The sequence below is a fragment of the Streptomyces sp. NPDC059696 genome, assembly GCF_042733745.1.
Lineage (GTDB): Bacteria > Actinomycetota > Actinomycetes > Streptomycetales > Streptomycetaceae > Streptomyces.
The window spans coordinates 1-57,671 of the sequence record NZ_JBHWFG010000005.1 but is presented as its reverse complement, the minus strand read 5'-3'; the positions used below and the strand labels follow the sequence as shown (position 1 = coordinate 57,671).

The 57,671-nt window shown below is 72.0% G+C and carries 48 protein-coding genes and 2 pseudogenes (1 of these 50 running past the window's edge); 29 read left to right on the top strand and 21 right to left on the bottom strand.

Annotated elements, in window-relative coordinates:
- On the bottom strand, positions 1–114 hold the beginning of the coding sequence (locus ACFV20_RS07010; protein ID WP_385653298.1) for a DUF2933 domain-containing protein. 141 nt of this gene lie to the left of the window's left edge; only the first 114 of its 255 coding nucleotides appear in the window; the start codon lies at positions 112–114; the stop codon falls past the left edge of the window.
- Positions 115–166: 52 nt separating this feature from the next.
- The gene (locus ACFV20_RS07005) at positions 167–430 is read right to left on the bottom strand and encodes an SHOCT domain-containing protein (RefSeq protein WP_385653297.1); all 264 of its coding nucleotides are present in this window, start codon (positions 428–430) and stop codon (positions 167–169) included.
- Between the two features lie 203 nt (positions 431–633).
- Between ACFV20_RS07005 and ACFV20_RS07000 the strand changes: the two genes are divergently transcribed.
- From ACFV20_RS07000 to ACFV20_RS06990, 3 genes are all read left to right on the top strand, one after another.
- The gene (locus tag ACFV20_RS07000) at positions 634–3,450 is read left to right on the top strand and encodes a heavy metal translocating P-type ATPase (RefSeq protein ID WP_385653296.1); all 2,817 of its coding nucleotides are present in this window, start codon (positions 634–636) and stop codon (positions 3,448–3,450) included.
- Positions 3,447–3,779, top strand: coding sequence for a metal-sensitive transcriptional regulator (locus ACFV20_RS06995; RefSeq protein WP_385653295.1), 333 nt, complete (start codon positions 3,447–3,449; stop codon positions 3,777–3,779). Before ACFV20_RS07000 ends, ACFV20_RS06995 begins: the two co-directional genes overlap by 4 nt.
- A 168-nt stretch (positions 3,780–3,947) precedes the next feature.
- Positions 3,948–4,592 carry a class I SAM-dependent methyltransferase gene (locus ACFV20_RS06990; RefSeq protein WP_385653293.1) on the top strand — a complete coding sequence of 215 codons (645 nt, stop codon included), beginning with the start codon at positions 3,948–3,950 and terminating at the stop codon, positions 4,590–4,592.
- 48 nt (positions 4,593–4,640) lie between these two features.
- On the opposite strand, the gene ACFV20_RS06985 is transcribed toward ACFV20_RS06990, so the two are convergent.
- The 6 genes and pseudogenes from ACFV20_RS06985 to ACFV20_RS06960 form a co-directional block, all read right to left on the bottom strand.
- Positions 4,641–4,844, bottom strand: a complete 204-nt coding sequence (locus ACFV20_RS06985) for a hypothetical protein (protein ID WP_385653291.1) — start codon at positions 4,842–4,844, stop codon at positions 4,641–4,643.
- Between the two features lie 114 nt (positions 4,845–4,958).
- On the bottom strand, positions 4,959–5,642 hold the full coding sequence (locus tag ACFV20_RS06980) for a hypothetical protein (protein ID WP_385653290.1): 684 nt from the start codon (positions 5,640–5,642) through the stop codon (positions 4,959–4,961).
- Positions 5,643–5,729: 87 nt separating this feature from the next.
- Complete coding sequence (locus tag ACFV20_RS06975) at positions 5,730–6,167, bottom strand: hypothetical protein (protein WP_385653289.1); 438 nt, start codon at positions 6,165–6,167, stop codon at positions 5,730–5,732.
- 74 nt (positions 6,168–6,241) lie between these two features.
- Complete coding sequence (locus tag ACFV20_RS06970; RefSeq protein ID WP_385653750.1) at positions 6,242–6,370, bottom strand: hypothetical protein; 129 nt, start codon at positions 6,368–6,370, stop codon at positions 6,242–6,244.
- A 43-nt stretch (positions 6,371–6,413) separates the two neighbouring features.
- Positions 6,414–6,581: pseudogene (locus ACFV20_RS06965) on the bottom strand (DUF3105 domain-containing protein); the annotation flags it as partial.
- Positions 6,582–6,598: 17 nt separating this feature from the next.
- A pseudogene (locus ACFV20_RS06960) lies at positions 6,599–7,111 on the bottom strand (transposase); the annotation flags it as partial.
- 880 nt (positions 7,112–7,991) lie between these two features.
- Between ACFV20_RS06960 and ACFV20_RS06955 the strand changes: the two are divergent.
- From ACFV20_RS06955 to ACFV20_RS06935, 5 genes are all read left to right on the top strand, one after another.
- The gene (locus tag ACFV20_RS06955) at positions 7,992–8,180 is read left to right on the top strand and encodes a hypothetical protein (protein ID WP_385653287.1); all 189 of its coding nucleotides are present in this window, start codon (positions 7,992–7,994) and stop codon (positions 8,178–8,180) included.
- 423 nt (positions 8,181–8,603) lie between these two features.
- Positions 8,604–9,719 carry an IS110 family transposase gene (locus tag ACFV20_RS06950; protein WP_385653284.1) on the top strand — a complete coding sequence of 372 codons (1,116 nt, stop codon included), beginning with the start codon at positions 8,604–8,606 and terminating at the stop codon, positions 9,717–9,719.
- A gap of 32 nt (positions 9,720–9,751) precedes the next feature.
- Positions 9,752–11,059 carry a 4-carboxymuconolactone decarboxylase gene (pcaC, locus tag ACFV20_RS06945; RefSeq protein WP_385653283.1) on the top strand — a complete coding sequence of 436 codons (1,308 nt, stop codon included), beginning with the start codon at positions 9,752–9,754 and terminating at the stop codon, positions 11,057–11,059.
- Positions 11,060–11,091: 32 nt separating this feature from the next.
- Positions 11,092–11,727: an MBL fold metallo-hydrolase gene (locus tag ACFV20_RS06940; RefSeq protein ID WP_385653281.1), complete on the top strand. Its 636-nt coding sequence runs from the start codon at positions 11,092–11,094 to the stop codon at positions 11,725–11,727.
- Between the two features lie 45 nt (positions 11,728–11,772).
- Positions 11,773–12,552, top strand: coding sequence for an exodeoxyribonuclease III (locus tag ACFV20_RS06935; RefSeq protein WP_385653280.1), 780 nt, complete (start codon positions 11,773–11,775; stop codon positions 12,550–12,552).
- On the opposite strand, the gene ACFV20_RS06930 is transcribed toward ACFV20_RS06935, so the two are convergent.
- Positions 12,549–14,318 (bottom strand): SGNH/GDSL hydrolase family protein, encoded by a 1,770-nt coding sequence (locus tag ACFV20_RS06930; protein WP_385653278.1) that lies wholly within the window; start codon positions 14,316–14,318, stop codon positions 12,549–12,551. The genes ACFV20_RS06935 and ACFV20_RS06930 overlap by 4 nt on opposite strands.
- A gap of 221 nt (positions 14,319–14,539) precedes the next feature.
- On the opposite strand from ACFV20_RS06930, the gene ACFV20_RS06925 reads away from it, so the two are divergent.
- A complete protein-coding gene (locus ACFV20_RS06925; protein WP_385653276.1) occupies positions 14,540–14,947 on the top strand; it encodes a DUF6278 family protein in 408 nt (135 codons plus the stop codon).
- 140 nt (positions 14,948–15,087) lie between these two features.
- Entirely contained in the window at positions 15,088–15,831 is a 744-nt protein-coding gene (locus ACFV20_RS06920) for an amino acid ABC transporter ATP-binding protein (protein WP_385653274.1), read from the top strand.
- Positions 15,832–16,052: 221 nt separating this feature from the next.
- On the opposite strand, the gene ACFV20_RS06915 is transcribed toward ACFV20_RS06920, so the two are convergent.
- On the bottom strand, positions 16,053–17,621 hold the full coding sequence (locus ACFV20_RS06915; protein WP_385653272.1) for an alpha/beta fold hydrolase: 1,569 nt from the start codon (positions 17,619–17,621) through the stop codon (positions 16,053–16,055).
- Between the two features lie 116 nt (positions 17,622–17,737).
- The gene (locus ACFV20_RS06910) at positions 17,738–18,502 is read right to left on the bottom strand and encodes a hypothetical protein (RefSeq protein WP_385653269.1); all 765 of its coding nucleotides are present in this window, start codon (positions 18,500–18,502) and stop codon (positions 17,738–17,740) included.
- Between the two features lie 104 nt (positions 18,503–18,606).
- Between ACFV20_RS06910 and ggt the strand changes: the two genes are divergently transcribed.
- Positions 18,607–20,409, top strand: a complete 1,803-nt coding sequence (gene ggt / locus ACFV20_RS06905; protein ID WP_385653268.1) for a gamma-glutamyltransferase — start codon at positions 18,607–18,609, stop codon at positions 20,407–20,409.
- 99 nt (positions 20,410–20,508) lie between these two features.
- Here ggt and ACFV20_RS06900 read toward each other — a convergent pair whose 3' ends face one another.
- The gene (locus ACFV20_RS06900) at positions 20,509–23,043 is read right to left on the bottom strand and encodes an ATP-dependent Clp protease ATP-binding subunit (protein ID WP_385653266.1); all 2,535 of its coding nucleotides are present in this window, start codon (positions 23,041–23,043) and stop codon (positions 20,509–20,511) included.
- A 186-nt stretch (positions 23,044–23,229) separates the two neighbouring features.
- The gene (gene map, locus ACFV20_RS06895; RefSeq protein ID WP_385653265.1) at positions 23,230–23,997 is read right to left on the bottom strand and encodes a type I methionyl aminopeptidase; all 768 of its coding nucleotides are present in this window, start codon (positions 23,995–23,997) and stop codon (positions 23,230–23,232) included.
- 32 nt (positions 23,998–24,029) lie between these two features.
- Between map and ACFV20_RS06890 the strand changes: the two genes are divergently transcribed.
- The 9 genes from ACFV20_RS06890 to ACFV20_RS06850 all read left to right on the top strand — a co-directional run bounded on the left by ACFV20_RS06890 (position 24,030) and on the right by ACFV20_RS06850 (position 35,121).
- Entirely contained in the window at positions 24,030–24,281 is a 252-nt protein-coding gene (locus ACFV20_RS06890; protein WP_385653262.1) for a helix-turn-helix domain-containing protein, read from the top strand.
- 97 nt (positions 24,282–24,378) lie between these two features.
- Positions 24,379–26,061: a hypothetical protein gene (locus ACFV20_RS06885; protein WP_385653260.1), complete on the top strand. Its 1,683-nt coding sequence runs from the start codon at positions 24,379–24,381 to the stop codon at positions 26,059–26,061.
- A gap of 170 nt (positions 26,062–26,231) precedes the next feature.
- Positions 26,232–27,074 (top strand): nitrilase-related carbon-nitrogen hydrolase, encoded by an 843-nt coding sequence (locus tag ACFV20_RS06880; protein ID WP_385653258.1) that lies wholly within the window; start codon positions 26,232–26,234, stop codon positions 27,072–27,074.
- Positions 27,071–28,357 (top strand): aspartate aminotransferase family protein, encoded by a 1,287-nt coding sequence (locus tag ACFV20_RS06875; RefSeq protein ID WP_385653255.1) that lies wholly within the window; start codon positions 27,071–27,073, stop codon positions 28,355–28,357. The genes ACFV20_RS06880 and ACFV20_RS06875 overlap by 4 nt, the downstream gene beginning before the upstream one ends.
- Before the next feature lie 25 nt (positions 28,358–28,382).
- The gene (locus ACFV20_RS06870) at positions 28,383–29,948 is read left to right on the top strand and encodes a PucR family transcriptional regulator (protein WP_385653252.1); all 1,566 of its coding nucleotides are present in this window, start codon (positions 28,383–28,385) and stop codon (positions 29,946–29,948) included.
- 155 nt (positions 29,949–30,103) lie between these two features.
- Positions 30,104–30,946 carry a nitrilase-related carbon-nitrogen hydrolase gene (locus ACFV20_RS06865; protein WP_366716451.1) on the top strand — a complete coding sequence of 281 codons (843 nt, stop codon included), beginning with the start codon at positions 30,104–30,106 and terminating at the stop codon, positions 30,944–30,946.
- A gap of 76 nt (positions 30,947–31,022) precedes the next feature.
- The gene (hydA, locus tag ACFV20_RS06860) at positions 31,023–32,423 is read left to right on the top strand and encodes a dihydropyrimidinase (protein WP_385653248.1); all 1,401 of its coding nucleotides are present in this window, start codon (positions 31,023–31,025) and stop codon (positions 32,421–32,423) included.
- A gap of 11 nt (positions 32,424–32,434) precedes the next feature.
- On the top strand, positions 32,435–33,457 hold the full coding sequence (locus tag ACFV20_RS06855; protein ID WP_385653245.1) for a TIGR03842 family LLM class F420-dependent oxidoreductase: 1,023 nt from the start codon (positions 32,435–32,437) through the stop codon (positions 33,455–33,457).
- A gap of 137 nt (positions 33,458–33,594) precedes the next feature.
- Complete coding sequence (locus ACFV20_RS06850; protein ID WP_385653242.1) at positions 33,595–35,121, top strand: NCS1 family nucleobase:cation symporter-1; 1,527 nt, start codon at positions 33,595–33,597, stop codon at positions 35,119–35,121.
- Positions 35,122–35,148: 27 nt separating this feature from the next.
- Here the strand turns inward: ACFV20_RS06850 and ACFV20_RS06845 are convergent, their stop codons facing one another.
- From ACFV20_RS06845 to ACFV20_RS06835, 3 genes are all read right to left on the bottom strand, one after another.
- On the bottom strand, positions 35,149–35,817 hold the full coding sequence (locus ACFV20_RS06845) for a hypothetical protein (RefSeq protein WP_385653240.1): 669 nt from the start codon (positions 35,815–35,817) through the stop codon (positions 35,149–35,151).
- Between the two features lie 220 nt (positions 35,818–36,037).
- Complete coding sequence (locus ACFV20_RS06840; RefSeq protein WP_385653238.1) at positions 36,038–36,928, bottom strand: LysR substrate-binding domain-containing protein; 891 nt, start codon at positions 36,926–36,928, stop codon at positions 36,038–36,040.
- A gap of 78 nt (positions 36,929–37,006) precedes the next feature.
- Complete coding sequence (locus ACFV20_RS06835) at positions 37,007–38,743, bottom strand: FUSC family protein (RefSeq protein WP_385653236.1); 1,737 nt, start codon at positions 38,741–38,743, stop codon at positions 37,007–37,009.
- Positions 38,744–39,138: 395 nt separating this feature from the next.
- Here ACFV20_RS06835 and ACFV20_RS06830 point away from each other — a divergent pair, with 395 nt between their 5' ends.
- From ACFV20_RS06830 to ACFV20_RS06815, 4 genes are all read left to right on the top strand, one after another.
- Positions 39,139–40,965, top strand: coding sequence for a gamma-glutamyltransferase family protein (locus ACFV20_RS06830; protein WP_385653234.1), 1,827 nt, complete (start codon positions 39,139–39,141; stop codon positions 40,963–40,965).
- A gap of 306 nt (positions 40,966–41,271) precedes the next feature.
- Positions 41,272–42,117, top strand: a complete 846-nt coding sequence (locus tag ACFV20_RS06825) for an inositol monophosphatase family protein (RefSeq protein WP_385653231.1) — start codon at positions 41,272–41,274, stop codon at positions 42,115–42,117.
- Positions 42,118–42,288: 171 nt separating this feature from the next.
- Entirely contained in the window at positions 42,289–43,707 is a 1,419-nt protein-coding gene (locus tag ACFV20_RS06820; RefSeq protein ID WP_385653229.1) for a phytoene desaturase family protein, read from the top strand.
- A complete protein-coding gene (locus ACFV20_RS06815) occupies positions 43,704–44,213 on the top strand; it encodes an O-acetyl-ADP-ribose deacetylase (protein WP_385653227.1) in 510 nt (169 codons plus the stop codon). The genes ACFV20_RS06820 and ACFV20_RS06815 overlap by 4 nt, the downstream gene beginning before the upstream one ends.
- 14 nt (positions 44,214–44,227) lie before the next feature.
- Here ACFV20_RS06815 and ACFV20_RS06810 read toward each other — a convergent pair whose 3' ends face one another.
- From ACFV20_RS06810 to ACFV20_RS06800, 3 genes are all read right to left on the bottom strand, one after another.
- The gene (locus ACFV20_RS06810; RefSeq protein ID WP_385653224.1) at positions 44,228–45,061 is read right to left on the bottom strand and encodes a class II glutamine amidotransferase; all 834 of its coding nucleotides are present in this window, start codon (positions 45,059–45,061) and stop codon (positions 44,228–44,230) included.
- 175 nt (positions 45,062–45,236) lie between these two features.
- Positions 45,237–46,646 carry a DUF2252 domain-containing protein gene (locus ACFV20_RS06805; protein WP_385653222.1) on the bottom strand — a complete coding sequence of 470 codons (1,410 nt, stop codon included), beginning with the start codon at positions 46,644–46,646 and terminating at the stop codon, positions 45,237–45,239.
- A gap of 3 nt (positions 46,647–46,649) precedes the next feature.
- Positions 46,650–47,213 carry a potassium channel family protein gene (locus ACFV20_RS06800; RefSeq protein WP_385653220.1) on the bottom strand — a complete coding sequence of 188 codons (564 nt, stop codon included), beginning with the start codon at positions 47,211–47,213 and terminating at the stop codon, positions 46,650–46,652.
- A 236-nt stretch (positions 47,214–47,449) separates the two neighbouring features.
- On the opposite strand from ACFV20_RS06800, the gene ACFV20_RS06795 reads away from it, so the two are divergent.
- Positions 47,450–47,869, top strand: a complete 420-nt coding sequence (locus ACFV20_RS06795; protein ID WP_385653217.1) for a hypothetical protein — start codon at positions 47,450–47,452, stop codon at positions 47,867–47,869.
- A gap of 59 nt (positions 47,870–47,928) precedes the next feature.
- Here the strand turns inward: ACFV20_RS06795 and ACFV20_RS06790 are convergent, their stop codons facing one another.
- Complete coding sequence (locus tag ACFV20_RS06790) at positions 47,929–49,974, bottom strand: SpoIIE family protein phosphatase (protein WP_385653214.1); 2,046 nt, start codon at positions 49,972–49,974, stop codon at positions 47,929–47,931.
- Between the two features lie 149 nt (positions 49,975–50,123).
- Between ACFV20_RS06790 and ACFV20_RS06785 the strand changes: the two genes are divergently transcribed.
- Both ACFV20_RS06785 and ACFV20_RS06780 read left to right on the top strand, forming a co-directional pair.
- Positions 50,124–50,954, top strand: coding sequence for an alpha/beta fold hydrolase (locus ACFV20_RS06785; protein WP_385653211.1), 831 nt, complete (start codon positions 50,124–50,126; stop codon positions 50,952–50,954).
- Positions 50,955–51,162: 208 nt separating this feature from the next.
- Complete coding sequence (locus tag ACFV20_RS06780; RefSeq protein ID WP_385653210.1) at positions 51,163–55,056, top strand: glycoside hydrolase family 2 TIM barrel-domain containing protein; 3,894 nt, start codon at positions 51,163–51,165, stop codon at positions 55,054–55,056.
- Positions 55,057–55,083: 27 nt separating this feature from the next.
- On the opposite strand, the gene ACFV20_RS06775 is transcribed toward ACFV20_RS06780, so the two are convergent.
- On the bottom strand, positions 55,084–55,446 hold the full coding sequence (locus ACFV20_RS06775) for an ArsR/SmtB family transcription factor (protein ID WP_385653208.1): 363 nt from the start codon (positions 55,444–55,446) through the stop codon (positions 55,084–55,086).
- A 166-nt stretch (positions 55,447–55,612) separates the two neighbouring features.
- On the opposite strand from ACFV20_RS06775, the gene ACFV20_RS06770 reads away from it, so the two are divergent.
- Both ACFV20_RS06770 and ACFV20_RS06765 read left to right on the top strand, forming a co-directional pair.
- Positions 55,613–57,082, top strand: a complete 1,470-nt coding sequence (locus ACFV20_RS06770; RefSeq protein WP_385653738.1) for an AlkA N-terminal domain-containing protein — start codon at positions 55,613–55,615, stop codon at positions 57,080–57,082.
- A gap of 10 nt (positions 57,083–57,092) precedes the next feature.
- Positions 57,093–57,575, top strand: coding sequence for a methylated-DNA--[protein]-cysteine S-methyltransferase (locus ACFV20_RS06765; RefSeq protein ID WP_385653206.1), 483 nt, complete (start codon positions 57,093–57,095; stop codon positions 57,573–57,575).
- Positions 57,576–57,671 lie beyond the last annotated feature (96 nt).

Sequence of the window (57,671 nt, the reverse complement as noted above, 5' to 3'; positions counted from 1 at the left end):
CGCCACGAGGGCGAGCCAGACGAGGCTTTCCAGCGACGCACCGACGATCAGGGCTCCGACCACGACGATCGCAGCGGCAAGGGCATACATGCCGTAGTTGCGCTTGTCGTTCATCACGGGCCTCCTTCAGCGGAGGGCAGAGGCCGCAACAGGGTGCGGGCGGTGGTCAGGATTTGGTGAGAGGGCCGGCGTGCAGGGCGTTCAGGCGACGCTGGTACTCCTCTTCGTCTATCTCCCCGCGGGCGAACCGCTCACTGAGGATCTGCTGTGGTGTGGGTGCGGCGGGGGTGTGGGTGTGTTCGTGGGGCCGGTTGACGGCACGGAAGACCAGCACGAGGGCCGTGATGATCAGCGCCCAGAACGCGACCATGCCGACCGACATCCCGAACCAGCCCCAGCCGCTGACATCGTGGTCGTACCAGAACATCATCGTCCCTCACCTGCTTCGGCTTATCGGCGATCGGGCGCTGGACGGGCTCCCGGGACTTCTTGCCTTCACCTTCATCGTCCCGCTGTCTGGTGAGGCGGTCTGGGGCCGGACGGTCCCGGATTGGTGGGCCGCTCAGCCCCTACCCGGCAGGGGTACTCCGGCGCAGGGTGGAGTGAGGAATCGACGAGGGAGGCGAGCAGCTCATGGATGCCCTCGACGTCGTGGTGGTCGTGGCCGCTGTGCTCTCGGTCGGGGGGCTGGGCTGGTTCTTCTTCGGGCCACGTCGGGCAGGCGCCGCCCGGATCGAGGACGGGGTGCAGCGGGTGGAGGTCACGGTGCGGGGCGGCTACAGCCCCGACCTGATCAAAGTCCGTGAGGGCACGCCGGTGGAGTTGGTCTTCGACCGGCAGGAGGCGGGTGAGTGCACCTCCCGCGTGGTTTTCCCCGACCTCAAGGTCGGTGCCGGGCTGCCGGCCCACGCACGTACCACCGTGCGGCTGAACCCGGACCGGCCGGGCTCGTTCGGCTTCGCGTGCGGCATGAACATGATCCATGGCACGCTCGTCGTCGAACCCGCCGACGTCTCCGCAGGCCCGCCGCCTTCCGCCGACGGCCACGACACCGGCACCACGCCTGAGGCTCCGACGGTCGAAGGGCCGCCTGGGGGAGAGGAGCGGACGGCGGCCGAGGCGGAGGCGGCGGACGCCGCCGAGCGGCAGGCGGAGATCAAGGACCTGACCCGCAGAGTGCTGGTAGGAGCGGTGCTGACCGCCCCGGTGCTGTTCGCCGTGATGGCGCACGAACTCTTCGGCGCCGACTGGGTTCCCGGCTCGATGCTCAACCACTGGTTGCAGCTGGCGCTCATCACCCCCGTGATGTTCTACACCGGCCGACCGATCCACGTGACGGGCTGGCTGACCCTGCGCCACCGCGCCGCGGACATGAACTCCCTGATCACGTTGGGCACTTCATCGGCGTACGGCTATAGCCTGCTGGTCACCCTCGCCCCCGGCCTGCTGCCAGAAGACGTACGCGAGGTCTACTTCGAAGCCGTCGGCGTCATCCTCACCCTGATCCTGCTCGGCCGCCTGCTGGAAGCCCGCGCCAAGGCGGGCACCGGCGAGGCGATCCGGGCCCTGCTCGGTCTTCAGGCCCGCACCGCCCGTGTCGTACGGGGTGGCACCGAGACGGAGATTCCGGTGGAGGACGTGGCGGTTGGGGACGAGATCGTCATCCGGCCCGGGGAGAAGATCCCTGTCGATGCCGAGGTGCTGTCCGGCTCGTCCGCGGTGGACGAGTCGATGGTCACCGGTGAGCCGATGCCGGTCACCAAGCACGCGGGGGACATGGTCGTCGGCGCGACCGTCAACGGCACCGGCTCCCTGCGGGTCCGGGCGGCGAAGGTCGGCGCGGACACGATGCTCGCCCAGATTGTCCGTCTCGTTCAGCAGGCGCAGGCGTCCAAGGCCCCCATCCAGCGGCTCGCCGATGCGGTGTCGGCCTACTTCGTGCCCGCGGTGATCGCCGTCGCGATCGGCACCTTCGCCATTTGGTTCATCCTCGGCCCGTCGCCAGCACTGACCCTGGCCCTGGTCTCGGCGGTCGCCGTGCTGATCATCGCCTGCCCGTGCGCCCTCGGACTGGCGACGCCTCTGTCCGTCATGGTCGGAACCGGCAAGGGCGCCCAGGCGGGCATCCTCATCCGCTCCGCCGAAGCCCTGGAGACGGCGCACAAGCTGGACACCGTGGTGCTGGACAAGACCGGCACCGTCACCGAGGGCAAACCGGTCCTGACCGACGTCCGCCCGGCAGACGGCATGGACGAGACCGGGCTGCTGCGGCTGCTGGCGGCGGCCGAGGCCGACAGCGAGCACCCGCTCGCGCAGGCCATCGTCGCCGGCGTCCGCGAGCGTGGGCTGGCGTGGTCGGCCGCGACCGGCTTCGACTCGGTCACCGGCAAGGGTGTCCAGGCCACCGTCGACGGACGCGCCGTCCTGGTCGGCACTGCCCGGCTGCTGGGCGATGTCGGTATCGACACCAGCGCACTGGATCCCGTCGCGGCCGACCTCGCGGCTGCGGGCAAGACCCCCGTCCTCGCCGCGGTCGAAGGCAGGCCTGCCGGCGTGCTCGCCGTGGCGGACACGGTCAAGCGCGATTCCGCTGCCGCCATCGCCGCCTTGCAGCGCCTGGGTGTCGAGGTCGTCATGCTCACCGGTGACAACGCGCGCACCGCCGCCGCGATCGCCGCCCAGGTCGGCATCGGCCGGGTGCTGGCCGAGGTGCTGCCCGAGCACAAGGCCGACGAGATCAGCCGGCTGCAGGGGGAGGGCCGCACGGTCGGCATGGTCGGAGACGGCATCAACGACGCGCCCGCCCTGGCCGCCGCCGACGTCGGCCTCGCGATCGGCACCGGCACCGACGTGGCCATCGAGGCCGCCGACATCACCTTGATCTCCGGCTCGCTGAGCGGCGTGGTCACCGCCATCCGGCTGTCGCGGGCAACGATGCGCAACATCCGGCAGAACCTGTTCTTCGCCCTGGTCTACAACGCGGTCGGCCTCCCCCTTGCCGCAGGCGCGCTGTACCCCCTGTGGGGCCTGCGCCTCAGCCCGATCATCGCCGCCGCCGCCATGGCGCTCAGCTCCCTGTCGGTGGTCACCAACGCTTCTCGGCTGCGCCGCTGGCACGCCCAGCCGCTGCCGGACGCCCGGTACGCGAGCGTCCGGCCCCGCGTCGAATCCGCCACCGACCGTCCTCCGACCGACGGCACCGCGGCCATTGCACCCCGCCACGCTGCCCCGCACGACCATGCCCACGAGCATCGCGCCGACGGCAGCGCGATTACGGATCCCGTCTGCGGCATGAGCATCGAGGAGGGGGCCGCGGCGCACTCGCGGAACACCGGTACGGGCACTTACTACTTCTGCTCCGCCCACTGCGCCGCCGCATTCGACGCCGACCCGGGGCGCTCTACCGGCCCCGTGTCCGGCGCGACGCAGGAAGGAGGCGAACCCCGGTGACCACCACACCCACCACCCACCGCCACGCCCAGGAACCGCACATCCCGACACCGGGATACGCCGACGACAAGGCCGACCACCTCGCCCGGCTGCACAAGATCGAAGGCCAGATTCGCGGCATCTCCCGCATGGTCGCCGACGACCGCTACTGCATCGACGTCCTCACCCAGATCAGCGCCGCCAGCCGCGCCCTGCAGGAGGTCGCCCTCGGCCTGCTCGATGACCATGTACGCGGCTGCGTCACCGACGCCGCCCGCACCGACCCCGCCCACGCCGAGGAAAAGTTCGAGGAACTCACCGGCGCCCTGCGCCGCACACTGCGCCTGTGAGCGCACCTGCCGACGCGGTCGCACGGGACACCTGGCCCGCCGAGCCCTCTCGTGAGACCGCCTCGTGCTGAGGCCGACGGCGCCTTCGAGCGAGATCATGGCCCTGTGGGGAATTCATCCCGGCCATCCACTGCATTGCAGCAGACAAGCAGCCGCGAAGGAGGGTGCATGACCACCACCGGGCGCAAGGAACTGCAACACCCGCGCTTCGCCCGCCAGTATCTGAAAGTCGCCGCCGAGTCCGACCGGCGCGGCGGCGCCACACACCGCGACCGGCTGCTCGCCGGACTGACCGGACGGGTGCTGGAGGTGGGCGCAGGGCAGGGCCGGAACTTCGGCCACTATCCGGACACCGTGACCGAGGTGGTCGCCCTCGAACCCGAAGACACCCTGCGCACCATGGCCGAGCAGGCCGCGGCCTCGGCACCGGTACGGGTCACGGTCGTTGCCGGTGAGGCCGCCGAACTGCCCGGCAAGACGGGCGAGTTCGACGCCGCTGTCGCCTCCCTCGTGCTCTGCTCGGTCGCCGACGTGCGCCGTGCGCTGACGGAGATCGCCCGCGTCCTGCGGCGGGGCGGAGAGCTGCGTTTCTACGAGCACGTGCGCTCGCCCAACCGCTGGGCGGGCCGGTTGGAAGACGCGATCACCCCGCTGTGGAGCCGGGCCGCCGGCGGCTGCCACCCCAACCGGGACACCGAAGCCGCCATCCGTGCTGCCGGCTTCACGATCACCGACATCGACCGGTTCGGATTCTCCCCCTCTGCGTTCCTTCCGAAGACGCTGCACATCGTGGGGACCGCCGTACGGCCGTGACGACCGCGTTGCGCGCTGCGGCACCCGGCCCTCACGGCCGTCTCCCGGTCATGCCTTCGCGCCAGGTGCCTCGAGCATGTCGGTCGTCAGCTGCATCTCGGCTTTCTGGCCCTCCACCATGCCCTGGGCCAGCCGCCGCACGTCCACGTACTTGGTCAAAGGCTGGCCCCGCCGCAGTGAGCCGGGGAAGACCACCAGCGAGGAGAACCGGGTGGAGGAACGCCTCGCCGAGCTGCGCGCCCGCAAGAGCACGCAGCATCCCTGGCCCGACAGCAAGCGCAAGCGCCATGAGCGAGACTACGAGCCCAGCGTGGTCGACGCGTGGGCCCAGGAGAGAACGGTTACGAGGTGCCAGCCGCGCCCGGGTCAGTGGCTATGGGACGTATGGCCATCCTCTGCCGACTCGGCGGGTGCCTCAGTCGGCCGGTCCTGCTGTGCGGGAGCCCGGTCCTGCTGTGCGGGAGCGTTGTCTCGCTCTGCGGGGGTGTCGGTCGTGGAGCCGTGGTCGTGGCTGTGGCCGTCGGAGCTGATGGTGCCGGCTAGGGAGGTCATGCCCAGCCAGGCGAGGGCCGAGATGACGACGACGCCGGCCGCGAACGGGCTGACGAGGTGCCGCCAGCGGCCCTTCGAGTCCTTGGCGACGAACGCGACGTACGACATGAGCAGGCCGATGGGGGTCATCCAGGCGCTGCGCTCGGGGAACTGCTCGAAGTGCTGGATGCCGCCGCCGACCAGGCCGACGCCGAAGGACAGCAGCAGGGAGAACGCGACCAGCGAGACTGCCTTGCTCAGCGCCGGACGCTCGTCGGCCAGTACGAACTCGTTGACGATGGTGCCGAGGAGGAACACGAAGGCGCCGACGACGCAGATGATCGTGTACAGCGGCGGATCGATCGGGTAGTGGACGACGGCGCCGGCGATGAGGGCGGCGCCCATGAAGTAGAGCATCTGGCCGCTGTAGCGAGCCGGGAGTGACTTCTTGTCGAAGGTGGGGCGGCGGTGTTTCGAGGCGGGAGTCTGGTGGCGCTCTGGCTTGAGAACGGTGGTCACGCGGGTAGGGCCTTTCAGATCTTGGTATGTGAGAGCAGGCAGCAGCCGCGCCGACACCAGTGGTGCGGCGTCATGCTGGTGCAGCTCTCAGCAGCGCAGGATCGAAAGTCGATGTAGGCACGGTGGGTCGCCGATGCGGCTGATCCAGCGGTGCGTGGGTGCTGCCCATCGGCCGAGTACGTAGAGGACGCGGTCGGAGCCCCCGCGCCTGAGTGCGAACGCGAGCCGGGCGGCGACGATGCACAGCAGCGCCAGACAGATCTCCCCGGCTCCACCGTGGTCGCAGGGGGGTTCGCCGTCCGGGCTGTCCGGTGTCTTGGTGGCGTCCCTGGGGGCGACGTCGGAGTGAGCGTGCTGAGTTCTGTCCCCTGCGTCGATGAGCGGCACCGCGGCGGCGTGCCTGCTATGGGCGTGCTGATGTGAGGTCAGGGCGTGCATCGCGAACATGGCAAGTACCACCGCGATGATCGTTGCCAGCAGCAACGCTCCTGTGCGGTGGCCGCGACGGATCTGGCCTGAAATCACGCTGCACGACCATAGGCGGCCCTGGTAGCGAAATCGCCACTAGGAGGCGTCCCCACCCCGTGATGGGAGGAACATCACATCAGGTGTGGATGCGTATGCGCGGCGTCACGGCGCATGCCGTACGGCATCGTCCCCTCGGGCGGCGGGAGCAGGAGCTCCTCGGCCTGCGCCAGGAAGTTGAGACCCTGCGCGGCGAACCTCATCGAGGAACTCGGCCACTCGGGGATCGGACTGCTTTGTCATGTTCAGCTGGTGACCCCCAGGCGGACAGCGTGATCGGCGAGGACTGGCCTGGAGCGGGCTCATCAGCGTGTACGGGGTCTTGGCGACCTTGGCGGCGAGCGCTTTGAAGTCTGCGTCGGCAGCCTTGTCGTGGTTGGTGACCCAGACCGCGCCGTGCTCCAGGGAGTGCACCGCGTTCTCGTTCTGTGTTGGGTGGTCGTGATGTGATCGGCGGCGGTGTTGCCGCTGGCGTTTCCGGGCCTGAGCAGAGCGGCCACCGGCTCGACGGACCCGCCCGTCCCGTGGTCGATGAAGCCCACCAGCCGGTGCTGGCCGAAAGTCTTCTTCCAGGTCGCAGCCGTGTCCCCCTTGTCGGAGTGTGCGATCACCAGGACGCCATCCAGGTCCACGGTCACAAGAGCCGGCCGCTTCAGGCGCCGCCTCCCCGGCCAACTTCCATACGGTCGGCTCGGCTCGCAGCATGCCGACGTCGGCCAGGCTGTCGCCACTGAGGGCGACCGCGAGCGCCACACCCAGAAGGATCTTGCCCGGATCGTGCACCGCCTGCAGCTTGCGCCAGGGTGCCATAGCCGCAGAGATCCCAGCATCCAGTCCCGTCTTGCGGACCGACTCCACCAGCCGGACGGTCCCGGCCTGCGAGACCACTCCACGACCGCTGACCTCACGCAAACGCGCGGGTATGACCCGTTACGCTTCTTCACCTGAGAAGTGCTTCTTCCCACGGCACGATCTGGACCCTCGAGAAGTCCTATCGTTCCAGGTCAGGAGTACGTCTCGCGTTTGTGATCAAACCTCAAAGGGTTAGGGCTGCTGCGAGGCGGTGGTGAGTTCCATGGCCTGAGCCTGGCGCGCGGCGGCGAAGGCAGCCCTGCGGGCACTGAACGGGTCGTGGCCTGAGTGCAGCCAGGGGTGGGTACCGAGAGCGGCGGCCAGCCGCCTGCACTCTTCCTGGGCTGCGAGCCACTGCTCGCGTTCAGCGTGGGCGACGTCGGCTCGTCCCGCCGCGATGTCCACTCCCGCTGGGAGGGCGTCGGCGAGTGCTCCAAGGCACTGAAGGGCGGAGTCCAGCGTCAGCCTTGCCGCCACTGCATCGTCGGGAATCTCCCAGCCGTCCACGGTCCACGTGGACCTGTACTCCGGCGGCGGCTCCTTCGACAGCCAGTGGGAGGCATCGATGGGATCGCCACTGTCACGGGGCCGAGCGAGTTCCGCACGAATCCCGGTGCCCTCGCCATAGTGGCAGTGTGGGTCGGGCGGAAGCGGCTCGGCGGGGAGGGGCGTGGCGGTCGAGCCGGCAGCCGACGCCGGCAGATAGGGACCGGTTCCGGACGGCCCTGGAGGAACTCGGCCTTGTCCGACGGCTTCACCCACATGTGCCAGACGCGCCGCGGCCCGGTGCGCGCTTGCATGAACAGCGTCACGAGCTCGCCCGTGGCCGTCATGCGCACCATGTTGTCGTAGTGCGCCTGTGTTGATTCCCACGTGGCGTGCCAACCACCACAGCGCGTACCAGTCCTCGGGCATTGACGCTGAGTGGTCCAGTCGCAGCGGACCATGCGCAACGCCTTCACGCCTCCTCGAATGCGCAAGGCATCCCGACTGCCCACGTCCTGCCATCGCTGGACGTTCAGCCTGGCCCAGGGCGCCCGGTCGATGGCGAGGAAGATCTCGTTCGTCACGAGCCACAGTGGTGTCAGGCCGTCGTTCACCGCGGTGAGCGTCCTGTTGTCCACAGAACCGCTCGCGATCGGTGAGATCTGGATCTCGTAGCCGATCTTCTTTCCGCTGGCCCCGGCGACCGCCACATCCGTACGACGGCGACCATGTACAACCCCGCCCTCTGAACGCGTTGCTTGACTTCGTGCGCTGTTGTGGTCGATCGGGATCACGTTCTGGGCGTTGCGTGAGGGGAATTGAGCATGTTCTGCGTCCCTTGAGCGGGGGTGGGATGGAGGCGGGAGGATGGGCGAGTGCTATCCCGGGTCTGGAGTCTGACTCATGACATGCCTGACCAGGGCGTCTAAATCACACGGCGTCGGCTGTCGGCCGGGGATGGTGCGTTGCTGGTACCGGGCTGGCGGGTGTGTCCCGATAGGGGCCTGCCGATTGTTGTGGCGTCCTCACGATTCCGACCGCCTGCTGCTGCCCGGTACCGGCAGCGCGACCCGGCATCGGACCGGAAGGGGAGCGGGCATGTCCAGTTCGACCATGCCCAGTACGCCGCCTGCTCCGCAGGCTCGCCGCCGTCGCCCTGCGGGGGAGGTGGTGCTGGGAGTGGACACGCATCGGGATGCCCACGTGGCTGCGGTGCTGTCCGTGATGGGGACCGTGCTGGCCACCGACGAGTTCCCGGCTACCGCGACCGGATACCGCGACTTGCTGAAGTGGGCCAGGAAGTCGGGAGCCGTGAGGCGGGCCGGAGTGGAGGGGACCGGCTCCTACGGGGCCTCCTTGTCCCGCTACCTGCTGACCCAGGGCGTGGACGTGTTTGACGTGAATTGGATGGACCGGGCGGATCGCCGTCGGCGTGGCAAATCGGATCCGCTCGATGCGCAGAATGCGGCGCGAGCTGTGCTGAGCGGTCGGGCCCGTGCCCGGGCCAAGACAGGGGACGGGCCGGTGCAGATCGCGAGAATGTACAAACTCACGAAGGCGTCGGCAGTCAAGGCCCGCACTCAGGCCATCAACCAGCTCAAGTCCGTCCTCATCACCGCTGACCCCGCCTTGCGGGAAGAACTGGCCGGACTGGGCAATGCCGAACTCTTCCGTACCTGTGCGCGGTTCGTCGACGTGAGCGGCCGCGAAGAGGTCGGCGAGGAGTCTGTGCTGCAGGCCACTCGGATCACCCTGGGTCTGCTGGCTCTCCGCATCGGCCAGCTCTCCGAGCAGATCCGCAATGTGGACGCTCGTCTGGCCCGGATCGTGGAATGCCACGCGCCCCAGCTGCTCGACGTGGTGGGGATCGGTCCGGACACGGCGGTCGCCTTGCTGATCACGGTGGGGGACAACCCGGAACGCCTGGACAGCGAGGCGTCCTTCGCAGCGCTGTGCGGGGTCAGTCCAGTCGAGCGTTCCTCGGGACGCCGACACTACCGTCGACTCAACCGCGGCGGCGACCGTCAGGCCAACGCCGCGCTCCACCGCATTGTGTTCACCCGCCTGCGGGTCGACCCGCGCACCCAGGACTACTACGAGCGGCGGATCAAGGAGGGCAAGACCCGTCGTGAAATCGTCCGTTGCCTCAAACGCTATGCTGCCCGCGAGGTCTTCCACCTGGTCAAACAGCTACAGCCAGACCCCCGCTCATAGGGGCTGTCGTGACAGATGAGAGGCTCAGACGGGTGAGCGAGACACCACCGAACACCCTGCAATACCGCTTTGACGGGCCAGAAGACGCTCCCGTCCTGATCCTGGGTCCCTCACTGGGTACCACATGGCACATGTGGGACCGCCAGATCCCCGAACTGACCAAGCAGTGGCGGGTCTTCCGGTTCGACCTGCCCGGACACGGCGGGGCCCCCGCGTATCCGGCGGGCTCGGTGGGGGAGCTCACCGCGCGGCTGCTGGCCACCCTCGACGAGCTCGGCGTGCACCGCTTCGGTTACGCGGGCTGCGCGCTCGGCGGCGCCGTCGGCATCGAGCTGGCCCTGCGCCACCCCGAGCGGCTCGCCTCGCTCGCGCTGATCGCCGCCTCGCCCCGCTTCGGCACGGCCGACGAGTTCCGGCAGAGAGGCGTGATCGTCCGCACCAACGGCCTCGACCCGATCGCCCGGACCGCGCCCGAGCGCTGGTTCACCGGCGGATTCGCCGCCGCGCAGCCCGCGATCACGGAGTGGGCCGTGCAGATGGTGCGCACCACCGACCCCGGCTGTTACATCGCCTCCTGCGAGGCGCTCGCCTCCTTCGACGTCCGCCCCGAACTCGGGCGGGTCGGCGTACCGACCCTGGTCCTGGTCGGATCGGACGACCAGGTCACCGGTCCCGCCGAGGCCCGCACCCTGGTCGCCGGCATCCCGGACGCCCGCCTCGCCGTCGTGCCCGGCGCCTCCCACCTGGTGCCGGTGGAGCAGCCCGCGGCGGTCACCGACCTGCTGGTGCGGCACTTCTCCACCGCCTGGCAGCCCGCCTACGAGACCTCCACCGGCCAGAACGTCCTGCCCCAGGCCGCCCTCAAGCCGGTCCTGTCGTCCGCCCCGCCGCAGCCCCCGCAGGCCGGGCCGGTCGCCGAGATCGCCCCCGTCGCCGTACCGCTGCAGCCGCAGGGGCGGCCCGACCCGTACGACGCCGGGATCAAGGTCCGCCGCGAGGTCCTGGGCGACGCGCACGTCGACCGGGCGCTCGCCCGGGCCGACGAGTTCTCCGGGGACTTCCAGGAGCTCCTCACCCGGTACGCCTGGGGCGAGATCTGGGATCGCCCCGGCCTGGACCGGCGCACCCGCAGCTGCGTGACCCTCACCGCCCTGGTGGCCGGCGGTCACCTCGATGAGCTGGCCTTCCACACCCGGGCCGCCCTGCGCAACGGCCTCACCCCGGACGAGATCAAGGAAGTGCTGCTCCAGGCGGCCGTCTACTGCGGTGTCCCGGCCGCGAACAGCGCGTTCAAGGTGGCCCAGCAGGTCATTCGTGAGGAGACCACGCCCCAGGAGTGAGCCCCCGGCAGCCGCGGAGGCAGGATGGACCCATGAAGCTCACGAAGATGTCGCACGCCTGCGTCCGCCTGGAGAAGGACGGCCGGACCCTCGTCCTGGACCCCGGAGGCTTCAGCGAGGGGGACGCCGCGCTCGGCGCGGACGCGATCCTCGTCACCCACGAGCACCCCGACCACTTCGACGAGTCGCGGCTGCGCGCCGCGATGGAGCACAACCCGGCCGCCCGGATCTGGACCCTGAAGGCGGTAGCGGAGAAGATCTCGGCGGCCTTCCCGGGCCGCGTGCACACCGTCGGCCACGGGGACACCTTCACCGCCGCCGGCTTCGACGTCCAGGTCCACGGCGAGCTCCACGCGGTGATCCACCCGGACATCCCGCGCATCACCAACGTCGGCTACCTCGTCGACGGCGGCACGGTCTTCCACCCCGGCGACGCGCTCACCGTCCCGGACCACCCGGTGGAGACGCTGATGCTCCCGGTCATGGCCCCCTGGAGCAAGATCTCCGAGGTCATCGACTACGTGCGCGAGCTGAGGCCGCAGCGCGCCTACGACATCCACGACGCCCTCCTCACCGACCTGGCCCGCCCGATCTACGACCGGCAGATCGGGCAGCTCGGCGGCTCGGAGCACCTGCGGCTGACACCGGGGGAGTCCGCCGAGGTCTGACGGGGCCGGGCGGCGTTGTCGGACCCGCCGGGTAGGTTGTGGGGCATGCGCATCGCGACCTGGAACGTGAACTCGATCACCGCCCGCCTGCCGAGGCTCCTGGCCTGGCTGGAGAGCAGCGGCACGGACGTGCTGTGCCTCCAGGAGGCCAAGGTCGCCGAGGAGCAGTTCCCGGCGGAGCAGCTGCGCGAGCTGGGCTACGAGTCGGCGGTGCACGCGACCGGCCGCTGGAACGGCGTGGCGGTGCTCTCCCGCGTCGGCATCGAGGACGTCGTCAAGGGCCTGCCCGGCGACCCCGGCTTCGACGGCTCGGTGGAGCCCCGCGCCATCTCCGCGACCTGCGGCCCGCTCCGCGTGTGGTCGGTCTACGTGCCGAACGGCCGTGAGGTGGACCACCCCCACTACGCCTACAAGCTCCAGTGGTTCGAGGCGCTCAAGGCCGCTGTCGCCGGTGACGCGGCGGGCAGCCGCCCGTTCGCGGTGATGGGCGACTACAACGTGGCGCCGACGGACGACGACGTCTTCGACCCGGCCTTCTTCGAGGGCTCCACCCACGTCACCGCCGCCGAGCGTGCCGCCCTGGCCTCGCTGCGCGAGGCGGGCCTGTCCGACGTGGTCCCGCGGCCCCTCAAGTACGACCACCCGTTCACGTACTGGGACTACCGCCAGCTCTGCTTCCCGAAGAACCGCGGCATGCGCATCGACCTGGTGTACGGCAACGCGCCCTTCGCCAAGGCCGTCAGCGACGCGTACGTGGACCGCGAGGAGCGCAAGGGCAAGGGCGCCTCGGACCACGCACCCGTCGTCGTGGACCTGGACGTCTAGGGCCGCAGCAGCCTGAGGTCGACCGAGTCCGCCAGGGCCGCGAGCCCCGTGTCGCCCGGGTGCAGGTGGTCCCCGCTGTCGTAGGCGGGCAGCATCCGGGCGGGCCGTTGCGGGTCGCGGACCACGGCGTCGAAGTCGAGCACCCCGTCGAAGACCCGGCTCTCGCGGAGCCACTCGTTCACCGCGACCCGCTCGGTGTCGACGGCGGCGGTGCACCGCGCCTCGCCTTCGCAGGGCGCGATCGTCGCCGCGAGCATCCGCAGACCCCGGGCGTGCCCGCGCTCCGCCAGGGCACGCAGTCCCTCGATCAGCTGCTCTGCGGACGTCCCCCACCGCAGGTCGTTCACGCCCTCGAAGACGACGGCCGTGCGCGCCGACGGCTGGGCGAGGACGTCCCGGTCGAAGCGGTGCAGGGCGCTCACCCCGGCCGTGTCCGTGGACACCCCGTCGCCCGGGTACCGGTCGGTGACGACGCGGTTGCCCGAGACGCCCAGGTTCAGCACGCCGTAGCGCGGGACGGTGTCCTGCCTCAGCAGCCGGCCGGCCAGTACGTTCGGCCAGCGCCGGTTGGCGTCCACGGTCGACTTGTCGCCGTCGGTGATCGAGTCCCCGAGCAGCACCACCGACCCGGGCCCGCCGCTCACGTCGACCCCGGAGAGCAGCGGCCAGCGGGTGATCACCGAGGTGTACGCCCCGGCGGCGCCGTCCGCCGCGTGATCACCGGGCTCGCTGACGTAGGAGCGCTGCTGGGCGAGGCCGTGCACGGGCGCCGCGGTCACCGTGCCGGGCAGATGGAAGCTCACCAGCAGGTTGGCGTCCGCGGGGACGGAGAAGCCGAGCGGATCGCTGTACGCCTGGGCCCCGGCCGGGATCGTCACGCCCGCCGCACCGCCGAACGACAGTGTCACCGGTGTGCCCCGCGGGGCGGCGCCCGTCGCCTGCACCGCGACCGTGGCGCTGCCGATCCGCACCGGAGCCGCCGCGAAGGTGTTGTCGAACCGCACCCGCACCCGCGGCCCCCCGGCCGAGGTGTGCACGACCAGCCGCAGCGTCCGGTCCGTCCAGGGCCCCACGGCGGCGTAGCCGCCCGTGGCCGTCGTCCAGCTGCCCGTCCAGCCCCGGGTGGCGGTCCGGACCGACACCGCGAAGACGTGCAGCCCGGCCGCGTCCGGCAACCGGACGGAGGTGACCGTGCGGCCCGGCGCCAGCGGCACCGTCACGACGTACAGGCGGGCCTGCTGGGCGAGTTGGCCAGCCGGCGTGTTGATGTGCGGCAGGGCCACCGCCTTGGTGGCGAGCGGCCCGGTGCGCCAGTCGGAGGCGGTCAGCCGGTACCCGGAGCGGGAGCCGTCCGCGTACGTGATCGTGCCCGGGCCGCCGACCTCGGTGCCGGCGGTACCCGCGACCAGGAAGGCCAGGGCGTCCCCGCGCCCCGTGACCCGGACGTGCTGCCCGGCGGCGCGTACGTTGTCCGGCTCGCCCGGCCGCCGCTTCGGCCACGTCAGCCGGGCGCCCTGCACGGTGAGGGCGCGGCCCGGCGTCCAGCCCGCCGCTGCGAGGTCCTGCGCGGACAGGGAGGCGCCCGAACCGCCGAAGTCGGCCCGGCCGGGGGAGCCGTCGTCGCTGACGGCCACGTCGTCGAACAGCCGCTCCAGCGGCACCGCGGCGGCGGCCGGTCTCTCCTCGACGGCCCCCGCCGGCAGCGCCGGGACCAGCGACCCGCACAAGGCCAAGGCGATCAGGACCCCCCGGACACATCGGCGCACAGCCGACTCCTCCCGCTCAGCGACACACGACGCGACAACATCAAACGCAGGGACGGAACTGACGTGGTAACGACGGCCGGTACACAAGACGCACGGTGAAGTTAGAGAGACGGGAGTGACGCGTCAACGCGCGAAACGTGAACTCGGCCTGAACATGACCGGGATCGACGGGTCCGCGCGCCCTGTGGTGCGTACGGCGGTACGAATGACACGCTGGACGTATGAACATCCCTTTCCTGGGCCACCGGCGCCAGAAGGTCGGGATTCCCGACCCGGCGGGCATCGCGGAACTCCTCGCCGAGTGCGAACTGCTGCGCTCCCAGGCGTCCCGGGCGGGTGTCCGGCTGGACGACACGGCGGACTCGCTGGAGGCGCTGGACCAGTTGCTGCCGCGCTGGCGGGACGACGAGGAGACCCTGACCTGGCTCGGCAACGACGCCGGTCTCTACCTGGGCAGCGTGATCGTGCGCACCGTGCCCGGGGCCGCCTGGGAGATCCGCTCCGACGGTCAGCCGGTCGTACGACTGGACTCCGGCCGCGAGTTCGACGTCGTCGACTCGGGCCACGAATGGGCGGCGTTCGGGGTGCCCGAGCTGTCGCAGCTGTACGCGGAAGTCGCCGAATCATGAACGCCCTGGCCAGAACCTTTGGCCCAAAGGCCGACGTAAATACGGCTAATGATCGAAAAGTGCGTGTCGCCCGCCACGTTCGATCTTGCCTGGATACGTTGCGGCCACCACCACACAGCTGAGAGTGAGTAGGGCTGAGCATGGCCGTCGAGCCGCTGATCGAGCTGCGTGACGTCAACAAGCACTTCGGGGAGCTGCATGTCCTCCAGGGCATCGACCTCACCGTCGGCCGGGGGGAGGTGGTCGTGGTCATCGGCCCGTCGGGGTCGGGCAAGTCGACCCTCTGCCGGGCGATCAACCGGCTGGAGACCATCGAGTCCGGGGAGATCGTCCTCGACGGGCAGCCGCTGCCGGCGGAGGGCAAGCCCCTGGCCCGGCTGCGCGCGGACGTCGGCATGGTCTTCCAGTCGTTCAACCTCTTCGCCCACAAGACCGTGCTGCAGAACGTCTCCCTGGGGCAGGTCAAGGTCCGCGGGCGCGGCAAGGAGGACGCCGACAGGCGCTCGCGGGAACTCCTCGACCGGGTCGGCGTCGCCGACCAGGCGGACAAGTACCCGGCGCAGCTCTCCGGCGGCCAGCAGCAGCGCGTGGCCATCGCCCGTGCCCTGGCCATGGAGCCCAAGGTGATGCTCTTCGACGAGCCGACCTCGGCCCTCGACCCGGAGATGATCAACGAGGTGCTGGAGGTCATGAAGCAACTCGCCCGCGAGGGCATGACCATGATCGTCGTGACGCACGAGATGGGCTTCGCCCGCTCGGCCGCCAACCGCGTGGTCTTCATGGCCGACGGCAGGATCGTGGAGGACCGCACGCCCGACGAGTTCTTCACCCGTCCGAGCAGCGACCGCGCCAAGGACTTCCTCTCCAAGATCCTCAAGCACTGAACGGACCGGCACCGGACGGATCGTCGCACCGGACCTCGACTACGATGTGCCCTTCATCCCTGTCGGAGAGGGGGACTTCGCCGAAGGCCGCCGATCCCGCCGGGGAGAGCAGACCGCATGCCCGGTCCGCGGGGCGTCCCCACCGGGTGCGGCCCCCATGACCCGAAGGCCACGGGGGCGGCGGTTCACATCGGCCAGGCCCGTCCGGCGGCAGCCGGAGATCACTGCTCGCGCAGCGGAACCGACACGTACGACGGGTCGTTCGCCGGCGAGGAGAAGGTCAGCTGCGCGCCGGACGGGTTGTGCTCGATGTAGAGCGGGTCGACCGTGTCGACGACCAGGGCGAGGCGATGCCCGGCCGGGACGTCGTAGGCCGTGGAGAACAGCTCCAGGTCGACGCCGAACGGCTTTCCGGGGGTGCGCCCGTGGAAGGTGTACGGCGCGTGGGTGACCAGCTTGCCGAGGCCGAGCGGCCCCACGTCGTACAGGTGGGCGATGAGGGTGCCGCTCTCCTTGGTCGGGGTCAGGGTCGTGTGCAACCTCGTCGTGCCGCGCACCTGTTGGGCCGCGGCGGACTTCTCCGACTGCCAGACGGCGGCCCAGCGGCGGGGGAGCAGCGGGATCGAGGCCATCGGCGGGATGCGGGCCACCTGGTCGAGGATGCTGGACAGGAAGACGACACCGCCGTCCGCCCCGGAGTTCACGTTCGCGCGGATCGTCCTCGTGTCCCCGAGGGTGATCTTCCGGTCGTTCGCGCCGACCGACTTCCAGTCCGGATAGCCCTCGTAGCCGCCCCCGGAACGGGACTTCAGCTGGACGGGCTGCTCGCGGTCGATGCCGTTGTCCTCGCCGCGGAGGTAGTGGTCGAACCAGCGCGCGGTGTCCGTCCAGACGTCGTTGGGCAGCCCGAAGAGTCCGGTCAGCTCGGCGGTGGCGTGGTCCCCGGACCGCATCTCCAGCCGCTTCGGGCCGGTCAGCTTCTCGTAGAAGTCGACGTACTGGTTGGGCGGGAAGACGCTGTCGCCCCAGGTGTTGGCGAGCAAGACCGCCGCGCCGTGGTCGTTGATCCGGTCGACGTAGGTCGCAGCGGAACGTTTCTTCCCCCAGGCGACGAGTTCGGGCTCCTTCGCCAGGTTGGAGCCGTAGAGGTCGTTGAACGTCTGCCGCAGTTCCGGGCTCTGGCGGCCCGTCACCACGCTCGCGCCGTCCAGCAGGGCAGCGGCCTGGAGGTGCTGGGTGCGTCCGGAGTAGATCGAGTCGATCAGGTCGGCCCAGCCGCTGAGGGAGGCGACCGCCTTGATCCGCTTGTCGTGCGCGGCGGTGAGCAGGCTGATGCCGGCGCCGTAGGAGACGCCCGCCATGCCGATGTGCCCGGCGTCGGCGGGGGTGTGGGCGAGCGCCCAGTCGATGACCTTCGACGCGTCGGCGACGTCGGGCGGGCCCGCCACTTCTATCTCGCCGCCCGACTGCCAGAAGCCGCGCACGTTGTAGGTGACGACGACGTATCCGGAGTCGGCGAGCTGCTGTGCCTGGGCCAGGTACTCGACCTGGGGCAGACCCCAGCTCGTGGGCATGACGAGCAGCGGGTAGCGGTCGGTGCCGCCGGCCCCGGCCGGGGTGACGACGTTGGCCTTGAGGACCGTTCCGCCGTCGCCGGCGATGTCGACGAAGCGGACCGGGTGCGGCGCCGCCTGGGCGGTGGGGGCGAGCCCGAGGGCGGTGCCGGCGACCAGGGTCGCAGAGACGGCGCCTACGGCGGTGGTGCGCAGGGCCTTGCGGTGGTGTCCCACGGGTCACTCCTCACTCGTGTCAGTGCAAAGTGACCGAACGGTAACCGCGGCGCCTTACCAGTGGTAACCCATCGGTAAGTTACGTGCCAGTAACGATTGTTGAGCGGTGCAGGAGTCTAGGAGGCGCGGTGTGTGTTGCGTGGGGCCGGTGTCGTCGCGGCGGGCACCGCGGTCTGTGCCGCCCGCGTCACGTCCTCCACGAGTTCGACCACGTCCGGGCCGTACGCCTGCGAGTTGATCACCTTGAGCAGCAGCACGAAGGAGCTGTTGCCGTACTTGCGGGTCAGGCGCTCGTGGTTGCGGGCGAGGTAGCGGGTGGTGGCCTGGTTCGTGATCGACGTCTGGCCGCAGAACAGGAAGACCGGACGGGTGTTCTGGCTGCGGTCCGCGGTGAGCCGGGCGAGCAGCGCGTACTCCTCCCTGCCGTTGTCCACGCGGTAGCGCTCGGTGCCGACCTGGAACGCGCCCCGGTCCGGACCCGGTTCCGCGTCCACGTCCACCCGTACGCCCGGCAGCAGCGACGACAGATGCGCCGCCATCCTCCGGTTGGACGCCGGGCCGCCCACGCAGAACTCCGTGCGTTCCCCGAAACCCTGACGTGCGGTGTCGTGCGGAAGTATCTGGGCGTGGGCGTTGCAGTCCTTGATCAGCGCGGCGAGTTCGAGCAGTGCGAACACGTCGTAGCGCATCACGGCGAACTCGGGTCCGGTCGCGCCGCGGTTCACCACCAGCAGGGACTCGGAGTTGTCGGGCAGCCCGAAGAACGCCTGCTTCCTGCGGAGCTTGCGCTTCCACAGATAGGTGCGGGCCACCCAGCCCAGCGCGGCACTGATGCCCGCCGCGACCACACCCAGAACGATGTTGCGCACGTCGTCATTCATGGGCGCGCATGGTAGCGGGCCCGACGCACCGGTGTTCGACGCCTGCCTGACGCGGCCATGGCGATGAATTAAGCTGCGCGGACGGCCTTTGACTGGAGGTGCGGATGCGTCGCCCTGTCGCACGGAATCTGACGGTCCTGGCGGTTTCGGCCGCCGTGGTGGTGTCGGTGGGAGCGGCGGCGCCGCCCTCCGCGCCGCCGGGTCCGGGCGGGGGGAAGACCCCGCTGGCCGTCGGGTACGGCGGTGCCGTCTCCAGCGTCGACCCCGACGCCTCGGCCGCCGGGATCGAGGTCCTGAGGAAGGGCGGCAACGCCGTCGACGCCGCCGTCGCCACGGCCGCCGCGCTCGGCGTCACCGAGCCCTACTCCGCCGGTGTCGGCGGGGGCGGCTACTTCGTGTACTACGACGCCAAGTCCCGCTCGGTACGCACCATCGACGGCCGCGAGACCGCGCCGCTGAGCGCCGACGAGAACCTCTTCCTCGAGAACGGCAAGCCCCTCGCCTTCGCCGACGCCGTCAGCAGCGGCCTGAGCGTCGGCACCCCGGGGACACCGGCCACCTGGCAGACCGCGCTCGACCAGTGGGGCAGCAAGCGGCTCGCGAGCGTCCTGAAGCCGGCCGAGCGGCTCGCGCGCCACGGTTTCACCGTGGACGAGACCTTCCGCGCGCAGACCGCGTCCAACGAGACCCGCTTCCGCTACTTCCCGGACACCGCCGAACTGTTCCTGCCGGGCGGACGGCTCCCCGTCGTCGGCTCCACCTTCAAGAACCCCGACCTCGCCCGCACCTACGCGGAGCTGGGACGTGAGGGGGTCGACGCCCTGTACCACGGCCGGCTGGGCCGGGACGTCGTCGACACCGTCAACAAGCCGCCGGTCGACCCCGGCTCGGGCTGGAACGCCCGGCCCGGCGACCTGACCGCCAAGGACCTCGCCCGCTACCGCACCAAGGTCCAGGCGCCCACGAGGACCTCCTACCGCGGCCTCGGCGTCTACTCCATCGCGCCGTCCTCCTCCGGCGGCACGACCGTCGGGGAGGCCCTCAACATCCTGGAGCGGACCGACCTCTCCAAGGCGAGCAAGGCCCGCTATCTGCACCGCTTCATCGAGGCCAGCCGGATCGCGTTCGCCGACCGGGGCCGGTGGGTGGGCGACCCCGCCTTCGAGGACGTGCCGGCGCAGGAGCTGCTGTCGCAGAGGTTCGCCGACTCGCGCGAGTGCCTCATCAAGGACGACGCCGTGCTGACCAGCCCGGTGCCGCCGGGCGATCCGCGCCATCCCGAGCGGTGCGGCTCCGGCGGCACGGCGGCTCCCACGACGTACGAGGGTGACAGCACCACGCATCTGACGGTGGCCGACAAGTGGGGCAACGTCGTCGCCTACACCCTCACCATCGAGCAGACGGGCGGCAGCGGCATCACCGTCCCCGGCCGGGGGTTCATCCTCAACAACGAGCTGACGGACTTCTCCTTCGCCCCGGCGAACCCGGCCGTGCACGACCCGAACCTGCCGGGGCCGGGCAAGCGGCCCCGGTCCTCGATCTCGCCGACCATCGTGCTGGACCGCCACCACCAGCCCGTGGTGGCGCTGGGGTCGCCGGGTGGCGCGACGATCATCACGACCGTCCTCCAGACGCTCACCGGGTTCGTCGACCGGGGGATGCCGCTGGTCGACGCGATCGCGGCGCCCCGGGTCAGTCAGCGCAACGCCGCGCAGACCGAGGCGGAGCCCGGCCTCGACAGCGAGGTCAGGAAGCAGCTGGAGGCGATCGGGCACTCCTTCAAGGCGAACCCGGAGATCGGCGCGGCCACGGGTGTGCAGCGGCTGCCGGGCGGGAAGTGGCTGGCAGCCGCCGAGACCGTGCGGCGGGGTGGGGGATCGGCGATGGTGGTGCGGCCGGTGCGGTGAGTGCCGGGTGCGGCGTGGGGACTCAGACGCAGTCCCCACGCCCCTGAAGAGCACGCAGTCCCCACGCCCCTGGGGTGGGGAGCGCGCAGTCCCACGCCCCTAGGAGGGCGTCGCCGAACTCTGCGTTTCGAACGTCAACTGGCCGTCCTTGGCATCCACCGTGACGCTGCCACCGGTGTCGACCCTGCCGTCCAGCAGCAGCCGTGACAGCTCGTTGTCCACCTCGCGCTGGATCGTGCGGCGGAGCGGGCGGGCGCCGTACTCCGGCTGGTAGCCGCGGTCGGCCAGCCACTCCACCGCCTGGTCGGTGAAGGTCACCGTGACGCCCTTGTCCCGCACCAGGGACCGGGTGCGCTCCAGCAGGAGGTTGGTGATCCGGCGCAGCTGCTCCGTGGTGAGCTGGCGGAAGACGACGATCTCGTCGATGCGGTTCAGGAACTCCGGGCGGAAGTGCTCCCGCAGCGGGCGCAGGATCTGCTCGCGGCGGGCCTCCTCGTCCGCGTCGGCGCCGCCCGCGGCGAAGCCCGTCGTGGCGCCCCGGCGGGTGATCGCCTCGGAACCGAGGTTGCTCGTCATCACGATGACCGTGTTGCTGAAGTCCACGGTGCGGCCCTGGGCGTCGGTCAGCCGGCCGTCGTCGAGGACCTGGAGCAGGATGTTGAAGACGTCCGGGTGGGCCTTCTCCACCTCGTCCAGCAGGAGCAGCGAGTACGGGTGACGGCGCACCACCTCGGTGAGCTGCCCCGCCTCCTCGTGGCCGACGTAACCGGGCGGGGCGCCGACCAGCCGGCTGACGGTGTGGCGCTCCTGGTACTCGCTCATGTCGAGCCGCACCATGCGGTCCTCGCTGCCGAACAGGGCCTCGGCGAGCGCCCGGGCCAGTTCGGTCTTGCCGACGCCCGTCGGGCCGAGGAACAGGAAGCTGCCGATCGGGCGGTCGGGGGCCGCGAGCCCGGCGCGGGAGCGCAGCACCGCGTCGGAGACGACCCGCACGGCCTCGTCCTGGCCGACCACCCGCTGGTGCAGATGCTCCTCCAGACCCAGCAGACGGTCCTTCTCCTCCTGGGTGAGGCTGGCGACCGGGATGCCGGTCTGCCGGGACACGACCTCGGCGATCGACTCGGCCCCGACCACCAGGTCCTGGCCCTCGTCGACCTCGCCCTCACCGCCGGCCTCGGTGATCCGCTGCTTCAGCTCCACGATCCGGTCGCGCAGCTGGGTGGCCTGCTCGTACTGCTCGTCCGCGACGGCCTGGTCCTTGTCCCGGGTGAGCTGCTCCAGCTCCCGCTCCAGGGCCCGTACGTCCGTGCCCTTGGTCCGGGCCCGCAGCCGCACCCGGGCACCGGCCTGGTCGATGAGGTCGATGGCCTTGTCGGGCAGACGGCGGTCGGTGAGGTAGCGGTCGGAGAGCTCCACGGCGGCGACCAGGGCCTCGTCGGTGTAGCGGACCTGGTGGTGGGCCTCGTAGCGGTCCCGGAGCCCGCGTAGGATCTCGATCGCGTCCTCGGCGGTCGGCTCCGGCACCATGATCGGCTGGAAGCGGCGGGCCAGCGCCGCGTCCTTCTCGATCCGGCGGTACTCCTCCAGCGTGGTGGCGCCCACGATGTGCAGCTCGCCCCGGGCGAGGGCCGGCTTGAGGATGTTGCCGGCGTCCATGGAGCTGCCGTCGCCGCCACCGGAACCGGCGCCCACGACCGTGTGCAGTTCGTCGATGAAGATGATCAACTGGTCCGAGTGGGCGCGGATCTCGCTCACGATGTTGTTCATCCGCTCCTCGAAGTCGCCCCGGTAGCGGGTGCCCGCGACCACGCCCGTCAGGTCCAAGGCGACCACCCGGCGCCCGATCAGCACGTCGGGCACGTCCGCCTCGGAGATGCGCTGCGCCAGGCCCTCCACGATGGCCGTCTTGCCGACGCCCGCGTCACCGATCAGCACCGGGTTGTTCTTGCCACGACGGGACAGGACCTCGACGGTCTGCTCGATCTCCTGGTCCCGGCCGATCACCGGGTCGATCCGGCCCTGCCGGGCCAGCTCGGTGAGGTCGCGGCCGTACTTGTCGAGCGTCGGCGTGTTCGTCGGGCGCGGACGCTCGGACTGCGGGACCTCGGGCGCCTCGGACGGCTCCGACGGGGCGAAGCGGGCGGCGTTGAGGATGTGCCCGGCGGCCGAGTCGGGATTGGAGGCCAGGGCGCTCAGGACGTGCTCCGGGCCGATGTAGCCGTAGCCGCGGGCCCGGGCCATGTCGTGCGCGTCCAGCAGGGCCCGCTTGGCGGCCGGGGTGAGGGAGAGCGCGGTCGGCGGCGGGGCGTCGTCCGGGGTGTGCTGGGCCGGCCCCGACCGGTCGTCGATCTGCGACGCCAGCGAGTCGGGGTTCGCACCGGCCTTGCTGAGCAGGGTGCGGGTGGGCTCGGTGGCGAGCGCCGCCCGCAACAGATGCTGGGTGTCGAGATCTCGGCTGCCGTGCTCGGCGGCGTACTGGGCGGCGCCGCGGACGAGCTCCCGGGCCGGCTGACTGAGCAGCCGCCCGAGATCGATCTGGCGGGGACCGGGACGCGGTCCGCCGAAGAACCGTGCGAGGAATTCTCCGAAGGGGTCCGAGCCGTAGCCCTCCGGGCTGGTGAAGCCGCTGCTCATGGGCCTTCCGTTCCCGGCGTCCCCGGCGCGGGCGGGGGACGCCCTGGCTGGTCGACGTGCCGGGGTCGGGTAACCCGGGTGGCAGCCGGTTACACCTGGGGCGCGCTCGTAGAACACCTTCGCACGATCGCCGACCAGGGGCACCTCAGGGGCGAAGCCGGGCGATCCCGGCACGTCGACCGGGTGTCAGCGCGCGGTCAGGATCCTCGGTCCCGCGTCCGTGATCGCGACCGTGTGCTCCGCGTGAGCCGCCCGGGAGCCGTCGTTCGTCTTCAGGGTCCAGCCGTCGGGCGCCGCGTGGTAGCCGTCCGTGCCGCCCGCGACGACCATGGGCTCGATCGCCAGGACCATGCCGTGCCGCAGCCGCATGCCACGCCCCGGGCGGCCCTCGTTCGGCACCCCGGGATCCTCGTGCATGCGGCGGCCGATGCCGTGGCCGCCGAAGCCGTCGGGGATGCCGTACCCGGCGCCGCGGCAGACCGTGCCGATCGCGTGCGCGATGTCGCCGATGCGGTTGCCCACGACGGCCGCCCCGATGCCGGCCGCGAGGGCCCGCTCGGCGGTCTCGATCAGCCGGAGGTCCGCCGTGCGCGGCGTGCCCACGACGAAGCTGAGTGCGGAGTCGCCGACCCAGCCGCCCAGTTCGGCGCCGAAGTCGATGGAGACCAGGTCGCCGTCGAGCAGGCGGTACCGGTCCGGGACGCCGTGCACGATCGCGTCGTTCACCGAGACGCACAGGACGGCCGGGAACGGGGTGGGCGCGAAGGACGGCCGGTATCCCAGGAAGGGTGAGGACGCACCCGCCTCGCGCAGTACGCCGTGCGCCACCTCGTCGAGTTCCAGCAGGGAGACGCCCACGCCGGCGGCCTTCCGTACGGCCGTCAGGGCCCGGGCGACGACTTGGCCCGCCTCGTGCATCGCGTCGATAGAAGTGTCTGTCTTCAGCTCCACCATGCCAATTACTATACCGGTATTAGAATGGGGGCATGGTGCGCACCCCTCTCACCCCCGAAGAGCGCGAACGCGGCGAGCGGCTCGGCAGGCTGCTGCGCGAGGCGCGTGGTGGCCGGAGCATGACGGAGATCGCGGCGAGCGCGGGCATCTCCGCGGAGACCCTCCGGAAGATCGAGACCGGGCGGGCCCCCACCCCCGCCTTCTTCACGGTGGCCGCGCTGGCCGGAGTCCTCGGACTGTCCATGGACCAACTGGCCGGGCAGTGCGTGCCGGTGGCCCTTTGAGGCCCTTGCGCCGCGCGTGAAAACTCCCTGTAGCACTCCCGTAACACGACTCGTGTTGCCTACGGGGCGGAGTGCTCCGGTCTCAGGGAGTTGAGCGATGGCGGCGGATCAACTCCCGGCTCAAGTCGGGAAGTTCGCGACCTACCTGGACGGCCTGCTGGCGCGCCTCGACCCGTCCGGCGGCTGGTGCGGCGTGTTCTGGCGGCGCGACCCGGACGGCATGCGGGCCTGCCTGGAGGGCCGCGAGATACCGCCCTGGGACGTGGTCGAGGCCCTGCTGCAGGACCTCGCCGGGCAGTACGGCCCGGGGGGAGCCGGGCCGGAGACGGACCGGGCCCGCGCCCTGCACGCCGCCGTGCTCGCCGCGCACGACACCCGCCCCGGGGGCCGCGAGGCACTCGGCGACCGTCTCGACGTCATGCTCCGCGAACAGCGGTACGCCGCCGAACGGGAGGCCGCCCTCGCCCGGCACCTGACCTCGGCCACGACCCGCGAGCAGGCGGACGCCCTGCGCCTGGACCTGGCCTGGGCCCGGGACGACCACGAACGGGCGAGCGCGCGATGCGCGGAACTCCGGGCACGGATGGCCTACGTGGACCGGCGTGGCCGGGAGGCACCCGTGGTGCCCTGGGGCGCCCCCGAGGCACCGGCCGCAGCCGCAGCGAAAGCGTCAGCCGCAGCCCAAGCTCCAGCCGTAGCCCAAGCTCCAGCTGCAACTCAAGCTCCAGCCGCGGCTCAAGCTCCAGCTGCAACTCAAGCTCCAGCCGCGGCTCAAGCACCCGCCGCAGCTGCACCCCATGCGCCGGCCGCAGCCCGAGCCGCAGATCACGCCCCGGCCGCAGCTCCAGTCCCTGCGACCTCACCCGCACCCGCACCAGTACCCGCACCCTCTCCCGCTCCCGACCCGGCCGCCTTCCAACCCCCGCCCCCCGCACCCGACCCGGCCGCACCCGACCCGGCCGCACCCGGCCCGGCCGCACCCGGCCCGGCCGCCCCCGACCCCCCGCCCCCGAGTCCCGGCCCCGCCGCCCCCAAGCAGCGCAAACGGCGTCGTGGCAGTGCCCGCTTCGCCGGGATGGCCGATGAGGAGGACATGCCCGTCGCCGTACCGCCCGCTGCCGTGCCGACGCTGCCCGTACCCGCCTCCGCCTCCGTGACCACCGGCCGCACCCCGCGCGGGGCGCGCTTCGCCGGGGCCGCCGGGGAGGCTGTGGTGGAGCGGCCGGCGGGGGAGGGGGACGCCGTCGGGGCCGCGGACTCGGCCGAGGTCGGACGGACCGTCGAGGCGCTGGCGTGCCTGCGGAGCGAGGGGCGCAGTGGGGAGGCCCACGCGCTGCTGGCCGAGGTCGCCGCCTGGGAGCCCGGCCGGTTTCCGCTCCTCGCGGCGCGGCTGCACCAGGCAGGGCTGGACGCCGACTGGCAGACCCTGCTGTGGGAGGCCGCCTCGCTGCCCGCCGGGCGGCTGGTCGCCGCCGCCGACGCGCTGGTCGCGGCCGGCCGGGCGGACGACGGCCGGCAGATGCTGCGGCAGGGCGTCGCACGGCCGGCGGCCGAGCTCGGCCGGGCCGTGCTCGGCCTGGTCGCCGAGGGGCGCCACCGCGAGGTGCGCGTGCTGCTCGACGCCTGCGTCAGGGCCCGTACGCCCGAGGAGGCCGCACGCAGCGCCGAACCCGAACCGCAGCGCCTCGTACCGCTCCTGCTGGAGGCCGCGCGGGGTGTTTCGGACGAGCGGTACTGGGACCTCGTGCACGCCCTGCGGGTCGCCGGATCAGCCACCTGACCGGCGGGAGGGCACCCCGGGCGACTCACCCACAGGAGTGCGAATCGCGCAATGCCCCGCGGGTTGGCGACGATGGTCTTGGCAACCCCGTGCCAGAGGCTTACGTTCGTGGCTCTACGGCCCGCTTCTACGGGCGTAGAGGCGCAGACGTCGCGTCGAAGGAGCAGCTCATGGCCAACGTCGTACGTGCCGCTCTGGTCCAGGCCACCTGGACCGGCGACACCGAGTCCATGGTGGCGAAACACGAGGAGCACGCCCGCGAGGCGGCCCGCCGGGGCGCGAAGATCATCGGTTTCCAGGAAGTCTTCAACAGCCCCTACTTCTGTCAGGTCGAGGAGCCGGAGCACTACCGCTGGGCCGAGCCCGTCCCCGACGGGCCGACCGTGCGGCGGATGCGGGACCTCGCCCGCGAGACCGGCATGGTCGTCGTCGCGCCGGTGTTCGAGGCCGAACAGCCCGGCTTCTACTACAACACCGCGGCCGTGATCGACGCCGACGGCACCTACCTCGGCAAGTACCGCAAGCACCACATCCCGCAGCTCAAGGGCTTCCGCGAGAAGTTCTACTTCAAGCCCGGCAACCTCGGCTGGCCCGTCTTCGACACCGCGGCCGGCAGGGTCGGCGTGTACATCTGCTACGACCGCCACTTCCCGGAGGGCTGGCGGCAGCTCGGCCTCGCCGGGGCCCAGCTGGTCTACAACCCCTCCGCGACCCACCGGAGCCTGTCGTCGCACCTGTGGCGGCTGGAGCAGCCCGCGGCGGCCGTCGCCAACGGGTACTACATCGCCGCGATCAACCGGGTCGGCCAGGAGGAGTACGGGGACAACGACTTCTACGGCACGAGCTACTTCGTCGACCCGCGCGGGCAGTTCGTCGGGGACGTCGCCAGCGACAGCGAGGAGGAGCTCGTGGTCCGGGACATCGACCTCGACCTCATCGAAGAGGTGCGGCAGACGTGGGCCTTCTACCGCGACCGCCGCCCCGACGCCTACGAAGGGCTGGTGCAGCCGTGACCAACGACCTCCTGGGCCGCCACCGGGCCGTGCTCCCCGACTGGCTCGCCCTCTACTACGAGGAGCCCCTCGAGATCACCCACGGCGAGGGCCGCCACGTCTGGGACGCCCAGGGGAACCGCTACCTCGACTTCTTCGGCGGCATCCTCACCACCATGACGGCGCACGCGCTGCCCGAGGTGACCAAGGCGGTGAGCGAGCAGGCCGGGCGGATCATCCACTCCTCGACCCTCTACCTCAACCGCCCGATGGTCGAACTCGCCGAGCGCATCGCCCAGTTGAGCGGCATCCCGGACGCCCGCGTCTTCTTCACCACCTCCGGCACCGAGGCCAACGACACCGCCCTCCTGCTGGCCACCGCCTACCGGCGCAGCAACACGATCCTGGCGATGCGCAACAGCTACCACGGCCGCTCCTTCAGCGCCGTGGGCATCACCGGCAACAGCGGCTGGTCGCCGACCTCGCTGTCCCCGCTCCAGACGCTGTACGTGCACGGCGGCGTCCGCACCCGCGGCCCGTTCGCCGCCCTCAGCGACGAGGCCTACATCGCGGCCTGCGTCGAGGACCTGAAGGACCTGCTCGGACACACCCGCGCGCCGGCCGCGCTGATCGCCGAACCCGTCCAGGGCGTCGGCGGGTTCACGGCACCGCCGGACGGACTGTACGCCGCCTTCCGCGAGGTGCTGCACGAGCGCGGCATCCTGTGGATCGCCGACGAGGTGCAGACCGGCTGGGGCCGCACCGGCGAGCACTTCTGGGGCTGGCAGGCCCACGGGCAGCACGGACCGCCCGACATCATGACCTTCGCCAAGGGCATCGGCAACGGCATGTCCATCGGCGGGGTCGTGGCCCGCTCCGAGATCATGAACTGCCTGGACTCCAACAGCATCTCCACCTTCGGCGGCACCCAGATCACCATGGCGGCGGGCCTCGCCAACCTCACCTACCTGCTGGAGCACGACCTCCAGGGCAACGCCCGGCGCGTCGGCGGCCTGCTCATCGAGCGGCTGCGGGCCGTCGCCGCGCAGGTCCCGGCCGTACGGGAGGTGCGCGGCCGCGGGCTGATGATCGGCATCGAGATCACGAAGCCGGGGACCGACGAGGCCGATCCGCAGACCGCCGCGGCCGTGCAGGAGGCGGCCCGCGAGGGCGGCCTGCTGATCGGCAAGGGCGGCGGGCACAACACCAGCGCGCTGCGCGTCGCCCCGCCGCTGTCCCTCAACGTCGCGGAGGCCGAGGAGGGCGCCGCGATCCTCGAGAACGCTCTGCGGAGCATCCCGTAGCAGAGCACTGAACAAGGGGCCCGCCATGACGATCACCCTGGATTCCCTGGAGCCCGCGCTGTCGGTGCGGCGGGTCCTCACCCTGGAGCGGGTCCTCGCCGGGGAGCCCGAGGTGGTGGCCGGGGCGGGCCATCTCGACCGGCTCGTGCGCTGGGTGCACGTCGCCGAGGCGGCCGACGTCGGGGTGATGCTCAGCGGCGGCGAGATGGTCCTCACCACCGGGGTGCTGCTCGCCGGCGACGAGGACAAGCAGGCCGAGTACGTCCGGTCGCTGCACCGCGCCGAGGCGGCCGCCGTCGTCCTCGGACTCGGCCGCGCCTTCCCCACCGTCCCGGAAGTGATGCGCCGGGCCGCCGAGCGGTGCGGACTGCCGATGGTCGTCCTGCACCGGCCGTTCCCCTTCGCCGACCTGACCGAGGAGGTCCAGTCGCGCCTGGTGCGGCGCAAGTTCGCCGCCGTCAGCCTCTCCGAGGCCGTCCGCACCGAGCTCACCGCCCTCATCACCGCCGGCGCACCCCTGCAACGCCTGCTCGACGAGGTCGCCCGGCACAGCGCCTGCCCGGTCGTCGTCACCAACCTCGCCCACCGCGTCCTCGGCACGGCGGGGGAGCGGCCCGCGGTCGACGACGTGCTGCGCGACTGGGAGCGCATCGCCCGGCAGGCCGGAGGCACCGAGGGCGACGGCTGGATCCGGGCCGAACTGGGCGGGCGCGGGGAGCGCTGGGGCCGGATCGTGCTGTGCGGCTACCGGGGCGACACCGCCACCGGACGGCTGCTGGCCGACCGCGCCGCCGAGGCCCTCGTCCTGCACCGCATGCTCGGCGGCGGCGCCGCGGGCTCCTGGGAGGAGCAGTCCGCGCAGAGCCTGCTGACCGACCTGGTCAGCGGCGTCGTACCGGCACGGCACCTGCTGCCCCGGGCGCGTGCGGCCGGGCTTCCCGTCAACCGGCGCACCTTCGTGCCGCTGGTCGTCCGCGACGGCGACCCCGCCCGGCTCGAACGCCTCCTGCGGCTGCTGGGCCTGCCCGGGCTCGTCGCCGAACTCGCCGACGGGGCCACCGCCGTGCTGCTCAGCGTCCCCCGGGACCAGGACGCGGGCGCCCTCACCGCGCACTTCGCCACCCGCCTGCGCACCGAGTCCGGCCCGGACCACACGGTCGTCGCCGCGGCCGAACCCCGCGCCGCCTGGGACGACGTACCCACCGGACTGCGCGAGGCGCAGCACGTCTCGGACGCCGTCGCCGACTCCTCCGCCGTCCTCGACCTCCCGCCGGTCGTGCGCCTGAAGGACGTCCATCTGCGGGGCCTGATCCGGCTGCTGCGCGACGACCCGCACGTGCAGTCCTTCGCGGAGCGGGAGCTGGACGGGATGCTGCGCGAGAGCGACGAGGGCCTGCTGTCGGTCCTGCGCACCTATCTGGCCACCGGCCGCAACAAGTCCCGCACCGCCCAGCTCCACCACGTCTCCCGGCCCGCCCTCTACCGCCGCCTGGAGGCCATACAGGCCCGCCTCGGGGTGGACCTCGACGACTTCGAGCAGGCCGCCTCGGTGCACATCGCGCTCCTCGCGCACGACGCGCAACAGCAGTGAAACACGCCACCACCTGGGAAAACGGCGGTGAAACATGGATCCACGAACGAGTGACACGGTGACACGCCGCACGCCCCGGGACGTGACACGGTGCACCTCAAAGACGACCACGCGACTTCCTAGGCTCACGGCACACCGAGCGACCGGAGGTCCCGATGAGCCAAGTGATCCGCGCCGCCGTCTTCCAGACCGCCTGGACGGGCGACAAGGAATCGATGATCCAGGTCCACGAGCAGGCGGTCCGCGACGCCGCCGCTCAGGGTGCGCAGGTCCTGTGCTTCCAGGAGCTGTTCTACGGACCGTACTTCTGCCAGGTGCAGGACCCGGCCTTCTACGAGTACGCCGAGCAGATCCCCGAGGGCCCCGTCGTCCGCCGCTTCCAGGCCCTCGCGAAGGAACACGGCATCGTCCTGGTGCTGCCGATGTACGAGGAGGAGCAGCCCGGAGTCCTGTACAACACCGCCGCCGTGATCGACGCGGACGGCTCCTACCTCGGCAAGTACCGCAAGACGCACATCCCCCAGGTGAGGGGCTTCTGGGAGAAGTTCTACTTCCGCCCGGGCAACTCCGGCTGGCCCGTCTTCGACACCAAGGCCGGCCGCATCGGCGTGTACATCTGCTACGACCGCCACTTCCCGGAGGGCTGGCGCGCCCTGGGCCTCGCGGGCGCCGAGATCGTCTTCAACCCCTCGGCGACCTCCCGCGGCCTGTCCGGCTACCTCTGGCAGCTGGAACAGCCGGCGGCGGCCGTCGCCAACGAGTACTTCGTCGGCGCGATCAACCGGGTCGGGGTCGAGGAGTACGGCGACAACGACTTCTACGGCACGTCGTACTTCGTGGACCCGGAGGCCCAGTTCGTCGGCGAGGTGGCGAGCGACAAGGAGCCCGAACTGGTGGTCAGGGACCTGGACATGGCCAAACTCCGCGAGGTCCGCGACCGCTGGCAGTTCTACCGGGACCGGGCACCGGGCGCGTACGGGCCACTGACAGCACCGTAAGCGCCCCGAAAGGGGCGCGGGGAACTGCGCGACCAGCCACGAACAACTGTCACGTGCACACCGCGAGGAGCGACCAATGACCCGTACAGTCATCCGCGGCGGCCTCGTCATCACCGCATCCGACGAGATCCACGCCGACGTCCTGATCGAGGACGGCAGAATCGCCGCCCTCGCAGCCCATGGGACACCCGCCGCCGACACCTTCACCGCCGACCGCACCATCGACGCCACCGGAAAGTACGTCATCCCCGGCGGCGTCGACGCCCACACCCACATGGAGCTGCCCTTCGGCGGCACCTTCGCCTCCGACACCTTCGAGACCGGCACCCGCGCCGCCGCCTGGGGCGGCACCACGACGATCATCGACTTCGCCGTGCAGAGCGTCGGACACAGCCTGCGCGAGGGCCTCGACACCTGGCACGCCAAGGCCGACGGCAAGTGCGCGATCGACTACGGCTTCCACATGATCGTCTCCGACGTCAACGACCACACCCTCAAGGAGATGGACCATCTCGTGGAGGAGGGCATCACCTCCTTCAAGCAGTTCATGGCCTACCCGGGCGTCTTCTACAGCGACGACGGCCAGATCCTGCGCGCCATGCAGCGCTCCGCCGAGAACGGCGGGCTGATCATGATGCACGCCGAGAACGGCATCGCGATCGACGTCCTGGTGGAGCAGGCGCTGGCGCGCGGGGAGACCGACCCCCGCTATCACGGCGAGGTCCGCAAGGCCCTCCTCGAAGCGGAGGCCACCCACCGCGCCATCAAGCTCGCGCAGGTGGCCGGCGCACCCCTGTACGTCGTGCACGTCTCCGCGACGGAGGCGGTCGCCGAGCTGGCCCGGGCCCGCGACGAGGGGCTCAACGTCTTCGGCGAGACCTGCCCGCAGTACCTGTTCCTGTCCACGGACAACCTCGCCGAGCCGGACTTCGAGGGCGCGAAGTACGTGTGCAGCACCCCGCTGAGGCCGAAGGAACACCAGGCCGCCCTGTGGCGGGGACTGCGCACCAACGACCTCCAGGTCGTCTCCACCGACCACTGCCCCTTCTGTTTCGTCGGCCAGAAGGAACTCGGCCGCGGGGACTTCTCCAAGATCCCCAACGGCCTGCCGGGCGTGGAGAACCGCATGGACCTGCTCCACCAGGCGGTCCTCGACGGTCACATCTCGCGCCGCCGCTGGATCGAGATCGCCTGCGCGACCCCGGCCCGGATGTTCGGCCTGTACCCGAAGAAGGGGACCATCGCGCCGGGCGCCGACGCCGACGTCGTCATCTACGACCCGCACGCCGAGCAGGTCATGTCCGCCCGGACGCACCACATGAACGTCGATTACTCGGCCTACGAGGGCAAACGCACCACCGGCCGGGTCGAGACGGTCCTCTCGCGCGGCGAACCCGTCATCACCGAGCGGGAGTACACCGGGCGCGCCGGGCACGGCGTGTTCACCCCGCGTTCCACCTGTCAGTACCTCAACTAGGAGTGGCGCAGATGGACTTCGGACTCGTCCTGCAGACCGACCCGCCGGCCTCGCGGGTGATCAGCCTGATGAAACGCGCGGAACGGAACGGATTCTCGTACGGCTGGACCTTCGACTCCGCCGTGCTGTGGCAGGAACCGTTCGTGATCTACAGCCAGATCCTGGCCAACACCACGACCCTGAAGGTCGGGCCGATGGTGACCAACCCGGGCACCCGCACCTGGGAGGTCACCGCCTCCACCTTCGCCACCCTCAACGACATGTTCGGCAACCGCACGGTCTGCGGCATCGGCCGCGGTGACTCCGCGATGCGGGTGGCCGGCCGCAAGCCCAACACCCTGGCCCGCATCAGCGAGGCCATGAAGGTCATCCGGGACCTCGCCGGCGGACGCGAGGCCGACCTCGGCGGCGGCACCGTCGTCCGCTTCCCCTGGATCAAGCCGGGCGCCGAACTGCCCGTGTGGATGGCCGCGTACGGGCCCAAGGCCCTGAAGATGACCGGCGAGGAGGCGGACGGCTTCATCCTCCAGCTGGCCGACCTCTATCTCACCGAGTACATGGTCAAGGCCGTGAAGGACGCGGCCGTGGCGGCCGGGCGGGACCCCGCCGAGGTGACCGTCTGCGTGGCCGCACCGGCGTACGTCACCGAGGACGACTCGCCCGAGGCACTCGCCCACGCGCGCGAGCAGTGCCGCTGGTTCGGCGGCATGGTCGGCAACCACGTCGCCGACCTCGTCTCCAAGTACGGCGAGCACTCCGCGGCCGTCCCCGACGAACTCACCGACTACATCAAGTCCCGCGAGGGCTACGACTACTCCCACCACGGCCGCGCCGGCAACCCGGACACCCAGTTCGTGCCCGACGAGATCGTCGACCGGTTCTGCCTGATCGGCCCGGTCGAGAAGCACATCGAGAAGCTGGACGCGCTGCGCGCGCTCGGCGTGGACCAGTTCGCCGTCTACGACATGCACGACGCGCAGGAGGCCGTGATCGAGGCCTACGGATCCCGGGTGATCCCGGCCGTCAACGGCTGACCTCCTCCGCCGCGCCACCCCCTGTGAACTCCCCCTTCCCAGCGGCTCGGGAAGGGGGCCAGGACGCTCCCGAGCGCACCCCCCATCGGCTCACCGCACGGCCTTTCCCGTCCCACCTCGCCTGATTGGCCCGGCCCATGACCGATACCGCTCCCACGGCTCCACCGCCGACCACCCAAGTCACCCTGGCCGACGGCCGGGTGGAGATCGCCCCGGGCGCCCCCGCGCCCACCGGCCCCTACGCCAACGAGGACCTGCTGCCGGTCCCGGTCGACAAGCGCACCTGGACCACGTACAACTTCTCCGCCCTCTGGGTCGGCATGGCCCACAACACGGCCTCCTGGACCCTCGCCTCCGGGCTCATCGCCGTCGGCATGGACTGGAAGCAGGCGGTGCTCACCATCGCCCTGGCCAACGTCATCGTGCTGATACCGATGCTGCTCACCGGGCACGCCGGACCCAAGTACGGCATACCCTTCCCGGTCTTCGCCCGTGCCTCCTTCGGCATCCGCGGCGCCAACCTGCCCGCCGTCGTCAGGGCGTTGGTGGCCTGCGGCTGGTTCGGCATCCAGACCTGGATCGGCGGTGAGGCCATCTACTTCCTCGCGGGCAAGCTCATCGGCTCCGGCTGGAGCGACGCCGCGAAGGCCGGCGGCCACCCCTGGACGATGTGGCTGTCGTTCGCGATCTTCTGGGCGCTCCAGGTCGTCATCATCTACCGGGGCATGGAGACCATCCGCCGCTTCGAGAACTGGGCGGCGCCCTTCGTGCTCGTCGGCGCGTTCGTGATGCTGTGGTGGATGAGCGACAAGGCGGGCGGCTTCGGCCCGCTGTTCGACCAGCCCTCCGAGCTCGGCTGGGGCGCCGACTTCTGGAAACTGTTCGCGCCCGCCCTGATGGGCATGATCGGCTTCTGGTCGACGCTGTCGCTGAACATCCCCGACTTCACCCGCTACGGCAAGAGCCAGAAGGCGCAGACCCGGGGCCAGGCCCTCGGCCTGCCGACCACCATGACCCTGTTCGCCTTCCTGTCGGTCATGGTCACCTCTGGCTCCCAGGCCGTCTACGGCGAGGCCATCTGGGACCCCGTACAGCTCGCCGCCAAGACCGACAACACGGTGGGTCTGCTCTTCGCGCTGGTCACCGTCCTGGTGGCGACGCTGTCCGTCAACGTCGCGGCCAACCTGGTCTCCCCGGCGTTCGACTTCTCCAACATCGCGCCCCGCCGCATCAGTTTCCGGGCCGGTGCCCTGGCCACCTGCGTCCTCGGTGTGCTGATCCTCCCCTGGAAGCTGTACTCCGACCCCCAGGGCTACATCTTCACCTGGCTCGGCCTGGTCGGCGGCCTGCTCGGCACGGTCGCCGGCATCCTCATCGCCGACTACTGGATCCTGCGCCGTTCCCGGCTCGACCTCGCCGACCTGTACCGCCCGGGCGGCCGCTACTGGTACGAGGGCGGCTGGAACTGGCGGGCCGTCGTCGCCTTCGCGGTCGGCGGCGTCCTCGCCGTGGGCGGCGCGAGCTTCAAGCCGCTGATCGACGGCCGGCCGATCCCGGCGCTGGCCGATCTGGCCGACTACGGCTGGGCCGTGGGCCTCGGCACGTCGATGGTCCTGTACCTGGCGTTGATGGCCCTGCGGGGCCGGGACCGCGCGCCCGTCTGACGCGGACCGGCGCTGGAGGGCGGCGGATCAGCCCTTGTCGCTCTCCAGCGCGGCCACCGCTTCCTTCGCGGCCCTGATGGCACCCTTGTTGATGGTGTCCGTGCTCGGTGCCTTCTTCGACTCGAAGTCACTGCCGTTGTAGGTGATCGTCACCAGCGCGTTGGAGGCGCGGGCGATCACGACGCCCTCGCGGGTCTCCTGCTTGTCCTCGGTCGTGAGGTTCACGACCGAGTACGCGCTGTCCCCCAGACCGGGGACGGCCCCGCCGCCGCTCCTCTTCTCGACGCCGGCCGCGTACGACGTCCGCGCGGCCTCGTCCGACTGCAGGATCTCGTAGGACACGTCGAGCCAGCGGTAGTCGTACCCCTTGAGCGCGTTCCACGAGCAGGTGCGGCGCAGCTCGGTGTCCGTGGACGGTATCTCCTTGCCGGCGGTCTTGGCGCCCGGCACCAGCGACTCGACCGTCTTCTTGGCGACGCTCTCGCAGGGGGCGGGAGCGGCCGAGTACGCCTTCGACACCGTCGTCGTCGACGGGGCGGACGCGGACCGGCTCTCGGTCTTCTGCTCGGCGGGCTGCTGCTCGGCGGCCTGCGGCGCGGCGAGCGGACCGGACGACAACGCCCAGCCCGCCGCGGCGAGCACCACCACCGGGGACAGACGGGCGGTCAGGGCCAGGGGCAGGGATACGGAACGCACGGCGCCCTTCAAGTGGGGACGGACGGTGCGGAGCGGGTCCGCACGGCGGACGGGGACGCCAGTGTCACACGCGTCCCCGTGGTGCGGAAGGGCCGCCTCCCTCACAAGTCCACGGGGACACGGCGCGTGCCGACGCGGTCGCGCTGCGCGCAGCGCGACGCCCCGTCGTCCGCCCGGACAAGGCCGGACATGCCTCGACTTCCCGCGACAGGAGGGACATTCACCGCCCGGCCGACGACCGCAGCGCGTGGTCGCGGAAGCTCCGGGCGATGGGCGGCACGGCGCGGGAACTCAGCCAGGCGATGCCGATGTCCCGGGCGCCCCGTACGTCGGTGATCTCCAGGTAGCGGACCGGGGACTCGGTGGCCGCGGTGATGTCCGGCGACGACGGGATCAGGGACACCCCGAGCCCCGCGGCGACCAGACCGCGCAAGGTCTGCACCTCCTCGCCCTCGAAGGCGACGACCGGGGTGAAGCCGGCCTCGCGGCACAGCTCCGCGGTGACGTCGCGCAGCCCGTAGCCCCGCTTGAGCAGGATGAACCGTTCGTCGGCCGCTTCGGCCAGGCGGATCCGGCGGCGCCTGGCCAGCCGGTGCCGGGACGGCACGGCGAGCAGCAGCGGCTCCTCGAGCAGCCGCCGCCAGGTGATGAAGGGATGGCCGGGGTCGCTGCTGGTGATGACCAGATCCGCGGTCGCTTCGAGGAGGTGCCGGGTCAGGCCCAGCTCGCCGTCCTGGTGCAGTTCGAACTGCGCCTGCGGGAAGGTCCGCCGGAAGCCGGTGACGAGCCGGGGGACGAGCCAGGTGCCCAGGGTGTGCAGAAAGGCCAGCGACACCACGCCCGAGTCGGGGTGGACGATCTCGGACACGGCCCGCCGGCCCCGGTCGTAGTGGTCGAGCACCCCGTCGACGTGCTCCTTGAACACCCGCCCCGCCGGGGTGAGGCGCAGGACGCGCCCGACGCGCTGCAGGAGCTCGGCGCCGACCTCGTCCTCCAGCCGGGCCAAGGCCCGGGAGAGGGCGGGCTGGGTGATACCGGCGTCCGCCGCGGCGTCGGTCACCGTCGTCCCCTCCGCGACGGCCTGGAAGGAACGCAGCACCTGGAGATCCATGCTTCCATTCTTCCCCCTCATGGTTCGCCGACGAGCCGGGCGGCGGCAGCATGGGTCACCCCGGCGCGCCGGGAGGCGCTACCGGACCGGACGCGCCGCACCCGCGACCACGTGCCCGGTCACCTGGTCGCAGAGCTGTTCGGCTGCCGTGATCGCGCTCTCCCAGTCGGGCAGCGGACGCCCTCGGCGGGCCGGTTCACGGCGTGCGTGCGCGACCGTCCGGCGCGCCTCGGCCAGCTGGTGGTAGGCCGTCCTGCGCAGCGACTGCCGCTGGACCGGGCCCGCTTCCGGCGCGGCGTCGCGGTAGCGGCGGGCGGCGGCGACGGCGGCCTCGGTCTGCGCCTCGGCCCGGTGGGCGGCGGAGTCCGGCCACACCGCGAAGTGCGCGACGAGCACCAGCGCGGACGCCAGCGCCGTGTCCACCACCCGCGTGCCGTACAGCGGACGGTGGTCGCCCAGCAGGTCCAGCAGCACGAACACCACGGCGGTCAGTCCGAGCGTGGCGAGCGCGTAGTGGTGCCGCACGCCGATGGCCATGAGCGCGCCGAACACGGCCACGACACCCACCACGGCGTACGTGCCCGTGGCCGCCGCGGACACCGCCCCGATGGCGGCCACCCCGATGATCGTCCCGACGCACCGGTGCAGGGCCCGCGGGAACAGCGGCCCGAAGTCCGGCTTGTAGACGAAGGCCACCGTCATGGGCAGCCAGTAGCCGCGCGGCCGGTGCAGCACCTCCGCGAGCACATGGGCGGCGAGCACACACCCGGCCAGCAGCAGCGCGTACCGCACACGCGCGGCGCGCCCCGGTCCCTCGTGCGCGGGCAGGCGCAACTCCAGGTCGAGCGCCTCCGGTTCACCGTCGACGGCGGTGACCAGGTCGGCCAGGGCCCGCCCGCCCGGCGAGCCGGACACCGGTGCCGGCAGCGCGGGGCGGTCCTCCGGCGCCGCGAGCCGCCCCGGCAGCAGGCGTCCGGCCAGGTGCCGCGGTACGCGGGTCAGGCCGGGCGGCAGCGCACGGCCCTCCCACACCAGGGCCGTCACGGCCTCGCCCAGCCGTACGGCGTAGTGGAACGCCCGGACCAGGTCACCGGCGCCGCCCTGTCGCCGCCCGCGCGGGGCCAGATGAGGGGCCATCACCTCGTGGGCGTGGTTCAGAGCGAGCGTCATCCGCAGTCGGGCCTCCTCGGCGGTGCCGGTGCCCGCCGCGGCCAGGGCCTCGCCCGCGCTGCGGTACACCGCGAGCACGGCGGCCCGCTCGACGTGGTGCCGGCGCCACAGCCACGGGGCCGCGGACAGCACCAGGACGAGGAGGACACCGGCGAGCAGCGCCAGCGGCGGCCGCCACCACGGTCCCGGCACCGGGATGCCGCCGCCGATGGTCACGCCGAGCAGCAGCTGCATGCCCGACACGGACGCGATCCGCCCGCGCAGGCCGGCACCGCCCGCCACCAGCGCGGCCGCCACCAGGCACCCGGCCACCGCCGCCGGTTCCCCGCTGCGCAGGGCGAGTTCACCGGCGAGCAGACCGAACGCGCTGGACACGCCCGTCCAGCCCAGCCGCCGCACCCGGACCCGGTACGGGTCGGAACCGTCCTGGCTCACCCCCCACAGGGCACCGATGGCGGCGATCGCCGAGAGCACGACCCACCCGGTGGCGAACCCGACGAGCAGGGGCAGCGCCAGCGCGACGGCCCCTCGCGCCGCCGCGGCCAGGGGCAGCCGCCCGGGCACGCGGACGGGAAGCGGCCACGACCACCACGGGAGTGACATCCGGCGCGGACGGCCCGGTCGCGTGTCGGCGGCGTGGGTCATGAGGCCGTGTCCCTTCGGGGCGGTCGGGCGGTCGGGCAGTCGGGCGGTCGGGTGGTCGGGCGGTCGGGTGGTCGGATGGTCGGATGGTCGGATGGTCGGGCGGAAGGCGGGAGCGAGGCCGCGCGAGGCGGGCCCGGCCGGGGTCGGCCGACCCGCTCGATGAACAGGGATCCAGGGTGTGACGTTGCGTGTCATGCGTCCAATGCCTGATCTGCCAGAGATTCATAACCGCCGCGCATAGGGACTGTGACCTGCGGGTTTCCGGGCGCGTGAAGACCGTCGGGGCGGTCCCTGTGATTGACGTCGCCCGGGCAGGGGCAGCGAAGGGGAGGGGAGTTCCGGACCCGTAGGCTCCGGCCCCCGGTCCCGCGTCCCGAGGCCCGGTGAGAGGTCAGATGTTCACCACCCGCCCCACCCTCCAGGGCACCTTCGGCATGGTGTCCTCCACCCACTGGCTCGCCTCGCAGTCGGCAATGGCCGTCCTGGAGAGCGGCGGCAACGCCTGCGACGCCGCCGTCGCGGGCGCCTTCGTGCTGCACGTCGTCGAGCCGCACCTCAACGGCCCGGCCGGCGAGGTGCCGATCCTGCTGGCCCCGGCCGGCGGGGAGGTGCGGGTGCTGTGCGGGCAGGGCGTCGCACCGGCGGGCGCGACGGTCGCCCACTACCAGGGGCTCGGACTGGATCTGGTCCCCGGCACCGGGCCGCTCGCCGCCGCCGTACCCGGCGCGTTCGACGCCTGGATGATGCTGCTGCGCGACCACGGCACCAAGAGCCTCGACGACGTCCTCGCCTACGCCATCGGATACGCCGAGCACGGGCACGCCCCCGTGGAGCGGGTCGGCGAGACCGTCGAGACCGTGCGCGAGCTGTTCGAGACGGAGTGGACCTCGTCGGCCGACGTCTACCTGCCCGGTGGCAAGGCACCGCGCCCCGGTGAGCTCTTCGCCAACCCGGCGCTCGCCGCCACCTGGAAGCGCCTGCTCACCGAGACCGCCGGAGCGGGGGACAGGGAGGCGCGGATCGACGCCGCGCGGGAGGTGTGGCGCACCGGGTTCATAGCCGAGGCCCTCGTCCGTCAGGCCGCACGCCCCACGAAGGACACCAGCGGCGCCCGCCACACCGGCACCCTCACGGCCGCCGACCTCGCCGCCTGGTCCGCGACCTACGAGACACCGGCGTCGTACGACTGGAACGGCTGGACCGTGTGCAAACCGGGCCCCTGGAGCCAGGGCCCGGTCCTCCTCCAGCAACTCGCCCTGCTCCCGCCCGAGCTGCCCCGCCACGGCTCGGCCGACTACGTCCACCTCCTCGTCGAGAACTGCAAGCTCGCCATGGCCGACCGGGAGGCCTGGTACGGGGACGCCGCCGACGTGCCGCTGGACGACCTGCTGTCCGGCGCGTACAACACCGCCCGCCGCGCCCTCGTCGGCGAGCGGGCCGAGAACGACCTGCGCCCCGGCAGCCCCGGCGGGCGCACCCCACGGCTGTGCGCGCACGCGCGCGTGGCGGCCGCCGCCCAGGAGGGCTTCGAGGCCCTGGGGGTCGGCGAACCGACCGTCGCCAAGAGCCCGGCGTCTCCCGTGCCGGGCGAGCCGGAGATCCTCGCCGACGGCACCACCCGCGGCGACACCTGCCACCTCGACGTCGTCGACCGCTGGGGCAACATGGTCTCGGCCACGCCCAGCGGCGGCTGGCTCCAGTCCAACCCGGTCGTGCCCGAACTCGGCTTCCCGCTCGGCACCCGGCTCCAGATGACCTGGCTGGAGGAGGGCCTGCCGAACTCCCTGACGCCCGGCCGCCGTCCCCGCACCACCCTGACGCCCTCGATCGCCCTGCGCGACGGCGTGCCCGTCATGGCGTTCGGCACGCCCGGCGGGGACCAGCAGGACCAGTGGCAGCTGCACTTCCTCCTCGCGGTCGCCCTGCGCGGCCCCGTACGCGGCGGCCCCGACCTCCAGGGCGCGATCGACGCCCCGAACTGGCACAACGACAGCTTCCCCGGCTCCTTCTACCCGCGCGGCATGCGCCCGGGCAGTGTGACGGTGGAGTCCCGCACCGACCCGGCCGTCGTCGCGGAACTGCGTCGCCGGGGCCACGACGTGACCGTGGGCGGCCCCTGGTCGGAGGGCCGGCTGTGCGTGGTCGCACGGGACCCGGAGACGGGCGTGCTGTCGGCGGCCGCGAACCCGCGCGGGATGCAGGGGTACGCGGTGGGCCGGTGAACGGGCGGTGAGCGGGTGGGGAGGGAGTGGGGAGCGGGCGGTGATCACCCGGCCCGCGGGGGCGGTCGTGCGGGGTCGTTCGACCGTGTCCGGGGCTGTCGTGCGGGGTCGTTCGACCGTGTCCGGGGCGGTCGTGCGGGGTCGTTCGACCGTGTCCGGGGCCGGTGTGCGGGGCCGTCCGGCCGTGGCCGGGGCGGTGTGCGGGGCCGTCCGGCCGTGGCCGGGGCGCCCGGCTGTTCACCGCGATGCCACCCGGGGTGCACCCGGCGGGTGGGTCCTGTCAGTGGCGCGTGGTGTCATGGAGGGGTGATCGACAGCATCGAAACCATCGAAGAGTTTCTCGCACAGCGCTCCTCCGACGTCGAAGAGGCGGTCCGCAAGGCGGCCGCCACCGAGATCCTGCCCCGCTGGCGCCGGCTCGCCACGCACGAGGTCGACCAGAAGAGCGGCCCGCACGACCTGGTGACCGACGCCGACCGCAAGGCCGAGCTGTATCTGACCGAGGCCCTGGCCGCCCTGCTGCCCGGCTCGGTCGTGGTCGGCGAGGAGGCGGTGCACGCCAGGCCCGCGACCTACGAGGCGATACGCGGCGACGCCCCGGTCTGGATCGTCGACCCGGTCGACGGGACCCGCCAGTTCGTGCGCGGCGAGGCCGGGTTCTGCACCCTGGTCGCGCTGGCCCACCGCGGCACACTGCTCGGCTCCTGGACGTACGCGCCCGCCCGCGACCGCTTCGCCACCGCCCTGCGGGGCAAGGGCGCCCACCTCGACGGGGAGCGGCTGTTCGCCGGAGTGCCGGAGCCCGGCCGGGACCTGCGCGTGGCCACCTCCCACCCCGACTACACCACGGACGAGCAGAAGGACGCCCTGCTCGGCCTGCGCACCGACGGCGTGGCACCGCGCCCGTGCGGCTCGGCGGGACTGGAGTACCTCGCCCTCGCCCGCGGCGAGTTGGACGCCGTGGCGTTCAGCTGGGAAGCGGCCTGGGACCACGCGGCCGGTCTGCTCCTGGTCGAGGAGGCGGGTGGTGCCCACCTGACGCTCACGGGCGAGCCGTTCCGCGTCGAGGGCGGCAACACCCTGCCCTTCACCGCCGCCCGCGACGCGGCCACGGCCCGCAGGGTGGTGGGCCTGCTGTCGGACGGGGCCTGACACCAAAGCGGTCGCTTCTCGCACCCGAGCGATCACACAGCGTGTGCGGGTGCGGGGTCCCGGGCGTCGCGAAGTGGCCTTCCGGGGCGGAAATCACCCGCGGCCGGTGACTGTCCGTCCCCGGGCATATCCTGATCCCCAGTGGCCGTCGGCTGACGAAGGGGTCCGAAGGTGCCGTCGATGCTCGATGCCGTCGTAGTGGGTGCGGGGCCGAACGGACTGACCGCTGCCGTGGAGCTGGCCCGCCGCGGTTTCTCCGTCGCTCTCTTCGAGGCCCGGAACACCGTGGGCGGCGGGGTTCGCACCGAGGAGCTCACCCTCCCCGGGTTCCGGCACGACCCGTGCTCCGCGGCCCACCCGCTCGGCATCAACTCACCGGCGTTCCGCGCCCTGCCGCTCGAGCGCTACGGCCTGGAGTGGCTGCACGCCGAGCTGCCCATGGCGCATCCCTTCCCGGACGGCTCGGCCGCCGTCCTGGCCCGGACGGTCGGCGAGACGGCCGCCTCCTTCGGCCCGCGCGACGCCGGTGCCTACCGCAGGCTCATCGCGCCCTTCCTGCCCAAGTGGGACACCCTCGCCCGGGACTTCATGTCGCTGCCGACGACCGCGCTGCCCCGCGACCCGGTGACTCTCGCCCGCTTCGGCCTGACGGGGCTGCCCCCGTCGACGCTGCTGATGCGCCGCTTCCGCGACGAGCCGGCCAAGGCCCTGTTCTCCGGGCTCGTCGCCCATGTCATGGCACCGCTCGGCGGCTTCGCCACCGGCGCGATCGGCCTGGTCTTCGCCCTCGCGGCGCACGCCCGCGGCTGGCCCCTCGCCCGCGGCGGCTCCCAGTCCCTCTCCGACGCCCTCGCGGCCTACCTGCGGGACCTCGGCGGCAGCGTCCACACCGACTACGAGGTCAAGCGCCTCGACGACCTGCCGCCGGCCCGGGCGTACGTCTTCGACACCTCACCCACCGCCCTGGCCCGCATCGCCGGCTTCGGCAACCACTACGGCGGATACCGCTACGGGCCGGGGGTCTTCAAGATCGACTACGCGCTGGACGGCCCCGTCCCCTGGACCGCGAAGGAGGCCCGCGTCGCCGGCACGGTGCAGGTCGGCGCGAGCAGCGCGGAGATCGGCGCGGCCCTGCGCGCGGCCTCCCGCGAGGGCCGGGCCCCCGACAAGCCGTTCCTGATCACGGTCCAGCCGAGCGTCGTCGACCCCAGCCGCGCCCCGGACGGCAAGCACGTCTTCTGGGCCTACGGGCACGTCCCGCACGGCTGGAGAGGCGACCTCACCGACACCGTCGAGCGGCAACTGGAGCGCTTCGCCCCGGGGTTCCGCGACCGTGTCCTGGCCCGGGCCACGGCGGGCCCGCCCGAACTCGCCGCCCGCAACGCCAATTACATCGGCGGGGACATCGCCTGCGGCGCGGCCTCCGGCCTCCAGCTCCTGCTGCGCCCGAGGCCCACGCTGTTCCCGTACCACACCCCGCACCCGGCGGTGTTCCTCTGCTCGTCGGCCACCCCGCCGGGCCCCGGGGTGCACGGCATGTCGGGACACAACGCGGCGAAGGCCGTCTGGAAGTGGCTGAGGCGGATATGACGGCCATCGAACTGGTCCGGGGCGACATCACCCGCGAGAGCGTCGACGTGATCGTCAACGCGGCCAACTCCTCCCTGCTGGGCGGGGGAGGGGTCGACGGAGCGATCCACCGCCGCGGCGGCCCGGCGATCCTGGAGGACTGCCGCAGGCTGCGTGCGGCGCACCTCGGCAAGGGCCTGCCCACCGGTCGGGCGGTCGCCACCACCGCGGGCGAACTGGACGCCCGCTGGGTCGTCCACACCGTCGGCCCGGTGTTCAGTCCGAGCGAGGACCGCTCCGCTCTGCTCGCCTCCTGCTACCGCGAGTCGCTCCGGGTGGCCGCTGAACTGGGCGCCCGTACCGTGGCGTTCCCCGCGATCTCCACCGGCGTCTACGGCTGGCCGATGGACGACGGCGCCCGCATCGCGGTCGAGACCGTGCGGGCGGCCGGGACCACGGTCGAGGAGGTCAGGTTCGTCCTCTTCGACGAGCGGGCGTACGAGGCGTTCGCCGCGCGGCTGCGCTGAGCCGCGGCAGGGGTTCAGACGGGCTCCGGCTCGAAGTGCTGCAGCAGGTCCCGGCCGGGCTGCACGACGCCGTAGGTGCTCTCCGGCACGGCGTTCCACACGCCCGGCAGGTCACCCAGCGGCTCCGACACGACCAGCCGGGTCTCGTCGGAGACATGGTTCAGGAACCCGAGGTCGGGGTGGAGGGCGCGCACGTCCTCCACCTTGCTGCTGTAGTACAGCGACCGCGACCGGCCCGCGCTGGAGTAGCGGAAGAACCACACCCGCTCCCCGTCGGTCACCGCGACGGTCATCTGCAGCGGCTGCGGCACCCCGTGTTCGCGGCCCAGCCGCTCGATCAGCCCCGTCATCCGGGCCACCGCACCCGGCGGATCGCCGTCCAGCCCGAAGGTGAGCGCCACGTGGAACATCACCTCGGAGTCCGTCGTGCCCTCCATCGAGGGGAACAGCCCCGGGTCGACGGCCAGCATGAGGTCCCGGCGCAGCTCGCGGAACCCGTCGATCGCCCCGTTGTGCATCCACATCCACCGCCCGTGGCGGAACGGATGACAGTTCGTCTGCTGCACCGCCGACCCGGTGGAGGCGCGCACATGGGCGAAGAACAACGGCGAGCGGACGTGGTCGGCGATCTCCCGCAGGTTGCGGTTGCTCCAGGCCGGGCCGGTGTCGCGGATGACCGCGGGGGTGCGCAGGTGCCACGCGTACCAGCCGACGCCGAAGCCGTCGCCGTTGGTGGTCTCCACGCCCATCCGCGCGTGCAGGCTCTGGTCGATCAGCGAGTGCTGCGGGCGGTAGAGGACGTCGTCGAGCAGCACCGGAGTGCCCGAGTAGGCGAGCCAGCGGCACATGGCCGTACCCCTGTTCCGAGCCGCCCGGGCCGGGCCCGCGGCTCCGTAGTGGTGTGCGTGGACCTCAGGGAATCCCGGGACACGCCCGGGGCGCATGGCCCGCGGCGGGTGACGGCGACGCGCCCCGCCGGGGGCCGGGACCAGGGCGTGACCCGGCCCCGCTCGCGGCCGGTCATCACTCCGCCGCCGCGTGCACACGGCCCGAGCGGACGGCGGCGCCCAGCGCCTCGAAGTCCCGCTCGTTGCGGTCGGCGTACTCCTGGGCGAACACGGTGAGGGCACGGTCGAAGCGGTCGCCGCCGCCCAGGTAGGCCGCGATGGCGACGGGGTCGCCGGAGCGGGCGTGGGCCCGTGCCAGGCTCGCCCCGCACAGCCGCCCGAACAGCCGCAGCAGGCCGGGATCCATGGTCTCCGGCTGGGCGATGCCCTTCCAGTCCCGCAGCTGCCGCACGTAGAAGTCCCGCTCCTGCCCGTCGAGGCCCACCGTGTGCGTCCAGCCCAGCAGGATGTCGCTGGTCGTCTGGATCAGACGCTGGCCGGCCACCACACGGCGCCCCTGGTTGTCGTAGTGGTCGCCGCCGCTGTGCGCTGCGAGCACCGACTCCTGCGCCTCCTTGGCCTGGAGCAGCAGCGGATCGTCGTCGTCCCGGCCGAGCAGCAGCACGATCCAGCAGCGGGTGCCGACACTGCCGACCCCGACCACCTTGCGGGCGATGTCCACCAGGCGGTAGCGGCGCAGCAGGTGCCGGCGCTCGGACGACAGCGTCCTGGCGTAGCCCTCGAGAACGGCCCGCAGCTCCTTCTCCCGGAAGTGCGCCGAGTCGTCCTCCACCAGGTCCCGCAGTGGGGTGATCAGTGGCGGGTCCGGTGTGATCCGCCGGCCCACGGCCGTGTTCCGGGTGAGCTTCTCGTAGGCCTGCATGTGGGTGCGGGTCCGGGCCTTCGCCGTGGCCTTCGCGGTGCGGCGCCGCGCCTCCCTGGACATCGACGCGGACATCAGCTCCCGCATGTGGTCGGCGTCGTCCTGGGCGTACCAGATGTCCAGGTTGCGCATCCCGGCGAAGTCGCGTATCCGCCGGCGGTAGGCCCGGACGCACGTCTCGACCGCGCTGTTCTGCTCGGCCGCCGAGAAGCCGTTGGCGCGGCCCGCGATGACGAAGCTCGCCGCGAGCCGCTTGACGTCCCACTCGAACGGCCCGGCCAGCGTCTCGTCGAAGTCGTTGATGTCGAAGACCAGATGGCGCTCGGGTGATGCCAGCAGCCGGAAGTTCAGCAGGTGGGCGTCCCCGCACAGTTGCACCCGCAGCCCGGTGTCCGTGCCGGATCCCAGGTCCGCCGCCATGATCGCCGCCGCGCCGCGGTAGAAGCGGAAGGGGGACTCCAGCATGCGTGCGTAGCGGATCGGCACCAACTCCGGTACGCGGGTCGCGGACTGGCGCTCCAGCACGTCGACCGGGTCGAACCGGTCCTGCCCCGCCTCGAACCCGGCGTGGGACGACCGCGGCACCCGCCGCCGCGCGCCCCGGCCGACGGCCGCCCGCTCGGACGGTGACATGAAGGTCGTGAAAGGGCTCGGTACGGTCATGGCTCAGTCCTTCCGCCGCGCGGGGAAGTCGTCCGAGGGCTTCCGCCCCTGCCGGCGCAGGCCCGCCTCCACGGCGCCGGCGAGGATCCGTGCCGCCACGCCCACCAGCATCAGGCCGCCCACCATCTGAATCATCGTCAGCACCCGTCCGGTCTGGGAACGGGCCGTGATGTCGCCGTATCCGACGGTGGTGAACGTGGTGAGCGTGAAGTACAGGGAGTCCGTCTTGGTCAGCGGCTCGCTGAACGAGCCCGGGGTGGTGCGCTCCACCAGGAAGTAGGTGCCCGCGAAGAGCAACAGGAAGAGCGCCAGCGTCACGGCCAGGGTTTCGATGGCCTTGAGCCGGGGGTGGGGCGAGGACACGATGGCCCGCACCTGCCACCAGAACACCACGACCACCAGCAGCAGACCGCAGGCCAGCAGCAACGAGTCGCGGGTCGTGCCGCGTCCGTCCAGAGGCATCACGTAATAGACCGTGACGAGCCCGGCCGCGACGAGCACCGCCCGTACGAGGGCCGAGACCGCCGCACGCCGTGGCCGGCGCGGCTGCGTTACTGGTTCGTCCATCGCGCGACTCTCGGTCTGGGGTCTGCCTCCGGCACCGGGGCGCACCACAAGGCCTGTCCCACCACCTCAGCGCGACACCGCCGCACAGGGATCACCCGCCACGGGTGAGGCGGCCCGGAGGGGCCGTGGGCAGGCTGGGATCGAGGGGGACGGCTCCCGCGCGCCGGGCTTTCCGGCCCCGTACCCCCGCCTCCGGTCGCCGACCGCGCCGGACGCAGCAGAATCGAGGCAGCAGGATGACCGCTACACACCCGACGCACGGAACGCCGAGGGCGAGGCACGGAACCGCCGCCGCGGGCTTGATGGTCTTCGCGGCCGTCATGCTCATGATTACCGGAGTCCTGGCGATCATGCGGGGCATCTCGGCCATCGCCGAAGACCAGGTCTTCGTCTCGACCCCCAACTACGTCTTCTCCTTCGACCTCACCGGCTGGGGCTGGATCCACCTCGCCCTCGGCGTGGTCGCCGTGCTCGTCAGCGTGGGACTGTTCCAGGCATCCACCTGGGCGCGCGTGCTCGGAGTGGGGATCGCCGCACTCGTCCTCATCGCCAACTTCCTCTCCCTGCCCTCCTACCCGGTCTGGTCCGTGGTGATGATCGCGTTGACCGGGTTCATCATCTGGGCCCTGTGCACCGTGAAGAAGAGCGACATCTGAGAGCCGGCCGGCCGTACCCGCCCGGAAGGGACGGACGCGGCCGCGCCCGCTCCCCGCGCTCAGGTCCGCGTGCGGACCAGCAGCAGGGCCACGTCGTCGTCCGGCTCGGGACTCAGCGCGCTGAGCAGACTGTCGCTCGCGCGCTGCAGACTGGGCCCCGCGTGCTGGAGCAGCCGGGTCAGCGTGCCGAGACCGGTGTCGATCGGCTCCCCGCGGTTCTCGACCAGACCGTCCGTGTACAGGGCGAGCAGGGATCCCGGGGCGAGATCCACCTCCACCGTGCCGAACTCCACGCCGCCGACCCCGAGCGGCACACCGCCCGGCACGTCCACGAGCGCCGCGCTGCCGTCCGCCCCGGCGAGCACCGGCGGCAGATGCCCGGCGCTGGACAGCTCGCAGGTGCCGCGCCCCAGGTCGCACACCGCGTACACGCACGTGGCGATCGCGTCCCCGAGCGAGCCTGCGATGTCGTCGAGGTGGCGCAGCAGCTCGGCGGGCGGCAGGTCCAGCCGGGCCAGCGCCCGTGTCGCCGTGCTCAGCTGCCCCATGATCGCCGCGGCCTGGACGCCCTTGCCCATGACGTCCCCGACGATCAGCCCGGTGCGTCCCGGGCCCAGCGGCAGGACGTCGTACCAGTCGCCGCCGACCTCGCTGAGGGCCGGGCGGTAGCGGGCGGCGATGTCCAGGCCCTCCCGCTCGGCGGGCGTGCTCGGGAGCAGGCTGCGCTGCAGGGTCAGGGCGGTGCCGCGTTCGCGGCCGTAGAGGCGCGCGTTGTCGATGCAGATCGCGGCGCGCGCGGCGAGTTCCGAGGCGAGCACCTGGTCCCGGTCGTCGAAGGGGCGCTCGTTGACCGTGCGGTACAGCGAGAGCGTGCCGAGCACCTTGCCCCGGGCCATCAGCGGCAGCGCCAGGTAGGAGTGGGCCCCGGCCTCGTGCAGGGCCTGGGCGGCGCGTGCGTCCCGGGCGAGGCGCCGCAGCATCCGGCTGTCCACCCGCTCGACCAGGACCGGACGGGCGCTGCGCACGCACTGCGTGACGACCCGCGACGAGCCGTACGTGGCGACCTCGCCCACCGGGTCGGCGGCGTGAATGGCGTCGGTGGGGTAGCCGGACGCCACGGCCAGCGCCCGGAACTCGGCCGGGGAGCCGCCCGACACGGGCGTGATGGTGCCCCGGGACACGACCGACTCCAGGACGTCCACGGCGGCCAGGTCGGCCAGATGCGGCACGACCACGCCGGCCAGCTCCCGGGCGGTCTGCTGGAGGTCCAGCGTCGTGCCGATCTTCACCCCCGCGTCGGCGATCACCGACAGGTGCTGGCGTGCCTGCGCGACCTCGGCCGCCGCCTGCTGGCGCTCGGTGACGTCCAGCACGGCCATCGCGAGCCCGAGGACCCGGCCGTCGGTGTCCTCGATGCGGTGGTACGACTCCGAGTAGGCGCGGTCCTGGGTGTCCGCCGCCGTACGCCCGACGGTCTGCTGGTCGAGCAGGGGTCTGCCGGTCTCCAGGACGTGCCGCATCCGGCCCTCGATGGCCGCCACGTCCAGGTCCGGCAGCACCTCCCCGACCCGGCGTCCCAGCACGGCCTCCTCGGGCAGGCCGTTGATCCGCTCCAACGCGGGGTTGACGCCGACCCAGCGCAGGTCGTTGTCGAAGACGGCGATACCGAGCGGGGTCTGGTTGACGAGGCTGTGGGAGAGGGCGAGGTCGCGCTCCACCTGCCGTACGGTCGTCGCGTCCGTGGCCAGTCCCAGCAGGTGCGGCTGCCCCTCGGGGTCCAGGAGGCGCATCGTACGGAACTCCACGGCCCGCTCCGTGCCGTCCCGGTGCCGCAGCGGGAAGACACCGGCCCACCGGGCGCCCGTGCTGACCTGGGCGAACAGCTCCCGGCCCCGGGAGCGGTTCTCGGGTGAGACGAGGAGGGTGTCGGCCCGCTGCCGCAGGGCCTCCTCGGCGGTCCAGCCGAGCAGCTGCTCGATCTCGGGGCTCCACAGCGCGATGTGCCCGCCCGCGTCGAGGACCACGGCCGCGACCTTCAGCAGGTCCAGCAGCCCGCCGGGCGCGGCCGTGACGGCGTCGCGGTCCGAGGTCGCGTAGCCGTTCATGCGGGCCGCTCCTTCCGGCGCGGCAAGGGTACCGCCATGATCTGTTGTGCGCTGTCCGATGAGGTCACATTACGGTCGGAGCAGCGGCACTGTCGCGTCGAAATGACAAAAAGCGCGGGTCGGCATCCGCAGAGGGAGGGAGCGGCATCGTGAAGGGCTGGACGCTGCGGGAGAGCCTGCTCACGGGGTCGGGGACAGTGCGCTGGGACCGGTGGGGCGATCCCGGCGGGGAGCCGGTCGTGCTGCTGCACGGGACGCCTTTCTCGTCGTACGTGTGGCACGAGATCGCACCCGCCCTCGCCGCCGTCGGGCACCACGTCCACGTCTGGGACATGGCGGGCTACGGCGCCTCCGGCATGCACGTGGGCCAGGACGTCTCACTGGCCGCCCAGGGCCGGATCCTCACCGAGCTGCTGGCGCACTGGGGACTGCGGGAGCCGTCCGTGGTCGCGCACGACTTCGGCGGCTGCGTGGCGCTGCGCGCCCACCTGCTGCACGGGGCCCGCTACCGGAAGCTCGCCCTGGTCGACCCGGTGGCCCTGAAGCCCTGGGGTTCGCCGTTCTTCCGCCTGGTCGGGGAGCACAGCCGGGTGTTCGAGCAGCTCCCGCCGGCGCTGCACGCGGCCCTGGTGCGCGAGTACGTCTCCTCCGCCAGCCACGTCGGCCTGCGCCCCGCCACGCTCGACGCGCTGGTGCGGCCCTGGACGGGGGAGGAGGGGCAGGCGGCGTTCTACCGGCAGATCGCGCAGGCCGACCAGCGCTACACCGACGAGATCCAGCCGCTGTACCCCTCGATCGACCTGCCCGTCACGGTGTGCTGGGGCACCGAGGACACCTGGATCCCCTTCGCCCAGGGGGAGGAGCTCGCGGGCCTGATCCCGGGTGCGCGGCTGGTGCCCGTCCCGGACGCGGGTCATCTCGTCCCGCTGGACGCCCCCGCCCGTCTGACGAGCGAACTGCTCGCCTTCCTCTCGGCCTGAACCATCAGGACCGCACAAAGTCCGACGCGGTCATTGCTTCGATTGTGTGCGGGTCCTAGGGTGTGCCTGCTCAGCAGTTGCTCCCTCACCGTCAGTTGTCACGCGACTCCACAGAAACACCCATCCTGGGTGCGTAGTTGACGTGCGTATCTGACGTGCCCTCAGTCCGTGCAGCACCGCACCTGTCGAACCGAGGAAGGCCACGTTCATGCCGCACCCCCCGCACCCGTCCCCCGCCGACCGGCCCGTCGTCAGCCGCCGCCGTCTGCTGGAAGGGGGCGCCGCCGTGCTCGGCGCGTTCGCCCTCTCGGCGTCGCCCACCGCGTCGCACGCGGCCGGCCGGCGCCCGGCGGCCGACGGCCCCCCGGAGTGGAACGACGGCCTGAGCGTGTACCGGGTGGGGACCGAGCCGCCGCACACCACCCTCATGCCCTACGCGGACCTCGGACAGGCCCTGAAGGGCGACCGCGAGCGCTCCCCCTACCGGCTGAGCCTCGACGGCACCTGGAAGTTCGCCTACGCGGACCGCCCCGACGACCGGGACGAGGACTTCCACCGCACCGACGTCGACGACTCCGGCTGGGACAGCATCCCCGTGCCCTCGGCCTGGCAGCTGCACGGCTACGACTTCCCGGTCTACGTCAACATCACCTACCCCTGGTGGGGACCCAACGGCGGCGGCGAGGACGCCCAGCCGCCCGCCGCCCCGACCCGCTACAACCCCGTCGGCCAGTACCGCCGCACGTTCACCCTGCCCCGCGACTGGCAGGGCCGGCGCACCTTCCTGCACTTCGAGGGCGTCAAGTCCGCCCACTACGTGTGGATCAACGGCGAGCTGGCCGGCTACCACGAGGACTCCTACACCTCCGCCGAGTACGACATCACCCCGTACCTCGAGCCGGGCACCAACCAGATCGCCGTCGAGGTGTACCGCTACTCCGACGCGGACTGGCTGGAGGACCAGGACATGATCCGGCTGAGCGGCATCTTCCGCTCGGTCCACCTGTTCTCCACGCCCGGCGTGCACCTGCGCGACTTCCGCCTGGACACCCCGCTGGGCGACGACTACACCTCCGCCGAGCTCAAGGTCACCGCACACGTCCGCGACTACGGCGGCGAGGGCGCGGGCCGCTACACCGTCGAGACCCAGCTCTACGACGCACGCGGCCACGCCGTCTGGTCCCGCCCCCTGAACGGCTCCGTCGAGGTGCCCGGCGGCGAGGAGGCGACCACCGAGGCGTCCAGGGCCGTCCCCTCGCCCAGGCTGTGGTCGGCCGAGCACCCGAACCTCTACACCGCCGTGCTCCGCCTGCGCGACCCGTCCGGCAAGGTGGTCGAGACCCTCTCGCACCGGGTCGGCTTCCGCGAGTTCGAGCTCAAGGACGGCCTGATGCGCATCAACGGCAGACCGGTCTCCTTCCGCGGCACCAACCGGCACGAGATGCACCCCGACACCGGCTCGGCGCTCACCCGCGCGCAGATGGTCGAGGACATCCGGATCATCAAGCGCCTCAACATCAACAGCGTCCGCACCTCGCACTACCCCAACAACCCCCTGTGGCTCGAACTCGCCGACGAGTACGGCCTGTACCTCGTCGACGAGACCAACCTGGAGACCCACGGCATCCGCGACAGGTTCCCCGGCAGCGGCCACCCCGAGTGGACCGAGGCCTGCGTGGCCCGCGCCCGGAACATGGTGCACCGCGACAAGAACCACGCCTCGGTGGTCATCTGGTCGCTCGGCAACGAGGCCGGCGGCGGCACGACCTTCAACGCCATGCACGACTGGATCCGCTCCTACGACCCCAGCCGCGTCATCCAGTACGAGGGCGACGACCGCCCGGGCATCAGCGACATCCGCTCCGAGATGTACGACAGTCCGCAGCGGGTCGAGCAGCGCGCCAAGGACACGAGCGACACCCGGCCCTACGTGATGATCGAGTACTCCCACGCGATGGGGAACTCCAGCGGCAACCTCAAGAAGTACTGGGACATCGTCCGCCGTCACGACGTCCTCCAGGGGGGCTGGATCTGGGACTTCGTCGACCAGGCGCTGCGCTGGCCCACCCCCTCGCGCAAGCTGCTGACCGAGTCCGGTCCGGGCACGCTGCGCGGCGAGGTCATCGCGCCCGCCGGCACCTTCGACCGGGCCGAGGGCGTCTCGGGCGGCACCGTATTCCCGCGCGACACCGGCCTCGACCTCACCGGCTCCCTCACCCTGGAGGCCTGGGTCACCCCGCACGTCACCGGCGGCCATCAGCCCGTCATCGCCAAGGGCGACACCCAGTACGCCCTCAAGCAGACCGACAGGACCCTGGAGTTCTTCATCCACGGCGGCGGCCAGTGGGTCACCGCGAGCTGGGCGCTGCCCGACGGCTGGACCGGCAAGGAGCACCACGTCGCCGGTGTCTTCGACGCGGACGCCGGCACGCTCACCCTGTACGTCGACGGCCAGGTGCGCGGCACCCGGACCACCACCCGGCGCCCCGCGAACAACACCGCGTCCCTCTCGCTCGCCACCGACGTCGACAACCCGACCCGGGAGTTCAGCGGCACCGTCCGCCGGGCCCGCGTGTACGCCCGGGCGCTGAGCGCCGCCGAACTGGCCTCGGCCACCCGGGGGCCCGACGACGAGGGCGTGCGCTTCTGGTTCGACGCCGCGACCGCCGGCCTCACCGAGAAGCGCCCGCGCGACAGGACGTTCCACGCCTACGGCGGCGACTGGGGCGACAACCCCAACGACGGCGCCTTCGCCGCCGACGGCCTCCTCCTGCCCGACCGCACCCTCACCGGCAAGTCCGCCGAGGTCAAGCAGATCTACCAGGCGATCAACGCCACGTCGGCCTCCGGCGCCCCCGGCGCCGTCACCCTCACCAACGAATACCTGTTCACCAACCTCCGGGAGTTCGAGGGCCGTTGGTCCCTTGTCGCCGACGGCGCGGTCGTCCAGCGCGGCCGGCTGACCCGCGACCAGCTGAACGTGCCCCCGCTGAGCAGCAAGAACATCAAGGTGCCGGTGCGGCTCCCGGCCCGGCCCGGGCCCGGCGCGGAGTACTTCCTCCAGCTCTCCTTCACCACCAGGGAAGCCACCCCGTGGGCGAAGGCCGGCTTCGAGGTGGCCAAGCAGCAACTCGCCCTCGACGCGGGCGCTCCGGCCGTCAAGCCCGCCCCGCTGCGGAGCGTGCCCGCGCTGAGCCACACCGACGGGGACAAGACCGTCACCGTGAAGGGCAAGGGCTTCGCCGTCACCGTCGACAAGGGCACCGGGACCATCACCTCCTACGAGGCGGGCGGCACCCGTCTGCTCACCTCCGGGCCCGTCCCGAACTTCTGGCGGGCCCCCACCGACAACGACCGCGGCAACGGCCAGCACACCCGCAACCAGATCTGGCGCGACGCCGGAGCGCGCCGGAAGATCTCCGACGTGCGGGTGCGGCCCTTGGACGACCGTGCCGTCGAGGTCACCGTCACCGGCACGCTGCCCACCGGCACGGAGTCCGCGTACAGCACGACGTACACGGTCTTCGGCAACGGCGAGATCAAGGTCGACAACACCCTGCACCCGGGCGCGGCGAACCTGCCGTACATCCCGGAGGTCGGCACCCTGCTGTTCCTGCCGCGGGGCCTGGACCGGCTGCACTACTACGGCCGGGGTCCCGAGGAGAACATGTGGGACCGCCACGACGCCACCGACGTCGGCCTGTACTCCGGCACCGTCTCCGGGCAGTGGACCCCCTACGTGCGCCCCCAGGAAAACGGCAACAAGACCGACGTCCGCTGGGCCGCGCTGACCGACGGCCGGGGACGCGGCCTGCTCGTGAGCGGTGAGCCGCTGGTGGAGGTCAACGCCTCGCACTTCACCCCCGAGGACCTCTCGGTCGGGGCCCGCCACGACTACCAGCTCACCCCCCGGGACGCGGTGGTGCTGCGGATCAACCACCGCCAGATGGGCGTGGGCGGCGACAACAGCTGGGGCGCGCACACGCACGACGAGTTCAAGCTGCTCGCCGACCGCGACTACGCGTACACCTACCGGCTGCGTCCGCTGACGCGCGTGAGCGAGGCGATGGAGGCCTCGCGCCGGCCGACCGCCACCGACTAGCACCGGCGGTGGGACAGCGGCGCCGCCTCAGCCGGCGGCGTCGCTGATGCCGAGCCGCAGATGCTCCACGTGGTACACGGCCTGGTCGAGGAGCTCCGCGACATGGTGGTCGTGCAGCGCGTAGACCACCGAGCGGCCCCGCCGCTCACCGACGACCAGGCCCAGATTGCGCAGCAGCCGCAGCTGGTGCGAACAGGCCGACTGCTCCATGCCCACCTCGGCGGCCAACTCGGTGGCCGGCAGCGGCCCTTCGCGCAGCCGCGCCAGGATCATCAGCCGGGAGGGCGTGGACAGGGCCTGGAGGGTGGTGGCGACCTTCGCGACGTTGTCCGCGTCCAGGCGTACGCGCTCGGCGGTCTCCTGCGCGGGGGTGACGGCTCCATGACCCATGACGCCATCGTACCGGCCCCGCACGAACACATGAATGAATCTTCATCTGTCGGCGTCGGGTCTTCCTCTGCCGGCGTCGGGACGGTTGCGCGCCGCCACGTCCATGTCGGATTCTCGCCAGCCCCCGACCCGTCCGGTGCCGGATGCTGGACGCATGCAGATGGGGATGCACACCGACACCGAGCGCTGCGTGCGCGCCGTCCGGTCGAAGGACGCGCGGTTCGACGGCTGGTTCTTCACGGCCGTCCTGACCACCGGCATCTACTGCCGTCCCAGTTGCCCGGTGGTGCCGCCCAAGCCGGAGAACATGGTCTTCCACCCCAGCGCGGCGGCCTGTCAGCAGGCCGGGTTCCGGGCCTGCAAGCGCTGCCGGCCCGACACCAGCCCCGGCTCCCCGGAGTGGAACCGGCGCGCCGACCTCGTCGCCCGCGCCATGCGGCTGATCGCCGACGGAGTCGTGGACCGCGAGGGCGTGTCCGGCCTGGCCGGCCGCCTCGGCTACAGCACCCGGCAGGTCGAACGCCAGCTCCTCGCCGAGCTCGGCGCGGGCCCCCTCGCCCTCGCCCGCGCCCAGCGCGCCCAGACGGCCCGGCTGCTCATCGAGACGACGGCGCTGCCCATGGCGCAGATCGCCTTCGCCGCTGGCTTCGCCTCCATCCGCACCTTCAACGACACGGTCCGCGAGGTCTTCGCCCTCCCGCCGAGCGAGCTGCGCGCCCGCGCCCCGAAGCGGCAGGGCACGAGCACCCCCGGCGCCCTGTCCCTGCGGCTGCCGTTCCGCGCCCCGCTCAACCCCGACAACCTCTTCGGCCACCTCGCCGCGACGGCCGTACCCGGCGTGGAGGAGTGGCGCGACGGCTCCTACCGCCGCACCCTTCGCCTGCCCTACGGCCACGGCATCGTGGCCCTCACCCCGAACCCCGACCACATCGCCTGCCGTCTCACCCTCAGCGACCTGCGCGATCTGACCGTCGCCATCAGCCGCTGCCGCCGCCTGCTCGACCTGGACGCCGATCCCGTCGCGATCGACGACCAGCTGCGCGCCGACCCGGTCCTCGCACCCCTGGTCGACAAGGCGCCCGGACGGCGCGTGCCCCGCACGGTCGACGAGGCCGAGTTCGCCGTCCGGGCCGTGCTCGGGCAGCAGGTCTCCACCGCCGCCGCCCGCACCCACGCCGCCCGCCTGGTCACCGCGCACGGCGAACCCGTCGAGGACCCCGAGGGCGGCCTCACCCACCTCTTCCCGGCCCCCGAGGCCCTCGCCGCGCTCGACCCCGAGACGCTGGCGATGCCCCGCACCCGCCGCACGACCTTCACCACCCTGGTCCGCCGGCTCGCCGACGGCGACCTCCGCCTCGGCGTCGAGAGCGACTGGCCCCGCACCCGCGCCGAACTCCTCGCCCTGCCCGGGTTCGGGCCCTGGACGGTGGACGTCATCGCCATGCGCGCCCTCGGCGACCCCGACGCCTTCCTCCCCACCGACCTTGGCATCCGCCGCGCCGCCCGGGACCTGGGCCTGCCGTCCACCCCGGCCGCCCTCACCGCCCGCGCGGCGGCCTGGCGCCCCTGGCGGGCCTATGCGGTCCAGTACCTCTGGGCGACCGACAGCCACCCGATCAACTTCCTTCCGGTATAGGGACGTTCCGATGAAGCAGCACACCGTGACCGACAGCCCCTACGGGCCCCTCACCCTCGTCGCCGAGGACGGCGTCCTGTGCGGCCTCTACATGACCGACCAGCGCCACCGCCCGCAACAGGAGACCTTCGGCACCCGCGACGACACCCTCTTCGCGGAGGCGGAGGAGCAGCTGAAGGCCTACTTCGCGGGCGAGCTCCAGGAGTTCACCGTCCCCCTGCGCCTGAACGGCACCCCGTTCCAGCGCAGGGTCTGGGACGAGCTGCGCCGCATCCCCTACGGCCGCACCCGCACCTACGGCCAACTCGCCGACGCCCTCGGCACGCCCACCGCCTCCCGCGCGGTCGGCCTCGCCAACGGCCGCAACCCCATCGGCATCATCGTCCCCTGCCACCGCGTCATCGGCGCGAACGGCAGCCTGACCGGTTACGGCGGCGGCCTGGAACGCAAGCAGCGCCTGCTGGACTTCGAGCGGGGGGCGGCGCTGTTCTAGCTGTACTGCCCAGGGACGTTGGTCAACCTGGTGACGGGTGGTTTGCCGCCGGTCGCGGTGTGGGGGCGGTGGTGATTGTAGTGATGGAGCCAGGCT

Bases quoted from the DNA above. Each gene is read 5' to 3' on its own strand.
- ACFV20_RS07005 (WP_385653297.1), bottom strand. From the start codon at position 430: ATGATGTTCTGGTACGACCACGATGTCAGCGGCTGGGGCTGGTTCGGG.
- ACFV20_RS07000 (WP_385653296.1), top strand. From the start codon at position 634: ATGGATGCCCTCGACGTCGTGGTGGTCGTGGCCGCTGTGCTCTCGGTC.
- ACFV20_RS06990 (WP_385653293.1), top strand. From the start codon at position 3,948: ATGACCACCACCGGGCGCAAGGAACTGCAACACCCGCGCTTCGCCCGC.
- ACFV20_RS06970 (WP_385653750.1), bottom strand. From the start codon at position 6,370: ATGAGGTTCGCCGCGCAGGGTCTCAACTTCCTGGCGCAGGCCGAGGAG.
- ACFV20_RS06955 (WP_385653287.1), top strand. From the start codon at position 7,992: ATGCGCAAGGCATCCCGACTGCCCACGTCCTGCCATCGCTGGACGTTC.
- ACFV20_RS06950 (WP_385653284.1), top strand. From the start codon at position 8,604: ATGTCCAGTTCGACCATGCCCAGTACGCCGCCTGCTCCGCAGGCTCGC.
- ACFV20_RS06940 (WP_385653281.1), top strand. From the start codon at position 11,092: ATGAAGCTCACGAAGATGTCGCACGCCTGCGTCCGCCTGGAGAAGGAC.
- ACFV20_RS06935 (WP_385653280.1), top strand. From the start codon at position 11,773: ATGCGCATCGCGACCTGGAACGTGAACTCGATCACCGCCCGCCTGCCG.
- ACFV20_RS06925 (WP_385653276.1), top strand. From the start codon at position 14,540: ATGAACATCCCTTTCCTGGGCCACCGGCGCCAGAAGGTCGGGATTCCC.
- ACFV20_RS06920 (WP_385653274.1), top strand. From the start codon at position 15,088: ATGGCCGTCGAGCCGCTGATCGAGCTGCGTGACGTCAACAAGCACTTC.
- ACFV20_RS06910 (WP_385653269.1), bottom strand. From the start codon at position 18,502: ATGAATGACGACGTGCGCAACATCGTTCTGGGTGTGGTCGCGGCGGGC.
- ggt (WP_385653268.1), top strand. From the start codon at position 18,607: ATGCGTCGCCCTGTCGCACGGAATCTGACGGTCCTGGCGGTTTCGGCC.
- ACFV20_RS06900 (WP_385653266.1), bottom strand. From the start codon at position 23,043: ATGAGCAGCGGCTTCACCAGCCCGGAGGGCTACGGCTCGGACCCCTTC.
- map (WP_385653265.1), bottom strand. From the start codon at position 23,997: ATGGTGGAGCTGAAGACAGACACTTCTATCGACGCGATGCACGAGGCG.
- ACFV20_RS06890 (WP_385653262.1), top strand. From the start codon at position 24,030: ATGGTGCGCACCCCTCTCACCCCCGAAGAGCGCGAACGCGGCGAGCGG.
- ACFV20_RS06885 (WP_385653260.1), top strand. From the start codon at position 24,379: ATGGCGGCGGATCAACTCCCGGCTCAAGTCGGGAAGTTCGCGACCTAC.
- ACFV20_RS06880 (WP_385653258.1), top strand. From the start codon at position 26,232: ATGGCCAACGTCGTACGTGCCGCTCTGGTCCAGGCCACCTGGACCGGC.
- ACFV20_RS06870 (WP_385653252.1), top strand. From the start codon at position 28,383: ATGACGATCACCCTGGATTCCCTGGAGCCCGCGCTGTCGGTGCGGCGG.
- ACFV20_RS06865 (WP_366716451.1), top strand. From the start codon at position 30,104: ATGAGCCAAGTGATCCGCGCCGCCGTCTTCCAGACCGCCTGGACGGGC.
- hydA (WP_385653248.1), top strand. From the start codon at position 31,023: ATGACCCGTACAGTCATCCGCGGCGGCCTCGTCATCACCGCATCCGAC.
- ACFV20_RS06855 (WP_385653245.1), top strand. From the start codon at position 32,435: ATGGACTTCGGACTCGTCCTGCAGACCGACCCGCCGGCCTCGCGGGTG.
- ACFV20_RS06850 (WP_385653242.1), top strand. From the start codon at position 33,595: ATGACCGATACCGCTCCCACGGCTCCACCGCCGACCACCCAAGTCACC.
- ACFV20_RS06840 (WP_385653238.1), bottom strand. From the start codon at position 36,928: ATGGATCTCCAGGTGCTGCGTTCCTTCCAGGCCGTCGCGGAGGGGACG.
- ACFV20_RS06835 (WP_385653236.1), bottom strand. From the start codon at position 38,743: ATGACCCACGCCGCCGACACGCGACCGGGCCGTCCGCGCCGGATGTCA.
- ACFV20_RS06830 (WP_385653234.1), top strand. From the start codon at position 39,139: ATGTTCACCACCCGCCCCACCCTCCAGGGCACCTTCGGCATGGTGTCC.
- ACFV20_RS06815 (WP_385653227.1), top strand. From the start codon at position 43,704: ATGACGGCCATCGAACTGGTCCGGGGCGACATCACCCGCGAGAGCGTC.
- ACFV20_RS06810 (WP_385653224.1), bottom strand. From the start codon at position 45,061: ATGTGCCGCTGGCTCGCCTACTCGGGCACTCCGGTGCTGCTCGACGAC.
- ACFV20_RS06805 (WP_385653222.1), bottom strand. From the start codon at position 46,646: ATGACCGTACCGAGCCCTTTCACGACCTTCATGTCACCGTCCGAGCGG.
- ACFV20_RS06800 (WP_385653220.1), bottom strand. From the start codon at position 47,213: ATGGACGAACCAGTAACGCAGCCGCGCCGGCCACGGCGTGCGGCGGTC.
- ACFV20_RS06795 (WP_385653217.1), top strand. From the start codon at position 47,450: ATGACCGCTACACACCCGACGCACGGAACGCCGAGGGCGAGGCACGGA.
- ACFV20_RS06790 (WP_385653214.1), bottom strand. From the start codon at position 49,974: ATGAACGGCTACGCGACCTCGGACCGCGACGCCGTCACGGCCGCGCCC.
- ACFV20_RS06780 (WP_385653210.1), top strand. From the start codon at position 51,163: ATGCCGCACCCCCCGCACCCGTCCCCCGCCGACCGGCCCGTCGTCAGC.
- ACFV20_RS06775 (WP_385653208.1), bottom strand. From the start codon at position 55,446: ATGGGTCATGGAGCCGTCACCCCCGCGCAGGAGACCGCCGAGCGCGTA.
- ACFV20_RS06770 (WP_385653738.1), top strand. From the start codon at position 55,613: ATGCACACCGACACCGAGCGCTGCGTGCGCGCCGTCCGGTCGAAGGAC.
- ACFV20_RS06765 (WP_385653206.1), top strand. From the start codon at position 57,093: ATGAAGCAGCACACCGTGACCGACAGCCCCTACGGGCCCCTCACCCTC.